Annotated in this window: 48 protein-coding genes and 1 pseudogene (2 of these 49 only partly in view); 32 read left to right on the top strand and 17 right to left on the bottom strand. The window is 56.7% G+C overall.

Annotated features, from left to right (window positions below; all coding sequences use genetic code 11):
• The 4 genes and pseudogenes from NQ014_RS03520 to galK form a co-directional block, all read left to right on the top strand.
• Positions 1-995 carry the 3' portion of a sodium:solute symporter family protein gene (locus NQ014_RS03520; protein WP_257073759.1) on the top strand. The gene continues 667 nt to the left of window position 1, outside the view, so 995 of the gene's 1,662 nt are visible here — the last part of the coding sequence; the start codon falls outside the window, past its left edge; its stop codon occupies positions 993-995.
• 16 nt (positions 996-1,011) lie between these two features.
• The gene (locus NQ014_RS03515; RefSeq protein ID WP_257073758.1) at positions 1,012-1,293 is read left to right on the top strand and encodes a cell wall anchor protein; all 282 of its coding nucleotides are present in this window, start codon (positions 1,012-1,014) and stop codon (positions 1,291-1,293) included.
• A gap of 9 nt (positions 1,294-1,302) precedes the next feature.
• A pseudogene (gene galT, locus NQ014_RS03510) lies at positions 1,303-2,448 on the top strand (galactose-1-phosphate uridylyltransferase); the annotation flags it as partial.
• A 9-nt stretch (positions 2,449-2,457) separates the two neighbouring features.
• Positions 2,458-3,714, top strand: coding sequence for a galactokinase (galK, locus tag NQ014_RS03505; RefSeq protein ID WP_257073783.1), 1,257 nt, complete (start codon positions 2,458-2,460; stop codon positions 3,712-3,714).
• Positions 3,715-3,741: 27 nt separating this feature from the next.
• Here the strand turns inward: galK and NQ014_RS03500 are convergent, their stop codons facing one another.
• On the bottom strand, positions 3,742-5,130 hold the full coding sequence (locus tag NQ014_RS03500; RefSeq protein WP_257073757.1) for an MDR family MFS transporter: 1,389 nt from the start codon (positions 5,128-5,130) through the stop codon (positions 3,742-3,744).
• A 264-nt stretch (positions 5,131-5,394) separates the two neighbouring features.
• On the opposite strand from NQ014_RS03500, the gene dapB reads away from it, so the two are divergent.
• The 11 genes from dapB (at position 5,395) to NQ014_RS03445 (ending at position 18,061) form a co-directional block, all read left to right on the top strand.
• Complete coding sequence (dapB, locus tag NQ014_RS03495) at positions 5,395-6,147, top strand: 4-hydroxy-tetrahydrodipicolinate reductase (RefSeq protein WP_257073756.1); 753 nt, start codon at positions 5,395-5,397, stop codon at positions 6,145-6,147.
• A 20-nt stretch (positions 6,148-6,167) separates the two neighbouring features.
• The gene (gene thyX, locus NQ014_RS03490; protein ID WP_257073755.1) at positions 6,168-6,920 is read left to right on the top strand and encodes an FAD-dependent thymidylate synthase; all 753 of its coding nucleotides are present in this window, start codon (positions 6,168-6,170) and stop codon (positions 6,918-6,920) included.
• Between the two features lie 58 nt (positions 6,921-6,978).
• On the top strand, positions 6,979-7,884 hold the full coding sequence (dapA, locus tag NQ014_RS03485) for a 4-hydroxy-tetrahydrodipicolinate synthase (protein WP_257073754.1): 906 nt from the start codon (positions 6,979-6,981) through the stop codon (positions 7,882-7,884).
• Positions 7,884-9,965: a ribonuclease J gene (locus NQ014_RS03480; RefSeq protein ID WP_373467701.1), complete on the top strand. Its 2,082-nt coding sequence runs from the start codon at positions 7,884-7,886 to the stop codon at positions 9,963-9,965. The genes dapA and NQ014_RS03480 overlap by 1 nt, the downstream gene beginning before the upstream one ends.
• Positions 9,966-10,054: 89 nt before the next feature.
• The gene (locus NQ014_RS03475) at positions 10,055-10,672 is read left to right on the top strand and encodes a TIGR03085 family metal-binding protein (RefSeq protein ID WP_257073753.1); all 618 of its coding nucleotides are present in this window, start codon (positions 10,055-10,057) and stop codon (positions 10,670-10,672) included.
• 105 nt (positions 10,673-10,777) lie between these two features.
• Complete coding sequence (locus NQ014_RS03470) at positions 10,778-14,071, top strand: DNA translocase FtsK (protein WP_257073752.1); 3,294 nt, start codon at positions 10,778-10,780, stop codon at positions 14,069-14,071.
• A 236-nt stretch (positions 14,072-14,307) separates the two neighbouring features.
• Positions 14,308-15,441, top strand: coding sequence for a TerC family protein (locus NQ014_RS03465; RefSeq protein ID WP_257073751.1), 1,134 nt, complete (start codon positions 14,308-14,310; stop codon positions 15,439-15,441).
• Between the two features lie 31 nt (positions 15,442-15,472).
• On the top strand, positions 15,473-16,039 hold the full coding sequence (pgsA, locus tag NQ014_RS03460) for a CDP-diacylglycerol--glycerol-3-phosphate 3-phosphatidyltransferase (RefSeq protein ID WP_048733493.1): 567 nt from the start codon (positions 15,473-15,475) through the stop codon (positions 16,037-16,039).
• 24 nt (positions 16,040-16,063) lie between these two features.
• Positions 16,064-16,606, top strand: coding sequence for a nicotinamide-nucleotide amidohydrolase family protein (locus NQ014_RS03455; RefSeq protein WP_257073750.1), 543 nt, complete (start codon positions 16,064-16,066; stop codon positions 16,604-16,606).
• Positions 16,607-16,657: 51 nt separating this feature from the next.
• Entirely contained in the window at positions 16,658-17,092 is a 435-nt protein-coding gene (locus tag NQ014_RS03450) for a helix-turn-helix domain-containing protein (protein WP_016422607.1), read from the top strand.
• Positions 17,093-17,233: 141 nt separating this feature from the next.
• The gene (locus NQ014_RS03445; RefSeq protein WP_048733488.1) at positions 17,234-18,061 is read left to right on the top strand and encodes a PspA/IM30 family protein; all 828 of its coding nucleotides are present in this window, start codon (positions 17,234-17,236) and stop codon (positions 18,059-18,061) included.
• A gap of 5 nt (positions 18,062-18,066) precedes the next feature.
• On the opposite strand, the gene NQ014_RS03440 is transcribed toward NQ014_RS03445, so the two are convergent.
• From NQ014_RS03440 to NQ014_RS03430, 3 genes are read right to left on the bottom strand one after another with little or no spacing between them, the layout of a single operon-like run.
• Positions 18,067-18,687 (bottom strand): energy-coupling factor transporter transmembrane protein EcfT, encoded by a 621-nt coding sequence (locus NQ014_RS03440; RefSeq protein ID WP_257073747.1) that lies wholly within the window; start codon positions 18,685-18,687, stop codon positions 18,067-18,069.
• Positions 18,684-19,385 carry an energy-coupling factor ABC transporter ATP-binding protein gene (locus NQ014_RS03435; RefSeq protein ID WP_016422609.1) on the bottom strand — a complete coding sequence of 234 codons (702 nt, stop codon included), beginning with the start codon at positions 19,383-19,385 and terminating at the stop codon, positions 18,684-18,686. Before NQ014_RS03435 ends, NQ014_RS03440 begins: the two co-directional genes overlap by 4 nt.
• A 34-nt stretch (positions 19,386-19,419) precedes the next feature.
• Positions 19,420-20,037: a biotin transporter BioY gene (locus tag NQ014_RS03430; protein WP_257073746.1), complete on the bottom strand. Its 618-nt coding sequence runs from the start codon at positions 20,035-20,037 to the stop codon at positions 19,420-19,422.
• Positions 20,038-20,117: 80 nt separating this feature from the next.
• Here NQ014_RS03430 and NQ014_RS03425 point away from each other — a divergent pair, with 80 nt between their 5' ends.
• The 5 genes from NQ014_RS03425 (at position 20,118) to NQ014_RS03405 (ending at position 24,819) form a co-directional block, all read left to right on the top strand.
• Positions 20,118-20,351, top strand: a complete 234-nt coding sequence (locus tag NQ014_RS03425; RefSeq protein ID WP_005509697.1) for a DUF3046 domain-containing protein — start codon at positions 20,118-20,120, stop codon at positions 20,349-20,351.
• Positions 20,352-20,667: 316 nt separating this feature from the next.
• A complete protein-coding gene (recA, locus tag NQ014_RS03420; protein WP_049170952.1) occupies positions 20,668-21,771 on the top strand; it encodes a recombinase RecA in 1,104 nt (367 codons plus the stop codon).
• A gap of 43 nt (positions 21,772-21,814) precedes the next feature.
• Positions 21,815-22,423 (top strand): regulatory protein RecX, encoded by a 609-nt coding sequence (locus NQ014_RS03415; RefSeq protein ID WP_257073745.1) that lies wholly within the window; start codon positions 21,815-21,817, stop codon positions 22,421-22,423.
• Between the two features lie 106 nt (positions 22,424-22,529).
• Entirely contained in the window at positions 22,530-24,077 is a 1,548-nt protein-coding gene (gene miaB / locus NQ014_RS03410) for a tRNA (N6-isopentenyl adenosine(37)-C2)-methylthiotransferase MiaB (protein ID WP_257073744.1), read from the top strand.
• Entirely contained in the window at positions 24,070-24,819 is a 750-nt protein-coding gene (locus NQ014_RS03405; protein ID WP_257073742.1) for a hypothetical protein, read from the top strand. The genes miaB and NQ014_RS03405 overlap by 8 nt, the downstream gene beginning before the upstream one ends.
• Before the next feature lie 164 nt (positions 24,820-24,983).
• Here the strand turns inward: NQ014_RS03405 and NQ014_RS03400 are convergent, their stop codons facing one another.
• Positions 24,984-26,348 carry a DUF349 domain-containing protein gene (locus tag NQ014_RS03400; protein WP_257073740.1) on the bottom strand — a complete coding sequence of 455 codons (1,365 nt, stop codon included), beginning with the start codon at positions 26,346-26,348 and terminating at the stop codon, positions 24,984-24,986.
• 161 nt (positions 26,349-26,509) lie between these two features.
• Between NQ014_RS03400 and NQ014_RS03395 the strand changes: the two genes are divergently transcribed.
• Genes NQ014_RS03395 through dapF form a run of 3 tightly spaced genes read left to right on the top strand, consistent with a single transcriptional unit; the run spans position 26,510 to position 29,139 of the window.
• Complete coding sequence (locus tag NQ014_RS03395) at positions 26,510-27,214, top strand: hypothetical protein (protein ID WP_257073738.1); 705 nt, start codon at positions 26,510-26,512, stop codon at positions 27,212-27,214.
• 43 nt (positions 27,215-27,257) lie between these two features.
• On the top strand, positions 27,258-28,184 hold the full coding sequence (miaA, locus tag NQ014_RS03390) for a tRNA (adenosine(37)-N6)-dimethylallyltransferase MiaA (protein WP_373467700.1): 927 nt from the start codon (positions 27,258-27,260) through the stop codon (positions 28,182-28,184).
• Positions 28,185-28,215: 31 nt separating this feature from the next.
• Positions 28,216-29,139 (top strand): diaminopimelate epimerase, encoded by a 924-nt coding sequence (gene dapF / locus NQ014_RS03385; protein WP_257073737.1) that lies wholly within the window; start codon positions 28,216-28,218, stop codon positions 29,137-29,139.
• A 61-nt stretch (positions 29,140-29,200) separates the two neighbouring features.
• Here dapF and NQ014_RS03380 read toward each other — a convergent pair whose 3' ends face one another.
• Positions 29,201-29,980: a hypothetical protein gene (locus tag NQ014_RS03380; protein WP_257073736.1), complete on the bottom strand. Its 780-nt coding sequence runs from the start codon at positions 29,978-29,980 to the stop codon at positions 29,201-29,203.
• A gap of 280 nt (positions 29,981-30,260) precedes the next feature.
• Here NQ014_RS03380 and NQ014_RS03375 point away from each other — a divergent pair, with 280 nt between their 5' ends.
• The 5 genes from NQ014_RS03375 (at position 30,261) to NQ014_RS03355 (ending at position 36,110) form a co-directional block, all read left to right on the top strand.
• The gene (locus NQ014_RS03375) at positions 30,261-30,518 is read left to right on the top strand and encodes a FeoA family protein (RefSeq protein ID WP_083310822.1); all 258 of its coding nucleotides are present in this window, start codon (positions 30,261-30,263) and stop codon (positions 30,516-30,518) included.
• A gap of 43 nt (positions 30,519-30,561) precedes the next feature.
• Entirely contained in the window at positions 30,562-32,547 is a 1,986-nt protein-coding gene (gene feoB / locus NQ014_RS03370; protein WP_257073733.1) for a ferrous iron transport protein B, read from the top strand.
• A 102-nt stretch (positions 32,548-32,649) separates the two neighbouring features.
• Positions 32,650-32,967, top strand: a complete 318-nt coding sequence (locus tag NQ014_RS03365) for a FeoC-like transcriptional regulator (RefSeq protein ID WP_141739556.1) — start codon at positions 32,650-32,652, stop codon at positions 32,965-32,967.
• 75 nt (positions 32,968-33,042) lie between these two features.
• Entirely contained in the window at positions 33,043-34,650 is a 1,608-nt protein-coding gene (hflX, locus tag NQ014_RS03360; protein ID WP_257073732.1) for a GTPase HflX, read from the top strand.
• A 116-nt stretch (positions 34,651-34,766) separates the two neighbouring features.
• Complete coding sequence (locus tag NQ014_RS03355) at positions 34,767-36,110, top strand: uracil-xanthine permease family protein (RefSeq protein ID WP_257073730.1); 1,344 nt, start codon at positions 34,767-34,769, stop codon at positions 36,108-36,110.
• Positions 36,111-36,201: 91 nt separating this feature from the next.
• Here the strand turns inward: NQ014_RS03355 and NQ014_RS03350 are convergent, their stop codons facing one another.
• From NQ014_RS03350 to lexA, 5 genes are all read right to left on the bottom strand, one after another.
• Positions 36,202-36,474 carry an HPr family phosphocarrier protein gene (locus NQ014_RS03350; protein WP_016422625.1) on the bottom strand — a complete coding sequence of 91 codons (273 nt, stop codon included), beginning with the start codon at positions 36,472-36,474 and terminating at the stop codon, positions 36,202-36,204.
• Positions 36,475-36,614: 140 nt separating this feature from the next.
• Complete coding sequence (locus NQ014_RS03345) at positions 36,615-38,774, bottom strand: fructose-specific PTS transporter subunit EIIC (RefSeq protein WP_257073729.1); 2,160 nt, start codon at positions 38,772-38,774, stop codon at positions 36,615-36,617.
• 35 nt (positions 38,775-38,809) lie between these two features.
• A complete protein-coding gene (locus NQ014_RS03340; RefSeq protein WP_257073727.1) occupies positions 38,810-39,781 on the bottom strand; it encodes a 1-phosphofructokinase family hexose kinase in 972 nt (323 codons plus the stop codon).
• On the bottom strand, positions 39,778-40,557 hold the full coding sequence (locus NQ014_RS03335; protein ID WP_016422628.1) for a DeoR/GlpR family DNA-binding transcription regulator: 780 nt from the start codon (positions 40,555-40,557) through the stop codon (positions 39,778-39,780). The genes NQ014_RS03340 and NQ014_RS03335 overlap by 4 nt, the downstream gene beginning before the upstream one ends.
• Positions 40,558-40,650: 93 nt before the next feature.
• Positions 40,651-41,352: a transcriptional repressor LexA gene (gene lexA / locus NQ014_RS03330; protein WP_005509663.1), complete on the bottom strand. Its 702-nt coding sequence runs from the start codon at positions 41,350-41,352 to the stop codon at positions 40,651-40,653.
• 865 nt (positions 41,353-42,217) lie between these two features.
• Here lexA and nrdR point away from each other — a divergent pair.
• The gene (gene nrdR / locus NQ014_RS03325; RefSeq protein ID WP_257073725.1) at positions 42,218-42,691 is read left to right on the top strand and encodes a transcriptional regulator NrdR; all 474 of its coding nucleotides are present in this window, start codon (positions 42,218-42,220) and stop codon (positions 42,689-42,691) included.
• A gap of 6 nt (positions 42,692-42,697) precedes the next feature.
• Here the strand turns inward: nrdR and hrpA are convergent, their stop codons facing one another.
• From hrpA to NQ014_RS03310, 3 genes are all read right to left on the bottom strand, one after another.
• Positions 42,698-46,717 carry an ATP-dependent RNA helicase HrpA gene (gene hrpA, locus NQ014_RS03320; protein WP_257073724.1) on the bottom strand — a complete coding sequence of 1,340 codons (4,020 nt, stop codon included), beginning with the start codon at positions 46,715-46,717 and terminating at the stop codon, positions 42,698-42,700.
• A gap of 94 nt (positions 46,718-46,811) precedes the next feature.
• Positions 46,812-47,744 carry a rhodanese-related sulfurtransferase gene (locus NQ014_RS03315; protein WP_257073723.1) on the bottom strand — a complete coding sequence of 311 codons (933 nt, stop codon included), beginning with the start codon at positions 47,742-47,744 and terminating at the stop codon, positions 46,812-46,814.
• 61 nt (positions 47,745-47,805) lie between these two features.
• Positions 47,806-49,308, bottom strand: coding sequence for a DUF1846 domain-containing protein (locus tag NQ014_RS03310; protein WP_257073722.1), 1,503 nt, complete (start codon positions 49,306-49,308; stop codon positions 47,806-47,808).
• A gap of 217 nt (positions 49,309-49,525) precedes the next feature.
• Here NQ014_RS03310 and NQ014_RS03305 point away from each other — a divergent pair, with 217 nt between their 5' ends.
• Both NQ014_RS03305 and NQ014_RS03300 read left to right on the top strand, forming a co-directional pair.
• Positions 49,526-51,628, top strand: coding sequence for a neutral/alkaline ceramidase (locus NQ014_RS03305; protein WP_257073720.1), 2,103 nt, complete (start codon positions 49,526-49,528; stop codon positions 51,626-51,628).
• Positions 51,629-51,770: 142 nt separating this feature from the next.
• Entirely contained in the window at positions 51,771-52,988 is a 1,218-nt protein-coding gene (locus tag NQ014_RS03300; protein ID WP_257073719.1) for a hypothetical protein, read from the top strand.
• 127 nt (positions 52,989-53,115) lie between these two features.
• Here NQ014_RS03300 and NQ014_RS03295 read toward each other — a convergent pair whose 3' ends face one another.
• Complete coding sequence (locus NQ014_RS03295) at positions 53,116-53,640, bottom strand: carboxymuconolactone decarboxylase family protein (RefSeq protein WP_016422636.1); 525 nt, start codon at positions 53,638-53,640, stop codon at positions 53,116-53,118.
• Positions 53,641-53,645: 5 nt separating this feature from the next.
• Positions 53,646-54,242 (bottom strand): peroxiredoxin, encoded by a 597-nt coding sequence (locus NQ014_RS03290; protein WP_016422637.1) that lies wholly within the window; start codon positions 54,240-54,242, stop codon positions 53,646-53,648.
• Between the two features lie 105 nt (positions 54,243-54,347).
• Between NQ014_RS03290 and NQ014_RS03285 the strand changes: the two genes are divergently transcribed.
• Positions 54,348-55,280, top strand: a complete 933-nt coding sequence (locus NQ014_RS03285) for a hydrogen peroxide-inducible genes activator (RefSeq protein WP_257073716.1) — start codon at positions 54,348-54,350, stop codon at positions 55,278-55,280.
• A gap of 76 nt (positions 55,281-55,356) precedes the next feature.
• Here the strand turns inward: NQ014_RS03285 and NQ014_RS03280 are convergent, their stop codons facing one another.
• Positions 55,357-57,671, bottom strand: partial view of an RNA helicase gene (locus NQ014_RS03280; RefSeq protein WP_257073778.1) — the 3' portion only. Its footprint extends 205 nt past the window's final position; 2,315 of the gene's 2,520 nt are visible here — the last part of the coding sequence; its start codon lies beyond the right edge, outside the window; the stop codon is at positions 55,357-55,359.

Below are 57,671 nucleotides of genomic sequence, written 5' to 3'. Positions count from 1 at the left end.
CTGAATCGCACTTCCACACCTGGCCTGGCACGGATATTTCTGGTTTCGATAACCCGGTAGTTTCAGTCATCGGACTGGTCTTTGGCCTCGGCTTCGTGCTGTCGTTTGGCTACTGGACAACCAACTTCGTGGAAGTTCAGCGCTCCATGGCCGCCGACTCACTGTCGGCCGCCCGCAAGACTCCAATCATCGGTGCTTTCCCGAAGATGTTCATCCCGTTCATCGTGGTGCTGCCGGGCATGATCGCCGGCGCCACCGTCGCACCCATCATGGATCAGACCGCCAAGCCTAACGACGCAATTCTCTACCTAATGAGAGATTTGCTACCCAACGGTCTGCTGGGCATCGCAATCGCCGGTCTGCTAGCAGCCTTCATGGCAGGTATGGCGGCGAATATCTCCGCGTTCAATACAGTCTTTAGCTACGACATTTGGCAGACCTACGTCGTGAAAAATCGAGCAGATGATTACTATCTCAAGGTTGGCCGTATCGCTACCGTTGGCGCGACCGGCATCGCAGTGTTCACCGCACTGATTGCCGATAATTTCGGCAACGTCATGGACTACCTGCAGACGCTATTCGGCTTCTTCAACGCACCGTTGTTCGCCACCTTCCTTATCGGTATGTTCTGGAAGCGCATGACGCCGACAGCAGGTTGGACGTCTCTGCTTGCAGGAACGGGCGCTGCGATTTTGTACTGGTACATCTCCGAGTTCACGTCGGCAAGCGCAACCATCTTTGAGCTGCCGGGGCAGGGCACTGCGTTCGCTGCCGCCTCCGTGGCATTCGTCGTCGATATTGTGGTGGCCGTGGTCGTTTCTCTCATGACAACGCCGAAACCCGATGAGGAGCTGGTGGGCTTCGTCAAGTCCGTCACCCCGAAGGCTCACTTCACAGACGCTGCTGAGGCAGAGCTGCCATTGTTACAGCGAACTGTCCCGCTGGGTATCTTGTGCCTGGTGATAGCCGTAGTCCTCAACATCGTTTTCGCATAGGAGCTAGTGAGAGATCATGTCACGGACACACAACAATTCAACTGTAAACGCGACGGTCAGCACCGGTAAAAGGAAGGCAGGTGCCTTTGACATCCGCAACGTCATTGGGGCGCTGCTTGGTGTCTACGGCATCATTTTGCTGCTGTCGTGGCTGTTCCTTGACCCTGGGGTCAACCCGGAGACCAACGCTGCCAAAGAGCCGATGTATAACCTGTACAGCGGAATAGCCCTACTCCTCTTTGCAATCGTTTTCTATGCCTGGGCAAAATTGCGCCCAACGGTTGTCGAAGAATCATAAGGAGGAAAAATGACAACCGACGACCAGCATTCTCACGCTTTTTCGGTAACGCGCACTACGCTTGCCGACGGTCGCGAGCTAATCTACTTCGACGATGAACCGGACTATGTCTCGGGCAGAAAGACTCGAAAGTTAACCGACGAACGTGATTTGCCACAGGCGATTACGGAGTCTGAGCTGCGCCAAGATCCGCTGACGGGTGATTGGTATTGCTACGCGGCGCACCGCATGAACCGCACCTTTATGCCTCCTGCTGGTGAGAACCCACTGGCCCCGACGCTGCCGGGACAACTTCCCACAGAGGTGCCTGCCAGCGACTACGACGTGGTGGTTTTTGAAAACCGTTTCCCATCGCTTTCCATGCACATGGAAGTTCCGGATGATTTTGCCCAGACTGTCGACGGAGCCGAGATTTTCCCACGGAAGCCGGCCTTGGCCCGGTGTGAGGTTGTCTGCTTTACCCCGAATGTTTCGGACTCCTTCCGGGGTCTGACTTTCACACGTGCTCGCACCGTTATTGAAGCGTGGGCGCACCGCACTGCGGAACTCAGCAAGATTGACGGCGTGCGGTTGGTGTTCCCCTTTGAAAACAGGGGCAAGGAAATTGGGGTAACACTGCAGCATCCCCATGGGCAGATTTACTCCTACCCCTATCTGCCACCTCGTGCGGCGGCCATCGCTGCACGCGCGAAGGCCCACTTCGAAACCACCGGTCGTGACCTCTTTGAGGATGTCCTGGAGGCCGAAAAGGCTTCAGGTCGACGCATCATCGCAGAAGGGAAGTACTTCACTGCCTTCGTGCCAGCTGCAGCTAAGTGGCCAGTCGAAGTCATGATTATGGCTAACCGCGCCGTCGGTGACTTCCAGGAGCTGACCGGTGCGGAAAAGGACGAACTGGCAGCAATGTATCTTGACCTGCTGCGACGTATCGACCGATTCTTCCCCGGCATCGACAAAACGCCGTACATCGCAGCCTGGAACCAAGCTCCGGTAGGCGAAGACCATCAGTTCGGGCGCTTCCACCTGCAGCTCTATTCCATGATGCGCTCTGCCGGACGCATGAAGTTCCTCGCCGGTTCAGAGTCCGGGCAGGGAGCCTGGATCTCGGATACAACACCAGAGGCAATCGCTGACCGCTTCCGGGAAGTCGGCCAGACTCGTTGGCTGCCTACTCGTACCCAGAAGCAGGCAGTATCCGATGTAACAGAACGGTTCCGCCACAGTTTCGGTACGCAGCCGCAGGGCGTTTTTGCAGCTCCTGGCAGGGTGAACCTGATTGGTGAGCACGTCGATTACGCCGAAGGTATCTGCCTGCCGTTCGCGCTGACACAGAATACTTTTGCAGCGGTGAGTGCTCATACGGATAGCAGCCCGTGGACAGTGCGAATCGTCTCGGACCTGATGACAAAGGACGATGCAGCAGAAGATGACAAACCTGTTGCCATCGCAATGTCCGATGTTGGACCTAGCTCACCTGCAAATTGGACGGGCTACGCAGTCGGCACCATCTGGGCGATGCGAGAGGCGGGGCTGCTGCCTGCGGATTGCCCAAGCTTTAACATTGCAATTTCCTCGGACGTTCCAATCGGCTCTGGGCTATCCAGCTCTGCCGCATTGGAATGTTCCGTCGGCGTTGCAGCCTTCGAGCTTGTGCATGATCGCGCAGCCAACGAGGAGGAGCAGCAGGGAATCATTGAGGCGGCAATCCGCGCAGAAAATGAGGTCGTTGGTGCCTCTACCGGCGGTCTGGATCAGCGTATTTCCATCAAGGGCAAGGAAAACCACGCACTGGCCATTGATTTTGCGAAGAGTTCTGACCAGCTTGTAAAGGCTGCTTTCGCAGACGAGAACCTAGAAGTTTTGGTAATCAACACCAACGTTCGGCATAGTCTCTCGGATGGTCAGTATGCGACGCGTCGCGGAATCATCGATGCCGTGACAAATGGTCTTGGGATATCTGATTTTCGCGGTCTGGATGATGCAGTTGGTGCTGCTATCAATTGGGCGAAGGAGAACGTCCCAGCTGAGGCAGATAGGGATCAGTGGGTTGATACCGTGGCGCGCCGAGTACGTCACGTTGTTACCGAAATTGACCGGACGGCACAGGCGATTGAAAAGCTTTCCGAGGGGGACTTCGAGGCCTTTGGCACGTTGATGGTGGCAAGCCATCTTTCGCTGAGGGATGACTACGAAGTTTCCTGTCCAGAGCTGGATCTTGCTGTGGACGTAGCGCTTGAGCAGGGGGCGCTTGGTGCCCGAATGACTGGCGGTGGCTTTGGCGGCAGTGCCATTGCGCTGCTGCCACACGACCGTGTCAGTGCTGCAGCGAATGCTGTTGCGTCGGCCTTCCGTGACAGAGGAATGCCGGAACCGGAGTTTTTCGTTGGAAATCCCGGGCCGGGAGCAAGCCGCCTAGTTTAGGCGGTATTACCCCCGGTCTTGGGGGGGCTACTGCAATGCAATCTTCTTCCGCTGCGGCTTGAGCAGCGTGGTGAGGAAGATTAGCACCACGGCAAATCCCGCGGCGGTAAACATCGCAATGCTATAGCCACGAATCAAGTCGTCGGCGGCAGGAGCTGCTGCACCAGTGCCGGACAGGCCAGCGGCAATAACAGCTGACAGCGCCACAAACAGTGCGGTACCGACAGCGCCGGCAACCTGCTGTAGCGTGTTCATGATTGCTGAGCCATCCGGGTAGAGGCGCTTCGGAAGATCACCAAGACCGAATGTGAACAGCGGAGTAAACAGCAGCCCCAGGCCAATCTCAAGGACGATGTGGCAGGCGACGATCCACCATAGCGGAGTCGATGCTGAGATGAAGCCGAGCCCGAAAAGACCGAGGGCAAGGACAATGGAGCCGGGAATTGCCAGTGGGCGCGGACCATAGCTGTCAAAGAGCCGGCCGACAGCCGGTCCCATAAGGCCCATAACCAGTGGACCAGGCATCACAATCAAACCAATAGTCTTGACGTCGACACCTCGCAGATTGAGGTAGAGCGGCAAAATGATGATCACACCGAACATCAGCATGAAACCAATGGTCAGAATGATTGTGGACAGCCTAAAGCTCTTTGTGCGGAAGGTTCGAAGATCCAGCAGAGCTCGGTTGTGCGGTGCCAAACGGCGCTGGCGCATGATGAAGAACACCAACAGCACGATGCCGACTGCGCACAGGATTCCGTCGATAAGCGAAAACTCTGCGCCCACGCGGCTCAGCGCGTACACCAGCGGACCGAATGCGCCGGCACTGAGGAACACCGAGAGGATATCGATGGACTTCGCGGAGTTTTCCTCAATATTGGGAACGAGAATGACACCCACTACCAGCACAATTAGGCCGAGCGGCAACATCGTGTCGAAAAGCGCATGCCAATTGTTATTGGCAATCTCCAGAATGAGACCGGAGATGGTCGGTCCGATAGCAGGCGCGACAGCGATGACCACGCTCATTCGTCCCATCATGCGCCCGCGCTCATGCTCCGGTACTACGTTGAGCACGGTGGTCATCAGCAGCGGCAGCAGCACTGCGGTACCGGACGCTTGGACAATGCGTGCGAGCAGAACGATCGCGAAGTTTGGCGCGAAGGCACCGATGAGAGTGCCCACGACGAATAGTCCCTGACTGACCGCGAAAAGAATGCGGAACGGCACTGCCGAAATGAGAAATCCAGTGACCGGAATGACAACTGCCATGGTCAGTAGGAACGATGTTGTCAGCCAGCCTGCGGTAGCTGCGCTGATTCCGAGGTCCGCCTTGACGACGGGAATTGCGACGCTCATGACCGTCTCGTTCAAGATAGCCATGAATGCCGCAGCTAGTAGCACGTAAATGGCCATATAAGCACTTTTGGGCGCATCGGCCTGTGGTGCCTCCGAACTTGGGCTGAGTTCGGAATCTCCAGATTCAGAAACCAATTGAAGTCTCTTTCTATATATCGGTACAGAAATAGGTGATTGTCGAAGATATGGAATCTTAGCGCAACAAAAACCCCGTCGTAAGTCGACAAAAAGGCAAAGCGGACGGGGGCATTGGCACACAAGTCGGCCAACACATTCTAAGGTAAGGGAGAAAGATAAACCCGTTGGGAAAGGACAATAGCTGTGAGCAATATCAAGGTCGGCGTACTTGGCGCCAAGGGCAAGGTAGGGTCCACCATCTGCGAGGCAGTTGAAGCCGCCGACCATTTGGAGCTGGCAGCGGGTCTCGACTCTGGCGATGACCTGAATGAACTTGTCACCGCTGGTGTGCAGACGATTGTTGACTTTACTCAGCCCGACGCTGTGATGGGCAATCTTGAGTTCTGCATTAAGAATGGCATCAACGCCGTCGTGGGTACTACGGGCTTTACCAAGGAGCGCCTCGATCAGGTGCAGCGATGGCTTGACGACGCCGCCGGTGAGGCCAATGTTCTTATTGCACCGAACTTCGCAATCTCCGCGGTACTGACCATGAAGCTGGCGGAGCTAGCCGCTCCGTACTTCGATTCCGCTGAAGTTATCGAAATGCACCACCCTTTTAAGAAGGATGCCCCTTCGGGCACCGCTATCCACACTGCTGAGACTATTGCTCGTGCTCGCAAGGAAGCCGGCATGGGGGAGCAGCCGGACGCCACTGAGCAAACTCTCGATGGTGCTCGCGGTGCTGAGGTCGAGGGCATTCCGGTGCACGCAGTCCGTATGACCGGTTCGGTGGCTCACGAGACCGTTATCTTCGGTGCAGAAGGGCAGTCGCTCACCATCAAGCAGGACTCCTACTCGCGCACCAGCTTCGTACCAGGCGTTCTGCTGGGTGTGCGCAAGATTGAGGATTTTCCGGGCCTGACTGTGGGACTGGAGCCGTTCCTGGGACTTTAATGGCCGGGAGTTAACTGAAAATGTCTGAAAATGTCACTCTCAAGGCGCAGCTAATCGCCGCGACCAACTTCTTCCCGCCGGAGGACATCGACTTTGATAGCGATGCCGATGGTGGGGAAGCATTGATTGAGTTCTCCGGCAGGGCTTGTTATGAAACGTGGGACAAGCCCAATCCACGAACGGCGACGAATAGGGGATATCTGCGACATGTGCTTGAGGTAGGCCACACCTCACTTTTTGAACACGCAAGTGCAAGCATCTATGTTCGTGGGCTGTCGCGCTCGTGTGCACATGAACTCACACGGCACCGCCACTTTTCCTTTTCGCAGTTGTCGCAGCGGTTTGTGCCGGCCAGTTCCAACAATGTTGTGGTTCCTCCCGCAATTGCGGAGGACCCGGATCTGTTGCGAGTTTTCGAAAGCGCGGTTGATCAGTCCCGTTTCGCCTATGGTGAGTTATTAGACGCACTGGAAGAGAAGTGGGCCGACGAGCCCAACGCTATCTTGCGGCGAAAGCAGGCACGCCAGGCAGCCCGGGCGGTTTTGCCCAATGCCACCGAAACTCGAATCGTGGTTACTGGTAATTTCCGGTCTTGGCGCCACTTCATTTCGATGCGTGCGACTGAGCATGCCGATGCTGAAATTCGGGAGTTGGCAGTGGTTTGCCTGCGGGAGCTGCAGCGCTGTGCTCCTGTTGCTTTTGGGGATTTTGAGATTAACACTCTGAAGGATGGGTCGGTCGTCGCGTCGAGTCCTTACGCCTTCGAGGGGTAATCGCACGTACAGTGTGAAGATATAGTCGATTGAGATTTTTAAGAAAAGGTAGTCAACAATGAGCACAGGAATTGCGTCAACTCGCGGTGCTGACACTTTCGGCACCGTCGCCGTAGCTATGGTGACCCCTTTTGACAAGGACGGAAACCTCGATGTCAAGGCGGGTGTGCAGCTCGCTGGTCATCTTGTAGACGGTGGCTGCGATGCACTCATTCTGGCCGGTACTACCGGCGAGTCGCCTACTACGACGGTTGAGGAAAAACTTGAGCTTCTCCGAGCTGTCCGTGCAGAGATGGGTGACGAGGTTAAGCTCGTGGCCGGTGCCGGCACCAATGACACGGCCGGGTCCATCGAGCTGGCAAAGGCTTCTGTGGAGGCGGGCGCGGATGCGCTGCTCGTCGTCACGCCGTATTACTCCAAGCCGTCCCAGGAGGGGCTGTACCGTCACTTTACGGCAGTGGCTGACGCAACCGAGGCGCCGGTGTGTTTGTATGACATTCCGCCGCGTTCGGTTATTCCGATTGAAGTTGATACCATTTACCGGTTGGCGGAGCACCCGAGAATCCAGGCTGTTAAGGACGCCAAGGGGGATTTGGGAGCTGCCGCCGGCATTATCGCTAATACTGATTTGGCGTGGTACTCCGGTGACGATGTGCTGAACCTTCCGTGGCTGTCTATTGGCGCCACCGGGTTTATTTCCGTTATTGGACATGCAGCCCCGCAGCTGCTGGCTGAGGTGCGCTCTTGCTTTGACAAGGGAGACCTTGCTGGTGCGCAGGCTGCCCACGCGAAGATGACTCCGCTGTTTGCCGCTCAGGCTGCACTTGGCGGTGTAAGTTTTGCTAAATCCGCTCTGCGTCTGCAGGGCATTGAGATAGGAGATCCACGCTTGCCGCAAATTGCAGCAAATGACCAGCAGCTTGAGGTGCTTGAAGAAGCTATGCGGAAGGCAGGTGTTCTGTAGTGGCTGAAGGACGCAATCGCGCCCGCAAGGTAACTCGTAAGGCTGGTCCGCCTTCCGAGTCCGACGTGGCTGCAGCAGAGCAGTCCAATAACTCTGCATCCAAGGGCTCCGACAAGGGTGGAGCTAAATCCAACGGCTCGAAGTCCTCGCAGCGTTCCGGTGAGCGTAAGAACTCCGGTAACGCTAAGAAGTCCCAAGGTTCTTCGAATTCTTCCAACCGCGGTTCCCGCGGTGGTCGCGGCGGCCGTGGAGGTAACCGCGGAAATAGTTCGAGGGGTGGCCGTGGCGGACGCGGTGGCAACCGTCGTAACGTAGTCCAGTCGATGCAGGGTGCAGACTTGACGCAGCGTCTTCCTGCACCGCCGAAGGCCCCCAAGGACGGCCTGCGCGTGGTTGCACTGGGCGGTATTTCCGAAATCGGTCGCAATATGACCGTGTTGGAGTACAAGAACCGTCTGATTATCGTCGACTGCGGCGTGCTGTTCCCGAGCTCGGATGAGCCTGGTGTTGACCTGATTCTGCCTGACTTCTCCTACATGGAAGACAAATGGGATCGCGTGGAAGCTCTCGTGGTCACCCACGGTCACGAGGACCACATCGGCGCTATCCCTTGGTTGCTCAAGCAACGCGCGGACATTCCGATTATTGCTTCTCGCTTTACCTTGGCACTGATTCAGGCCAAGACACAGGAGCACCGTCAGCGCCCGAAGGTCATTGAGGTCAACGACACCAGCCACATTCAGCGTGGTCCGTTCGATCTTCGTTTCTTCAATGTCAACCACTCGATTCCGGAGTGCCTTGGCATCGTAATTAAGACCGGAGCTGGCATGGTCGTCCACACCGGTGACGTGAAGATGGATCAGACCCCGCCGGACGGAAAGCCGACTGACCTGCCGGCGTTGAGCCGCTACGGTGATGAGGGAATCGACCTCTTCTTGTGTGAGTCGACCAACGCTACGATTCCGGGCTTCTCGGGATCCGAGGCGGAGTTGGCTCCAACTCTGCGCCGCCTGATTATGGATGCCAAGCAGCGCGTTATCGTCGCGGCCTTCGCATCGAATGTCTACCGCGTGCAGGCGGTCATCGACGCAGCTGTTAAGGCTGGCCGCAAGGTTGCCTTCAACGGTCGCTCTATGATTCGCAACATGCGCATCGCGCAGGAATTGGGGCTGCTGACTGCACCGGAAAATACCATTGTGGAGATGAACGAGGCCGCTCGCATGGCGCCCCACAAGGTCGTGCTGGTGACTACCGGTACGCAGGGTGAGCCAATGGCTGCGCTGTCTCGCATGGCCCGCCGTGAGCACCGTCAGATCACCGTCCGTGATGGCGACCTGATTATCCTCAGCTCTTCGCTGGTACCGGGTAACGAAGAGGCAGTCTTCGGCGTTATCAACATGCTGGCCCAAATTGGTGCCACGGTTATCACCGGCAAGGATGCGAAGGTTCACACCTCCGGTCACGGCTTTGCCGGCGAGCTGCTATTCCTCTACAACGCAGCTCGTCCGTCGAACGTCATGCCGATTCACGGTGAGTGGCGCCACCTCCGTGCCAACAAGGAGCTGGCTGTGTCCACTGGTGTGAAGCCAGAGAACGTTGTCCTGGCTCAGAACGGTGTGGTTGTCGACCTCGTTGACGGTCGCGCTCGTGTAGTTGGCCAGGTTCCGGTCGGTAACCTCTACGTCGATGGCGTCACCATGGGTGACGTCGACGCTGACGTGCTGGCAGACCGTGCTGAAATGCGTGAAGGTGGTCTTATCACCGTCACAGCCGTCATTGATAACCGCACTGGCCGCCCGTTGGAGAAGCCACGGGCTCAGGCTCGCGGTTACTCGGACGACGTCAAGGAAGTGCTCGAAACCGTCGAGCAGGTCGTTGACGATACTCTCTTTGACCTGGCTGGCAGTGGCGAGAACAACCCGTACCGTATGGCTCAGGAAGTTCGTCGCCGCACCGAGCGTGTCATTAACCAGAAGTGGCGTCGCAGCCCGATGGTCGTTCCGACCATCGTGCCGATGTCCTCTGAGGCAGCCGAAGAGGTTACCGATGAGGAAATCCAGGAGTCGCGCGAAAGCATCTAAGTTTCTAGAGCGTCTTTTAGCCTAAGAGCCCGCATCCACCTACAACCGTGTGGATGCGGGCTTCTCCGTGCCTGGTCTAGGCTGGAGCTATGACTTTTGCTGAACGGGAACGTGAAGATCTAGCTAATCTACTGCTCAGCGTCGGCCCCGACGCCCCGACCTTGTGCGAGGGGTGGACGACCCGGGATCTTGCCAACCACCTGTACATTCGTGAAAACCGTCTGGATGCCGCGGGCGGGATGTTCGTCAAGGCGCTTTCGGACCGCCTCGATGCTGTTACCGCTGAGGTCAATCGAATGCCCTACGTCGAAGTGGTGGGGAAGTGGGGTAGTGGTGCTCCGCGGTGGAATCCAATGAACTGGGCAGACCGCTACGTCAACGCTGCGGAGAACTTCGTCCATCACGAGGATGTCCGTCGTGCCCAGGAAGGATGGACCGTTCGTCAGCTGCCACCCTCCGGAGTGTCGGACCTGTGGCGTCTGGTCACTACTGCCGGCCGTATGATGTTGCGCGGTTCGACCTCGACCGTGGTGCTAATGCGTGACGACGGAGTTGCGGTGACTCTAATCGACAACAGTGCTAACGGTGCTCCGGTTGTGACTGTCCGCGGAAGCGTCGGGGAACTGGTGTTGTGGCTCTATGGCCGAGGCGAGGTGCGCGTCACCATCGACGGCGACGAATCGGGCATCAAGCGCAACAGTCTTTAAGATCACGTTCTCAGTTCTGGACGGTCGCGACAGCACGCCTGTTAAACAATGACACGCGTGTGACTAATGTGAAAACGATCCGGTGTTAGCTGTAAGGTAATGGTCATGTCTGCGACCAGCCGAACCAGAACTGACAATCGTCGTGGATCTTCCCGCTCTGCGGAGACAGATGCCACGCGGCGATACCCCGTGCACAGCGCCACGGAGGAATTCGAGCGCACTCCTAGCGCCATGTCGTTCGTGGGCAATAGCTTGGCCAGCGCCTGGACTGAAACTGCCCGCGGCGTGGCCGGTCTCGCCCGTCGGGTAGGCGGTCGCAAAAATAAGCGAAACGAAGAGGAGAATATGTCGCGGCGCGAAAGTGACGCCGATTTTTCGACGAAGCCCCGTAGGAAGCGTCGTAAAGCAGCTAGCGGCTATGACGATGTAATTGAACCTCCGGCACCGGCCGCCGTGCCAGCTGACGAGTTCGATGCAGACTTCGATGAGGGTGGCGAACCGGGATCGAAGGATGGCCTGGCACTACTCGTGCTGGCGTTGGCAATTGTGCTGGCTGGTTCGACATGGTTCCACCTGGCAGGGCCAGTGGGGGAGTTCATTGAAACGGCAGTGCGCACGCTCATTGGTATCGGCGCTTTTGTACTTCCGGTGCTGCTCGGTGTTGTTTCCGTATTGATGATGCTGGATGCGATGCCGCGTCGTGAACGTCTGACACCTACCATTACTGGAGCTTCGCTGATTGTGGTGGGTCTGCTCGCAATTGTGCATATCGGCTCTGGTCGTCCTGCGGACTGGCAGGGGCGACGTGCAGCTGGTGGCGCAATCGGTGGTTATATCGGTTCGCCGCTAGCAGCCGGGTTTACCTCGTGGGTCGCCGTCGTTTTGTTGCTGGGCATCGTTTTTTACGGCGCTCTGGTGCTCTCTGGCGCGACGGTGCGTCAACTTATCGATGCCACTAAGGAGTACTTCAACTTTTCTGAATGGTCTTCGCGTCGTGCCGGCGACGAGCCGGAATCGGACGATCCCTACGGCAATGTCGATGACATGCTGGAACGTCGTGCGAGCTGGGATTCGGATACCGCATATGCCGATGAGGACTTTGACCAGCCGACGCAGCTAATCGAGCGTCGCCCAAGCCACAGCGGCCGCACGCATCATTCCTCGTCGCGTTCGACCGATCGCTCTGCTTACCGAGCTCCTCGCCGTGGCGCGGTTAGCCGTATGTCTGCACCCGAACCCGCGCCTTACGACGAACCGGATGCTGACGGTAACCTCTACGATCTTTTGGACGAAGAGCCGCAGAGGACTCGACAGGCTCCGCGACCTGCCCGTCAGGTTGAGGATGTCGACTACGATTCGGCAAAGACCACAGTGTTTGATGTCCGGCATGGGGCACAGCACTCCAACCGAGTCTCCCCGGTGGAGCCGGCGTTTCCGGCGGCTGAGTACGTGGAGGAAACTCAGTCGGATGCTGTGCATCGGGACACCGCCGAAACGGAATCGACTATTCCGGCTGTCGGGGGCACGAACTACCATGCTGCCGACGAGGAGTATGACGAGTACTCCGAGTACCCGACGCAGGAGGCTGCTGCAGCGAGCAGCAGCGAACGCAATCGTGTTTCCGCTTCCCGAGCTCCGAAACAGCCCGTTCAGCCTGAGACCGTAGCGCCCGAGAGTGCCCCGCAGGGCGAGTCGTCTGTCGACGATTCGCGGGATGCGGTTTCTGAGGCTACCCGTCGCACTATGGATGCCATTGCCGCTCGTTCTGGCATCGATGCCTCTAAGATTCCGGCCACAACTCCGAAGTCTGAATTGGAAAAGGACGCCGAGGGTACGTCCGCTTCGTCGGCATGCACGCCGGAGTCTGACTACCACCTGCCATCGACTAACTTGTTGATCCCAGGTGAGCGCCCCAAGACACGTACGGCGACGAACGACCGCATGATTGAAGCGATTACTGAGGTATTCGCAGAATTCAAGGTCGACGCTGCGGTGACTGGTTTCTCTCGCGGTCCGACGGTGACTCGCTACGAGGTCGAGCTTGGCCCGGGCGTGAAGGTCTCGAAGATCACGAACCTCCAGTCCAACATTGCCTATGCGGTAGCGACCGACAATGTCCGCCTACTGACTCCGATTCCGGGCAAGTCAGCCGTTGGTATCGAGGTACCGAACAACGACCGTGAGATGGTTCGGCTTGCCGACGTACTCAACGCGCCCAAAACCGTTGCGAACGATGACCCGATGCTGATTGGCCTCGGTAAGGATATTGAGGGCGAGTTCATCTCGCACTCTATCCAGAAGATGCCGCACCTTCTCGTTGCCGGTTCGACCGGTTCGGGTAAGTCCGCGTTCGTAAACTCGATGTTGGTGTCGCTGCTGACGCGTGCAACCCCGGAGGATGTCCGACTGATTCTGGTGGACCCGAAGATGGTCGAGCTGACTCCCTATGAGGGGATTCCTCACCTGATTACGCCAATCATCACTCAGCCGAAGAAGGCCGCGGCGGCTCTGCAGTGGCTGGTTGAAGAGATGGAACAGCGGTACATGGACATGAAGGCCGCCCGCGTCCGTCACATCAAGGACTTCAACCGTAAGGTCAAGTCCGGCGAGATTACGACGCCACTTGGCTCGGAACGCGAGTACCGTCCGTACCCGTACATTGTCTGTGTCGTCGACGAGCTGGCAGACCTGATGATGACCGCACCCCGCGATATCGAAGATGCGATTGTACGCATCACGCAGAAGGCCCGTGCCGCCGGTATCCACTTGGTGCTGGCTACGCAGCGTCCGTCTGTGGATGTGGTCACCGGCTTGATTAAGACGAATGTGCCATCGCGACTGGCATTCGCTACCTCGTCACTCACGGACTCCCGCGTCATTCTTGACCAGGGCGGTGCTGAAAAGCTCATTGGTATGGGCGATGGCCTGTTCATTCCACAGGGTGCAGGCAAGCCGCGACGGCTGCAGGGTGCCTTCGTCACAGACGAGGAGATTCAGGCAGTAGTCGATGCGGCTAAGGCACAGGCCGAGCCGGATTACACCGAGGGTGTCACAGAGGATAAGAGCGCTGAGGCTGAGCGCAACATTGACCCCGATATTGGAGATGACCTGGAAGATTTGCTTCAGGCAGTCGAGCTGGTGGTCACCGCACAGCACGGGTCAACCTCGATGTTGCAGCGCAAGATGCGAGTCGGCTTTGCCAAGGCTGGTCGACTGATGGACCTGATGGAAACTCGCGGAGTGGTCGGGCCATCAGAGGGCTCTAAGGCACGTGAGGTGCTGGTCAAGCCAGAGGAGCTCGAAACCATTAAGTGGATGATCAAGGGCGCAAATCCGGAGGACGCTCCTAAGGAAGAAATAAACGTAGTCGACGCTGATCCGAATCAGTCTATGGCGTAGGACGACCTAGCCTCACCGCGGTTTCTGATTGCGTGTATAGTCGGCACACGTGGAGGGGAGTATCCCCGGTAAGAGCGGATGTTTTCCGCTAGCCCGTGACGGTTATCGTCAGCACGGATTGGACGCACAGACTTGCTTTGTGCAGATTCAATCCCGGTGCCGTCACTTTTGCCACTTTGGCAGAAGCAGGAGAGACCTCCGGTTCATGTTCGCACGACCGGAGGTCTTTTTTTAATATGCATGTCCCCGCATTGGTATGGATTATCACCATTGTGGTCGTCATGGGTTTTATCGCCTTTGACTTCTATGCACACGTTCGCACGCCGCATAACCCAACTATGAAGGAAGCCGGCGGCTGGACCGCTTTCTACGTAGTCTTGGCATTAATTTTCGGCGGAATGGTGTGGTTGTTATGGGATCACCACCGAGGCATTGAGTTTCTATCGGGCTATATCACTGAAAAGGCGCTCAGCGTAGACAACCTGTTTGTCTTTGCACTCATCATCGGTGCGTTTAAGATTCCGCGCCAGTACCAACAAAAGGTTTTGCTGTTCGGTATTGCGATGGCGCTGGTATTCCGAGGCCTGTTCATCTGGGCTGGTGCGGCCGTTATTGCCAAGTGGTCTGACGTTTTCTACCTGTTTGCAATCTTCCTGATTTACACGGCTGTCAAGACGGTGTACGACGAAGCCGTCGATAAGCCGGAACCCGATCCGTCGGATATGAAGCTGATTCAATGGCTGCGTCGAATTGTCCCAATTTCGGATCATTACAACAAGGACAAGCTGACCGTTAAGGAAAACGGCAAGCGTTACTTGACGCCGCTTGCCATCGCGCTGGTGTCCATTGGTTTTATCGACGTGATGTTTGCGTTTGACTCTATCCCGGCTATCTACGGCCTGACGGATGAGGCATACATCGTCTTTACTGCAAATGCCCTGGCTCTCATGGGTTTGCGTCAGATGTACTTCTTGCTTGACGGTCTGCTGGATCGCTTGGTGTACCTGGCTTATGGTCTGGGTGTCATCCTGGCCTTCATTGGCGTGAAGTTGCTGTTGCACGCACTGCATGAAAACAACCTGCCGTTTATTAACGGCGGTGAGAACGTGTCGGTGCCTGAAGTATCGACCTGGATGTCGCTGGCGGTGATCGTCATCGTACTGGTGGTGACTGTCCTGGCATCGTGGCTCAAGATTAAGCGTGATGAAAACATGGGTGCGATTGCCCTTCCGCGTGTTCACCACGATGATCATGGAAACGACGATGGCCTTGGCTCTCACGCTTCCTCTGCCTCTGTCGGTGAGAGGTCAGCGTCGGCCGGAAACGAAACTAACGGTTCGCACACGGGTAAGAACGAGCCTGGGCATTAATCGAACACGATTGTGAGATAAGGTAACAACTGTGACTGCTCCAAGTGCTGATACAAGCCGTGTTTCCAACTGGAACTTGCCCAATTTCCTGACCGTGCTTCGCATCCTCGGAGTGCCGGTATTCCTGTGGGTACTTCTTCAGGAGGGCGGCGAAGCCACCAATTGGCGCTGGTGGTCGTTTGTCGTTTTCGCGCTTCTGATGGCGACTGACAAGTTGGACGGGCACCTCGCACGCAGCCGTAATCTCATTACCGACTTTGGCAAGATTGCCGATCCGATTGCCGATAAGGCGCTGATGCTGGCCGCGCTGATCGGTATGAATATCATCGAGATTCTGCCGTGGTGGGTGACTGTCATCATCGTAATTCGCGAAGGTGGCATCACCATCTGGCGTATGTTCGCACTGCGTCAGGGGCGTGTTGTTCCGGCTTCTCGGGGCGGCAAGATAAAGACGGTCCTGCAGTCTGTAGCAGTGGGGCTATTCCTGATGCCAGTGGACTGGTTGTTCTGGCCGTCCTGGATTGTGATGATTGCCGCCATCGTCGTCACCGTCGGTACGGGTATCCAGTACATTGTGGATGCGCGTAAGGTCTCGTAGAGGAATTAAGTGGAGGTTAAAGCTGTGAACACAGTCGAACACCTCGCCCAGAGCGACCAAAACGATGACGCTGTTGACGGCGTTTCGTTTCAACTCGTCCAAGCGCTTGCCTCCCGCGGAGAGACTTTTGCAGCCGCAGAATCTCTTACCGCAGGTCTTCTCTGCGCCACCGTCGCCTCCGTACCGGGAGCCTCCGCCGTTCTGCGCGGTGGCGTGGTCACCTACGCCACTGACACGAAGGCGTTGCTTGCCGACGTGCCAAAGGATGTTTTGGCCGCATATAGCCCCGTGTCCGAGTTGACGGCCCGGTATATGGCACTTGGAGTGGCGAATAAGACAGTGGCGGACTGGGGGATTTCGCTAACTGGCGTTGCTGGTCCAGCCATGCAGGATGGGCACCCAGTAGGTGAAGTCTGGTGTGGTCTGAAACCGCCGGGGGTTTCGGACCTTGATGGGGTAACCGCTGTTTGGTTGCCGGTGAATAAAGAGGGTTCGCGCGCGGAGATTCGTCGTCAAGCAGTGGTATTGGCGTTAGAACTGTTGTTGCAGAATCTCGACGGTGAGTAGAATTTTTGAAAATTGGGAACAGGTCGGCCTTCTAAAGCGTTAGAGAAAGTGATGACCAACAATACTGCACTTATGACCATTCGCTACCCAGAGGTAGATAGCGCTGCCGCTTTCGAAGCTTCCATGGATGCCACAGCACCGTCGGCGCGGGTGGCTGTAGGGGAGCAGCCTGGATCGGTTGCAAAGTTAACGGCACAGGATTTGGCGGAACGGGGAGAATCCCGTGAGCCACTCCTGCGAGAGGCACTGGGGGAGACGCTGCGTGATATCCGTTCGCGCAGTGGACAGACGCTGCGTGAGCTTTCTGAAAATGCGGCTATTAGCCCTGGTTATTTGTCTGAGCTTGAGCGTGGACGGAAAGAAGTCTCGTCTGAGCTGCTGGCGTCGGTATGCGCGGCGCTTGGTGTGACGGTGTCGGATTTGATGATGGAAGCGGCCACAGCGATGGCTCTGCATTCGGCGAGCCCAGAATTGGCAGCGATGTAGAAATTGGTTGCGCCGGTGGAATTTCATTCCATTGCTCGGGTACTTAGCACCCGAAGACGCTCGGCTTTAGTTAAGATTGGGTGCGCGATAAGCACAGACCTGCTTTGAGGTAGTTGCAATAAGAAAGGTGTATGGGACGCTATGGCTAATCCATTTGTAAAGCTGTGGAATTACTTGATGGCCGCTTTTGACTCCAAGATTGAGGAAAACGCTGATCCGAAGGTGCAGATTCAGCAGGCTATCGAGGATGCCCAGCGGCAGCACCAGGAACTATCGCAGCAGGCAGCGGCGGTGATTGGTAATCAGCGCCAGCTGGAAATGCGCCTTAACCGTCAGCTCGCTGAGATTGAGAAGCTGCAGGGGAACACTCGTCAGGCATTGCAGCTCGCTGACAAGGCTCGTGCTGAGGGGGATACCGCCAAGGCTACGGAGTATGAGAACGCAGCTGAGGCTTTCGCAGCTCAGTTGGTTACTGCTGAGCAGTCGGTAGAAGATTTGAAGGCTCTGCACGATCAGTCGCTGCAGCAGGCAGCTCAGGCTAAGAAGGCCGTCGAGCGTAATTCCATGCAGCTGCAGCAGAAGGTCGCGGAGCGCGCAAAGCTCCTCAGCCAGCTGGAGCAAGCAAAGATGCAGGAGAAGGTCTCTGAGTCCCTGCAGTCGATGAATCAGATTTCTTCGGGGGCTACACCTAATCTGGATCAGGTTCGTGACAAGATTGAGCGTCGTTACGCTAACGCTCTTGGTCAGGCTGAGCTGGCTCAGAACTCGGTTCAGGGGCGTATGGCTGAGGTAGAGGCCGCAGGCGTTCAGCTTGCTGGGCACTCTCGCCTGGAGCAAATCCGCGCAGAAATGAACGGTGGCAACGAGCTCTCTGGTGGCGCGGCTCAGAAGTCCATCGAGGGAAGCGCTGCCTCCAACGTTGACCCTGCTGTTGCTGAGCGCATGCGCCAGCTGCGTGAGGGCAATTAATTCTCCTACTCACCTTCGCCACGTGCGATTAGCGAATCGCCCATTGCCTTCGAGCGATTAATGGTTCGGATGACCACAGGTACGCCGAAGGCAATGATTGAGCCGGTAGCCCCTCGGGCTTTTCGAGCCTCCAGTACCTCGGCAGCGGCCATAACCTGAAGCGGAATCATACGCAGCGTCAGCGATAGTGCGAGCGCGATGGTGTCGACTGGTAGGCCGAAACGGGCGAACGGCTGCATCGCAGCGGTCAAAGTATCCATGATGTCGCTGACGCGGGTCGTCAGCGTTAGCAATATTGCCGCTGCGATTGCGGCGAGAAGTGCGAGGAAGGTCGTCAGCGCTTGCTCACCTCCGGCGCGCCACCACAGGAGAAGCGAAAGCAGCGCCAAAATGACTACGGCTCCACGGAGCTGTCGGAAAGCAACCATGGGTGGCACCTTGGCCACCGCATAAGCGAGGGTGACAATTGCCAGGGCGATCGCCCCGCCTAGCCAGGTATCCACGAGAATCCCGGTGAGCAATAAAAATGCGATGACAATGATGAGTTTGGGGGCCGTCGGGAGCCTGTGCACAGGGGACTTATGGTTTAGGTAAAGCCCTAACGGGACATCGGCTGGATGAATCATGAGCGGCCTTCTTCCGCACGAGTCATATCGCTGACGTATCGGTCAATAACTTCCTTCGGCGCACCGTCGTCGACGATTTCTCCTGCGCTTACACGGATAACTCGGTCGAAGTCCATAAGAAAATCCAGATCATGAGTGACCACGATAATTTGCTGCTCAAGCTGGGCGAAAATACTCCGAATGTGGAGACGATTGCGCAAGTCAAGGAGCGTAGTGGGCTCATCGGCAATAATGGTCGTGGGATTAAGAATTAACACTGCCGCCAGCGCCAGTAGCTGTTTTTGTCCACCCGAGAGCAAGTGTGGCGAGGCGTCAGCATGATTGGCGAGCCCAAATCGCTCAAGAGCTTCCTGCACCAGCTGGTTGCGCTCATCCTTTGGCAGTTTTCGCTTGCGTAGTGAAAAGGCAATGTCCTCTGCGACTGTCGGCATCACAATTTGGTTATCCGCATCAGAAAAGATGAAGCCGACATTCTTGCGAATTGCCTTTGCCTGCTTTGCGACATTCATGCCCTCATACGTGACCGTGCCACCAGTGACCGGGCCCAGGCCGTTAATGAGTCGCACCAGCGTGGACTTACCGCCACCGTTTTCGCCGATAATGCCAATGCGGTTCTCTGTGAGAGTTAGCGTGGTCGGCTTCAGTATCTGGCGTCCCGAATAGGTTGCGGACGCGCGGTCAAAAGCGATGGTGGGCATAGTGCGACTCGAGACCCTTTCTAATTCTGTGGGGTTAATTGCCCGAGGTGGCTGCTTCCTTAACCAAACGCCTTTGCTTACGGTTGGCAGCGTCGGGAAGCAAATCAGGGAAAGCCTGCAGTACGGCAGTAGCAATAAGTGCGGCTACGACAACCTTTGCCACGTCGCCGGGAATAAACGGGACATTGGTAATCAGTGCATCGGTGAAGCTAAGTCCCATACGCCATGCCAATCCGACAGATCCGAAGAAGTACTGTAGTAGAACTCCGACGAGGCCTGCGCCGATGAAGACGCTGATACGTGAAACCTTCGCCCGTGGCGCTTGCTGGGCAATCGCGCCGATTGTGAAACCGGCAATTAAGTAGCCGACAATGTAGCCCACGGTAGGGCCGGGGAATGCGGCGAGAAGTGGTTTCCAGCCCGCCATGTTTGGGACACCCACGAGACCAACGGCCAGAAACAGGGTAGTGGCGAGGCCGCCGCGTTTGAATCCGAGAATCATCCCGGCCAGTGCGATGCCCATGTTCTGTAGTACGACTGGCACGCCTAGTCCGCCAACGGGAATGGCAATGCCGCCGAGCACGATGATGAGTGCTGCAAAAGCGGCGATAATAGTGAGGTCATATACCTTGGAATTATTCACAGCTCTCATCTTAAACCCCTGGGTTGAGCACTGTTCAGGCAGGGGAGCGGGGATGAGGTTATGAAAAGAGGGTGGCCAGGTAGGTATCAGTGACAGGTATCTTGTACGTTGGTCTCATGCGATTGGCCGATTTTCACAACTTCGTCAACCACGAATTTGGGCCTCAGCACGGCCCGTGGCTGTTGCATTCCCACGTACTGATGGAATATGGAAAAACTCCCGCGGAATTGCTCGAGGACGGGGTCGAACCTCGGGATATCTGGTGGGCGCTGTGTAGGGAACACGATATTCCCGAAGACCGCTGGTACGGTCCTGACGAATAGGTTCCGGCGTAGACGACGGTGAATGCTTGCCGACGGCTCTTGCGTGTCGTTGCCATTCGAACAGGGTTTCGCATATTATCGAAAGTGCTGATGAAGTCAATCCGTCTGATTCGGTATAACTTCCGGGTGTAACCGGCAGTAGAGGTGTCGCGGATCAATTTGGAACCGGAACGGCTAGTTTCGCGCCTAATTAAGTGTGAGCGAAGTTTCTGTTTTGGATGAAAATCGGGACACACATTCTCTGAGTACGGCTCCAGAACCCGATACCGTACGCGACAATGACCGCGACAATGACAATGAGGAAGAACAACGAACTATGGCTCGTAAGAAGGCTACGGCTTCGAACCAGGGCAATGATCGCCTGAAGGCGCTCGATGTAGCTCTGGCGAATATTGAGAAGGACTTTGGTAAGGGTGCAGTTATGCGCCTGGGGGACGACAATCGTCCTCCGATTCAGGTTATTCCCTCCGGCAATATCGCTATCGACGTGGCCTTGGGCCTGGGCGGGTTCCCGCGTGGTCGTATCGTAGAAATCTATGGTCCAGAATCCTCAGGTAAGACCACAGTCGCACTGCATGCTATTGCAGAGGCGCAGCGGCAGGGCGGTATTGCCGCTTTTATTGATGCGGAGCATGCGCTGGATCCGGTTTATGCGCGCAAGCTTGGAGTAGATACGGACAACCTTCTGGTATCCCAACCAGATACCGGTGAGCAGGCACTTGAGATCACAGATATGTTGGTGCGTTCCGGTGCTATTGACATCATTGTGGTTGACTCGGTGGCCGCGTTGACTCCGAAGGCTGAAATCGACGGTGAAATGGGCGATTCCCACGTTGGTCTGCAGGCGCGGTTGATGAGTCAGGCGCTGCGCAAGATGACGGGTGCGCTGTCCCACACCGGCACCACTGCCATCTTCATTAACCAGCTGCGTGAAAAGATTGGCGTCATGTTCGGCTCTCCTGAGACCACCACGGGTGGTAAAGCACTGAAGTTCTACGCTTCCGTTCGCTGTGACGTACGCCGAATTCAGACGTTGAAGGACGGCCAGGATGCGGTGGGTAACCGCACGCGCTTGAAGGTAGTCAAGAACAAGGTGTCGCCGCCGTTCAAGCAGGCAGAGTTTGACATCATCTACGGCGAGGGCATTTCGCGTGAGGGCTCGTTGATTGACATGGGCGTTGATAACGGCATTGTCAAGAAGTCCGGTTCGTGGTTTACCTACGAGGGCGATCAGTTGGGTCAGGGCAAGGAAAAGGCTCGTATGCACCTGCGCGAGAATCCAGAAATTGCCCAGGAAATCGAAGTCAAGATCAAGAAGAAGCTCGGTGTCGGGGAATTCGCGGAGGTCGAGGACGAGACCGATATCGATGCCCCTGTCGATGTCGTGCCGGACATCGACTTCGATGATTTGGAAGACTAGCTAGCTCGAGGCGTAGTGCCGCGACACACGAAAAGTGAGGACCGTGGAGGATCGTAACGGCCGGGATGTGCGGGAGACTATCGAAAAGCTTGCTCAGCAAATTGCGGAAGCTGACGGTAGTTCGCTCTACGATGCGGGTCGGGAGGAATCCAAGGCCCCGATTCGTGCTAAGGCACTGCGCTTGCTCGATCAGCGAATGCGTTCCCGCAAGGAACTCGTAGAAAGGCTCGAGGCAGTCGAGGAGTTTCCAACCTCGATGATTGAAGAAGTCGTTGATGACCTGACCCGAAGTGGATTGGTTAACGACGAGCTTTTCGCATCCGAATGGGTGCGGCAGCGCTTTGCCAGTCGCGGCAAGTCGAAGATGGTTTTGAACCGGGAGCTGCAGGAAAAGGGCATTGATGCTTCGCTTCGTGCAGATGCGTTGGAGCAGATTACGCACAACGCGGAAGAAGAAGTCGCCCGGAAGCTAGCGGCGAAGAAAGCGGCCACTATTAAAACAGCGGCACCTGACTTCAACTCCAAGCAAAAGGATTTACGCAAAGTCGTCGGTGTGCTGGCGCGGCGCGGTTTCCCCTCTGAATTGTCCATGAGCATTGCTCGGGATCAGTTAGAAGAGCGATACCGGGAACTCGAAGAGGACACAGATTAGCGCCGGTGCCACCGCACGCCGGATTAGCACGCCGGCTGCGGACCCGTCAGGTTTAAAGGGGTCGCTGATTGGGGAAATGGGACATAAACAGCTAACCTAAACTGCCGTGACTACCCCTTCTTTGAACTCTCAGCAGCAGTCTTCGCCACGCACATATGAGGTACGTACGTTCGGTTGTCAGATGAACGTCCATGACTCGGAACGACTGTCTGGCTTGCTGGAAGAAAACGGTTATGTAGCGGCTGCAGAAGGCGATAATCCTGATCTGGTCGTTTTCAACACCTGTGCCGTTCGAGAGAATGCCGACAATCGCCTCTATGGCACATTGGGACAGCTCAAACCAGTCAAGGAAGCTCACCCAGGCATGCAGATTGCCGTCGGTGGCTGCTTGGCCCAGAAGGATAAGGACGTCGTCGTAAAGAAGGCCCCATGGGTGGACGTAGTCTTCGGCACACATAACTTGGGTTCGTTGCCAGCACTGTTGGAACGCGCCGCCCATAATGACCGGGCTGAAGTCGAGATTAAGGATGCTCTGGAAGAATTTCCCTCGGTGCTGCCGGCCAAGCGTGAATCCACTTACGCAGGTTGGGTGAGTATTTCCGTAGGCTGCAATAACACGTGCACCTTCTGCATCGTCCCCAGTTTGCGTGGTAAGGAACGCGATCGTCGTCCAGGCGAGATTCTCGCTGAGGTACAGGCACTCGTGGAGCAGGGCGTTACTGACGTGACTCTCCTCGGTCAGAATGTCAACGCCTATGGCGTTAACTTCGCCGACCCTGACATGGAACGCGACCGCTCGGCTTTTTCCAAGTTGCTGCGCGCCTGCGGCCAGATTGAAGGGTTGGAACGTGTGCGCTTTACGTCTCCGCACCCAGCTGAGTTCACCGATGATGTCATCGACGCTATGGCGGAGACACCGAATGTGGTTCATCAGCTACACATGCCACTACAGTCCGGTTCCGACCGAGTGCTGAAAGACATGCGCCGTTCCTACCGCACCAAGAAATTCCTGGGAATTCTGGAGAAGGTTAGGGAAAAAATGCCGGACGCGGCCATTACCACTGACATCATTGTCGGTTTCCCAGGCGAGACTGAAGAGGACTTCCAGCAAACTCTCGACGTGGTGGAAAAGGCTCGCTTTAGCTCGGCGTTCACCTTCCAATACTCGCCCCGCCCGGGAACTCCGGCGGCAACCATGGCGGATCAGGTTCCACCACAGGTTGTGAAGAAACGCTATGGTCGGCTGCTAGCACTTCAGGAGCGTATTTCCGAGGAAGAAAACGCCAAGCTAGTCGGCCGGGAAGTCGAGCTGCTGGTCAGCCAGTCCGATGGCCGTAAGAATGCGGAGACTCATCGCATGTCTGGTCGGAGTCGGGATGGCCGCCTGGTGCACTTCAGCCCGTCGGAAAGCAAACCAGGCGTCGTCGACCGCAAGATTCGCCCAGGTGATTACGTGACAGTGCGCGTGACCGACTCCGCACCGCACTTCCTCATTGCTGACTCCGGTGTGCTCACACACCGCCGCACAAAGGCGGGGGATAATGTAGAGGTCGGTCAGACACCGACGACCGCTCCGATTGGAGTTGGTCTGGGCTTGCCAAAGATTGGGCGCCCGGAGAAAACGAGTGTAAGTGAGGGATGCGGCTGTGAGTAGTGACAAGGCTTCGCCGGAAAGTGATATGGAATCCACTAGCGAGCAGTCGGTGGAATCCGCGCAGGCGTTGCGGGTTCAGGAACGCAAGGCCGCTGGCGAGCTGGATCTCGGCCGTGCGGTGATTCCGATGATGGTTGCCGTCATCGGCCTCATTACGAGTTTCTTCCTTCCGCACTCTGGCGTCGTTTTGGGCTTTGATGTGTTGCTGGATACGGATGTTGCGCATCAGTACTTCACGACTCGACCGGAGCGAATTTACTCCATTCTCGTGGTGGTAGGTGTCTTGCTAGCTATTGCCACGCTGATTACGCGGACGACGATTCTCGCATTTGTCACCTGGTTTTTTGCCTGTATTCAGATGGTCTACTCAGTCTTCGCTGGCTGGATGCGTCAGTCTCGTCCACAGGAACTGGCCGGCGAGGGTATTTCCTTCGGCCTGATGCTCGGTATTTTCTGCAGTTTTCTACTGGCCATCTCCGTGACTTTCATCGCTTTCCGACGTAGTAAGGAGCAGCTCGCAATCGCGACGAAACGTCGCAAGCACGCTGACACCGATCCGGTACTGCGCGCGCAGCAGGTTTACCTGCGGGCGGGCCTGACACCGAATACGACTACGGATGTTGAGGTCGTCGACGACCGCCGTGAACGTGCTCGCCGACGCAATCGTCGCCAGCAGGGAAGTAGTGCGGACAATGTCTCTCAGCAGACCGGCGAAAAGGCCGAACAGGTCAGCGACGAGTAGTGAGACTTTCTAACTAGCGCAGTAAGTAAGGGGCTCTCTTCCACTCCGGAAGAGAGCCCCTTTCTTTTAACCAGCGACGCGTTGCCAGCGCGTAGCTGAGCCAGAATTCTGTTGCGGACGCCGGAGAGCGAGAACCTGCTTCCCCGACACACAACTAGCTTCTGTTAGAGCTCCTTGAGAGTCTCCGCGGCCTGCTCTGCCCACTGTCGCCACTGTTCGGCCTGCTCCCGAGCCTTGGCTGCCTGAGAAGCCTTGCCCTTCGCCTCGAGTTCGGCGGCCTTCTGCTCAAACTCCGCTGCGCGGTCGGCAAACTGCTGGACGCGAGCCTGTGCTTCGGGGTCGGTGCGGCGCCACTGCGAATCAGCAGCATCGGAGACGCGCTTTTCCAGTGCGCCAATGCGGTTTTCATACTCACGCACACGACCACGCGGCACAAAGCCGATGGCCTCCCATTTCTCTTGCAATTGACGCAGTTCGTTGCGAGCGTGATCGAGGCCCTTGGACGGATCAATGCGGTCGTCGTATTCAGCCAGCAGTGCGTCCTTGGCCGCGGCGTTTTCCTCGAACTCCTTGTCTCGAGCTTCGTTGACCGCGTTGCGAGCACCAAAGAACTCATCCTGGGCGGCCTTGAACTGGGCCCACAGCTTGTCATCGACCTCGCGTGGGGCTCGACCAGCGGCTTTCCACTCAGCCATCAGGTCACGGAAGGCAGCAGCGGTGCCACCCCAATCAGTGGAGGTCTTCAGGGCCTCAGCTCGCTCAATGATGTCCTCCTTAACGCGGCGAGCAGCCGCACGGTTGCGGTCCAGTTCCGCAAAATGGGCACCGCGGCGGCGGTTGAAAGAATCACGCGCGCGGGAGTAACGGCGCCAGAGTTGATCATCAGTTTTGCGGTCGATGCCGCGAATCTGCTTCCACTCTGTGAGAATTTCGCGGATACGGTCGCCGGCGACCTTCCACTCGGTGGAGTTCTCTGCGAGCTCTTCGGCCTCTGCGGCGAGCTCTTCCTTACGTGCGATGGCGTTCTTACGGCGCTCTGCCTTGTCGTGAGCGACTTTTTCCTCTGCGACGTGGGAGGTGGCAATGACCTCTGCAAGGCGCTTATCCAGCGCATCGATATCGCCGAGGACCGTGGCGGTGGCAAGGCTCTCACGCAGTTCAACTGCGTTGTGAGAAATGGTCTTTGCCTCCTGCGGGTGGGAGACTACACGAGATTCCAGTAGCTCGACCTCGGTGGCCAGATCCTCGTAGCGCTTGCCGTAGTGGGCATAACCCTCTTCTACGGTGCCAGCCTGCCAGGAGCCAATATTGCGTTCGCCGGCGCTGGTGACCAGCCAAACAGTGCCGTCTTCGTCAATGCGGCCAAACTTCTTTGGATCATTGTGGACGGCATGTGCCACAGCGGCCGACCCCGCAGGCGCTGGAGTAGCTCCAGGGGCCTTACGATGAGCCGGCATTGAGCCTGGTCGAGGTCCCGGACGTGGACCCGGGCGTGGACCTGGCTTAGGGGAATTGCTGGTACCGGTCATAGTGGGTAAACCTCTTCCAATCTTCATGCAGAACTGCCGCGCGACACGGCTGCCATCAAACACTTACGGTATGTGCTCGAGTATCCCAAAAATTTTGGCACAGCGCGCGTAACACCGCCGGATTAAGGCATCGACTAGCCCCTCACGGTAGCGTTGAGGACGTGAATTCGCGTTTGCCTCGGCTTGTTATCGTTCCGCGTGCGCTCCTCATCGTCGAGGAGCTGGGTGGTTTTGCACCTATCACCACGGAATTGCGCCGTCATGCCCGTGAAACCGTCGCGACGCTGTGGAGACATGACGAGCCCGGGGAGCCCGGCGCGGTCGCTATTATCACTGGCAGGATGCAGGCGAAGTCCCCGCACCAGACCAGCGCACCCGGCAGTTTTTCTCCGTATGGGGTTGATGTCACGGTGTCAGGCGGAACCGAATTACCTGAGCTGCTGGGACGCTGGCTTATCGAAGACTACGCGCGACGGAATTCTGAAGGACCCACTGGCCGCGTCATTCAGGCAACGTGCTTCGACTCTATCGCTGAGGCACTCGCTGCCGGTCACACGCGTCTGCTTGTGCTTGTCGACGGCGCATTCGGCCTTGCGGACGATTCCCCGGTCGGCGTAATTGAAGGTGCAGCGGAGGTTGATGCGCTGTGCAGTCTGATTGCTGGTCAGGACTGCTCAAGTATTAACGTGGAAAATATTGTGTTTCCAGCTCCCGGCGCGTACGCAGCCGAGTTATGGCAGCAGCTGAGTAAAGCTGCTGAAAGCTGGAAGGGGTCTGGAATGACCGTCGTAAAGCGTTCTTACTATGACAGGGCGCCTTACGGCATCGGTTACCACGTGGCCAGCTGGCAGTGTGTTGCGAAGTAAGAGCGCGCGTTTTTAGTTTTTGTGCAGGAGTGTGAACTGGGTAGTGACGGCTTTCGAGAGTGAGAGCTTGCCGGTGCCGATTGCGGTGGTAGGGCCGACGGCGTCGGGAAAGTCGGATTTGGGGCTGGTACTTGCGGAGCAGCTTGGCGGTGAGGTCGTCAATGTTGATTCGATGCAGCTCTATCGAGGAATGGATATCGGAACAGCGAAGCTGTCGGTGGACCAGCGGCGGAGGATTCCGCACCACCAACTCGATGTGCTGAACGTGACGCAGCCGGCGAGTGTGGCGACGTATCAGCGTGAGGCGGTCGCGGATGTTGAGGCCATTCGCGCGCGGGGGAAAGTCCCCATCCTTGTCGGCGGGTCGATGATGTATGTGCAGGCGTTGGTGGACGACTGGCAGTTCCCACCTACGGACCCTGAAGTACGTGCGAAGTGGGAGACAGTGCAGGACGAGATCGGTCCGGCGGCGTTGCATGATCGGCTGGCAGGGATTGATCCGGATGCGGCGGCAATTATTGAGACCAATGACCCGCGGCGCACCGTCCGGGCCCTGGAGGTCATCGAGCTCACGGGCAAACCTTTTGCAGCGTCGAAGCCGTCGATTGATAAGCCACCGCGGTGGAACACTCGCATATTGGGGTTGCGCACGCAGGCGGAATGGCTAAATCCGCGGATTGAACAGCGTACGCGGGGCATGTTTGCCGCTGGCCTGGTGGAAGAAACTGAGAGTTTGATTGCGCAAGGGTTGCGCGAAGGTGTGACCGCTAGTCGCGCGATCGGCTATGCGCAGGTGCTGGACTACTTCGATGGGGTTTACGACCTGGATACGGCTTGTGAACGCACGATTACTGGTACGCGCAGGTATGTGCGACGTCAGCGCTCCTGGTTCAACCGTGATCATCGAATCACGTGGCTAGACGCTGCCGGTGACGTGCCGGGACAGGCGTTTTCCGCACTTGGTCTGTAAGAGATTCGGACCTCCCGCTAGCATCAAGGGCATGGTTTCATTCGCCAAAGGCCACGGTACTCAAAACGATTTCTTGATTTTTCCAGATGATTTGGTGTCGATTGATTTGACCGAATCACTGGTCGCAGCAGTGTGCGATCGACAGCGAGGTCTTGGCGCTGACGGCGTCCTGCGGGTTGCCCGAGCGGGGAAACTCGTCGATGCCGGTGTTTTGGCGGCATTGCCGGAGGGCGTTAAAGCCGACGATTGGTTTATGGACTACCGCAATAGTGACGGTTCTATTGCCGAGATGTGCGGGAATGGTGTCCGCGTCTTTGCACACTATATTGCCGCGATTCACAGCCCGGACAGTGTCGTCGACGGAACTTTGCGGGTGGGCACTCGAGCAGGGCTGCGCGCTGTTTCGATTGATGAGCTCAGCCGCAGGCACGCGGTCGTTGGGGTGGATATGGGCCAGCCGGAAGTCCTCGGCCTCGCTACTGCGTTCATTGGTTCGGGCAACAATGCCCAGAAATTCGCCGGGATTGGTGTCGACGTGGGAAATCCGCATTTGGCCTGCGTCATGCCTGGCCTAAATGCCGCCGCTCTGGCGGAGCTGGAATTGGAAGCGGCGGGTAGTGTCGCGAAGCCAGTGCGTGCCGACGAAGCCATGTTCCCGAACGGCCTCAATGTGGAAATTGTCACCCCGCTGGATGCCTCTGATTCGGTGTCCATGCGAGTTATTGAACGCGGAGTTGGTGAGACTCGCTCGTGTGGCACCGGTACGGTTGCGGCAGCTATTGCCGCGCTGGCCGATGCCGGCCGGACTGAGGGGGCTGTGACAGTCAAGGTGCCCGGCGGTGTGGTGACTGTGGATGTCCACAAGGCCAGCAATGCGGATGGGGACTTCTCGGCGACCTTGACCGGGCCGAGCGTGATTCACACGCTCGGCGATATTGAGCTGGAAGCCCTGTGACTGGTAGCTAGTGCTGCAGGAGCACTAGCGGGGTAGTGGAAGCGGTGGGGGAATCAGCGGACTAGTGTCCGCCGCAGCCACCGTCGCCACAACCACAGCCGCCATCGCCACAGCCGCCTCCGCAACCTTGAGGCGGAATGATCTCACCGGTCAGTGAGAAAGTACCGGAAACGACCATGCCTGGCTGGGGAGCTTCGTCGCCGCCGGGGACAAGTACGTCCATAGGAGTCGGCAGAGCAAGGTTGAGCACCCAGAACTTCTTGCCGGTTAGCTCATTGACATGCTTGCGGGAGTTATTGATAACACCAGCCAGTTTCACGGTTGCGCTAGGCGATGCCTTCCCGACCTGATCTCCGACAATTGCCTTAGCACCTTCGAAGTCCAATGTTGTCGGGGTTGCCCCGGTGCGCTTCTCGTACTCTTCGCTGGATGCGTCGAGGGTGAAATCAGTTGCTAGAGCTGATAGCGCGACATGCTCAAAAGTCTGAGTTCCGGCATCAACAATCATTGGCCCCTGTGACAGCAGGCAGGTAGCGACCTCGATGACCTTGTCAAAGTTATCCGAGGAGGGATCATCCTCGACGATTTCCACGAGCGCCAAGACATCGTCCACGCTGGATACATGGGCAGTGACGGTCGGGCTGCCCGCGAAGCCGGCGTAGGTAGAAAATGGTTCAACACCCAGGATGTGCAGACGCGCACCAGAGGAATCTTCGAAACGGACCAGCTGGCCACCGCGGACCTCGCCGATGACCGACAGATTGTCACTGGCAATCGCGGCTTCCATCGCGTCTCGCCAGCTGGGGTAGTCCATGCCAATGCTTCGCAAGTCAGTAGTCATACTTTTCGATGATACTTCCCATATCTTCATCTGCGAACTAACGAATCGCACGTGAGCACATTGTGCTCTGGGGTACCTAGAACCATTCCTGCACGCCGCGGCAACTATTCGGATGGGGCTAACAATTCTGCCACGCCAAATAGGTAAAGGTTAAGTGTGGCATAAATAACTTTCCTTAGGTGTGCCGGGTTTATTCCATTTAGGCATGCCTAAGAGTAAGCTCATCTCTGTAAACACGATTTGCTTAGCTTAATTCTTATCTATATAAGCGAGGTTTCTCATGCTCGGATTGCGGTCTCGAAAACAGTCGGATGACATTCAGTCGCTTGCCGACGTCCCGGTGGGGGTAACCGTCACTCTGGGAGCGTCGCATGTGGATGAGCGCCTGTGCCGCAGGCTTTCGCAACTGGGGCTTCGGCCTGGAATGAGTGTCACTGTGGGACGGAGCACCAGCGGCGGTGGGCGAATCGTCCATGCTGGCGCAACGCGCTACGCCATCGATGCCAGCACGCTGCACAAGATGTCCGTCGCGGGTTAGGTCCCCTACATCTCTTTTCTCACCTCCCTTCTGAAAGTAAACAATGACAACACCTACGGATTCCTCAACGCGAAAATTCGCATCCACGCCCAGCTGCCATGCATGCAGTGGCGGAGCACCAGCAAAGGATGGTGCACCTGTTGTCGCAGTAGTCGGCGCACCGAACTCCGGTAAGTCAACACTGTTCAATAGTTTGACTGGTGCGAAAGCGCAGATGGGCAATTGGCCCGGTACGACCGTAGAGGTCAGCCGCGGCGCGTGGAAGACCGATGCCGCTGAGTACGATGTCATCGATTTCCCGGGTGCTTACTCGCTGGATGCCATGAGCCCGGACGAAGAGCTCACTCGCGAGATGCTCATCGAGAAACCGGAAGAAGAACGCCCGGATCTCGTCGTTGTCGTTGTCGACGCCACGGCACTGGGCCGTGGTCTCTACATGGCCGCGGAATTGGCGGAACAGCCCCAGCGCATCGTTCTGGCTCTGACCAAACTAGATGTTGCCAAGGCCAAGGGCATCGATGTGAATCCGGACGCATTGCAGTCAGCTATGGGGATGCCGGTGGTGGCGCTGGATCCCCGTCGTAAAGCGGGAATGGCGCGGTTGGCCGACGCGGTAGCAGCGGCTCTGGACGGATGTAGTTCTGTGTCGTCACCGATTCGCCAGGTCGATGGTGAATCGATTGAACGCCTGGACGACGCACGCTTTGCCGCGATTGATGCGGCGGTTGCGGCATCTACGGGCGGGGTGGAAGATCGCCAGACTTTCTCCGACCGCATTGATAACGTGGTTCTTCACCCGGTGCTCGGACCGATTGTGTTCCTGGCAGTTATGTGGGCAGTCTTCCAAATCACGACGACGGTAGCAGCACCGTTGCAGGACGGTTTGGAAACCCTTATTACCGGTAATTTCGCAGATTTGGTTACCCGTGGATTAGAAGCTGTGGGATGGGACCATCCGATTGTCACCGGGCTGCTTGTAAACGGCATCATCGGTGGTGTCGGCATGGTGCTGACCTTCGTTCCGCTGATGGCACTCATGTTCCTGTGCCTCGCAGTACTCGAGGATTCAGGGTATATGGCGCGTGCAGCCGTGGTGGCTGACCGTGTCATGCGTGCAATTGGTCTTCCGGGTAAGGCATTTATTCCGCTCATTGTTGGCTTTGGTTGTAATGTGCCAGCGATTTCGGCAACACGTGTGCTGAGTAATCCGCGCCACCGCATTTTGACGGCTCTACTGGTTCCGTTTACCTCCTGTTCGGCGCGCCTAACCGTGTATGTCATGTTGGGTGCGGTGTTCTTCCCGGAACACGCGGGCACAGTCGTCTTCGCTATGTACGTGATCTCGATTCTGCTGATCGTTCTGACCGGCCTTGCACTGCGTAAGACCCTGTGGCGCACGATGCCGTCGGAACCGCTGGTCATTGACCTGCCAACCTACCAGCTTCCGACCGCACGGCTGGCACTATCTGTGATGTGGATGCGTCTGAAGGGCTTCCTGCAGACCGCTAGTGGAATCATCGTCAGCACCGTCATCGTCGTATGGCTACTGATGTCTATTCCGGTTGTCTCCGGGCACTCCTTTGCCGATGAAAATCTAGCACCGCAGGACTCCGCATACGGTGCAGTCAGCGCAACTATTGCTCCTGTGTTCAACCCGGCAGGTTTCGGTACATGGTCTCTGACAGGTCCGTTGGTGACGGGCTTTGTGGCCAAGGAAGCCGTCATTTCTACCTGGGCACAGACCTATGCAGTGGAGGACGTCACCGATTCCGATTCGAGCGAACAGGCCTCCAGCCCGCTCGCGGTGAATATTCGACGTGACTTTGACAATGCATCCGATGGACACGGATTGGCAGCAGTTTGGGCCTACATGATCTTCCTGCTGGCTTACACACCGTGCGTGGCTACGCTCGCGGCACAACGTCGAGAGATCGGCTTGAAGTGGACGGGCTTCGGTTTGCTAGCGCAGCTGGTCGTTGCATGGGCACTGGCCGTGATTGTTTTCCAAGGGTTGAAGCTGTTCCTGTAAAGCCTCGTTGATTCCTAGTAGCTTCGGCAAAGCTACTAAGTCACACTTGCAAACTAGAAATCAGATCCAACAAGAATCGCGATATGGAAAGGAGCTATCGCCGTGGGACTCTTTAGAGCCAGGAAGAATACGACGGTTACTCGTCGGCCTTCAGAAGCCGTTCAGGATGCAATTGCGCAGGGCATTAGCTCCCGACGCAAGATTTGCGAAATCACTGGCCTGCAGCGAGCAACGGTAGACCTCATCCTTGACCGCATGGAACACACCGGCCAACTGCGCCGGGAATCCCTCGGTGGCATGTGCCCAGGCGGAGGTTGTTCCAACTGTGGAATGTCCGACAGCGGTACGTGTGCTGGCGGTAGTTCTAATAGTGGTCCGGTCGCACTGGTTCTGACACGCAGGCCACCTTCTGCAGCCTAAGTCTTGAGCTTCGGCTCGGTATTCTCCGCACACAATGCGGAGAATTTGGCTTGTCATGCGACAATAGCAGCTAGTATGACGAATTTTTCCAACAACTTTGATGAGGTCAGCGACGACACGTCGCAGCAAGCTCGCACCTCGCACGAGATGGACGATTTTTTCATCGGCGCTAACGATGCTGGCGAAAACGCCGATAGTGCCTCCGGAGATGCGTTCGCAACGGACGTCGGCACGCAAAGGGAACCTACCGTCGGTGATTTGGATCTGGAGGCGCGATCCTCTCTGCGCCGGCTGACCAGGTCAGTAGCACATACTGAGTCTGAAGAAGTGATGGTCGAATACCGTCAGCTCCGGCTGGAACGCGTTGTGCTGCTCGGTGTCTGGACGTCCGGGACCCTTCAGGAAGCCGAAGTGGCGATGGAGGAGCTCGCCGCACTGGCAGAGACTGCAGGTTCGGAAGTTTTAGAGATGGTGCTGCAGCGCCGCGATAAGCCAGACCCTGGTACTTACGTGGGATCTGGCAAGCTCAACGAGCTTCGCGATATTGTCGCCTCTACCGGCGCAGATACAGTTATTTGCGACGGTGAGCTGTCTCCCGGCCAATTGGTGGCGCTGGAGGACCGGCTTGACGCCAAGGTTATTGACCGCACCATGCTGATTCTGGATATCTTTGCTCAGCACGCGAAGTCCAAGGAGGGCAAGGCGCAGGTCTCGCTGGCACAAATGCAGTACCTGTACACGCGTCTGCGCGGCTGGGGCGGCAACCTATCGCGTCAGGCTGGTGGTCGCGCGGGCTCCAACGGCGGCGTGGGTCTGCGTGGTCCGGGTGAAACTAAGATCGAAACCGATCGTCAGCGACTACGCCAAGATATGGCGCGGATTCGCAAGGAATTGGCTGGCATGAAGACTGCGCGTGAGATTAAACGCGCACGTCGTAAGGCTGGACACCTGCCGCGCGTGGCAATTGTCGGCTATACCAACGCGGGTAAGTCTTCGTTGCTCAACGCACTGACAGGCGCTGGTGTGCTGGTGGAAGATGCGCTGTTTGCGACGCTGGATCCGACGACTCGTCGCACCAAGCTTCGCGACGGTCGCACGGTGATTATGACCGATACGGTCGGATTTGTTCGCCACTTGCCGACGCAGCTCATTGAAGCTTTTCGCTCGACTTTGGAAGAGGTGCTCGAAGCCGACGTCATCATGCACGTCGTAGACTCCTCTGACCCATTCCCGCTGGAGCAGATTAAGGCTGTCAACAAAGTCATCACCGAAATCGCGGAGGAAGAGAAGGCCGAGATTCCGCCCGAGCTGTTGGTAGTCAACAAGGTGGACAAGGCCGATGGCATTACCCTGGCGCAACTGCGCCACCAGCTCGATGATGCGGTTTTTGTCTCTGCGCGAACGGGTGAGGGGATTGGTGAACTGGAGACCCGACTCGAGCTTGCTCTCAATGAGTTGGAGTCTCACGTCCATATGTTGATTCCCTATGACAAGGGCAATATTGTCTCCATGCTCCACGAAGATGCGACCGTGCTGTCGGAGACATGGACGGAGCAAGGCACCCAGATGGATGTGCGTTTGCCCACTAGCCTCGCGGATGAACTGTCGGCATACCACATCGAATCTGCAGAGAATACTTGCTTCACGGCCGATGCGGATGAGGATAGTAGCAACGACGCCTAGTTGGAATAGGGCGAGGGGAGTCGGAATAGGGAGAGCGACAAAGAGCTCCGGCAGTCCTGGGTTTAATGCGGTATCCGTGGCGTGATCTGCGGTGGGCATCCACTAGCATTACAACCATGAATTCTACTTCTGACGCGGAGACCCAACAGGGAACCTCCGCAAATCCGCCTGCTGAAAACGCCGAACGTGGCCGTCTTTTCGGTTGGAATATTCACGGTGACGGTCGAAAGATTGCACCGGGAGCCGTGGTGGCTCCCAACGAACGCCTCGATTGGCCTCGTACAATTGGCATTGGCGCACAGCACGTCATTGCCATGTTTGGTGCAACTCTTCTGGTGCCGCTGTTGACTGGTTTCCCAGTCAATACCACACTGCTGTTCTCGGGTATCGGCACGATTGTCTTCCTGCTAATCACCCGAAATCGCTTGCCCTCTTACCTGGGCTCGTCGTTTGCCTTCATCGCACCATTGACCGCGACACAGGCGCAGGGTATTGGTGTTCAGCTCGGTGTCGTGCTCTGCGCCGGCATCGCGCTCATGCTCGTTGGCTGCGTTGTAAAGTTCGCCGGCAAGCGTGTCCTCGATGCAGTGATGCCACCTGCAGTAACCGGTGCCATCGTCGCTCTCATCGGACTTAACCTGGCGCCTGCTGCCACGGAGAACTTCGCCACTCAGCCGTTGGTCGCATTTGTCACGATGGCATCCATTGTCTTCGCAACCGTCGCTGGCCGCGGTATGGTCAGCCGTCTGGGTGTCCTTATCGGCGTACTAATCGGCTGGGTCTTCGCCGCTGCCACTGGAAATCTCTCGCCCGAGGCTACAGAAACTGTCGGCAATGCCGCCTGGATTGGTCTGCCCGCATTCCACGCGCCGGAGTTCCACTTCAATGCGATGCTGATTGGTCTGCCCGTCATCGTAGTACTCATCGCAGAGAATGTCGGTCACGTCAAGGCTGTTGCTGCCATGACCGGCCGAAACCTCGATGACATCGCTGGCGATGCTCTTATTGCAGACGGTCTAGCCACTACCATCGCCGGTTCAGCTGGTGGTTCTGGTACCACTACCTACGCTGAAAATATCGGTGTTATGGCCGCTACCCGTGTCTATTCGACCGCAGCTTACTGGGTGGCAGCTTTCACCGCCATTGCACTGGCTTTCATTCCAAAGTTCGGCGCACTCATCTTGACCATTCCTACCGGCGTGCTCGGTGGGGCAACGATGGTGCTCTACGGCCTGATCGGTTTGCTCGGTGTGCGCATCTGGATGGACGAAAAGGTCGACTTCAACAACCCGGTTAATCTCACCGCTGCCGCCACCGCGCTGATTGCGGGTATCGGCAACCTCACCCTCGACATTGGTTCGCTGACGCTGGAGGGCATTGCTTGGGGGTCGGTCGGCATTATTATCGGCTATCCAATTTTGAATTGGCTCTACAACCGCATCGGCGAGAACCGCTCGTAGGCCACCCGTCTAGGGCAGAATCTCGCACGAATGCTTAACGACGGAACCACGTGACCGTTGCCACGATGTTTCGTCGTTAAGCTGATTGCTTTTAATCGCTCAGATCTTGGGCGATGAGTTCGGCGATTTTCTCTACCGCAACCGCGTTGCTACTGGTCACAGTGACTTCATCGCCGAATTCGGCCCCGAGTGCCATGAGCATCAACGAGGATGAAGCATCGGCCGGTTCGTTGTCGGGCTCGTCTGAGTCAAGGAGCTCGACCAGAATTTCTTCCTGAAAACGGGAGGCACGCTCAGCGATGACCGTTGCAGGGCGGGCATGAATACCCACCTTGGAGCCGACGTGGACATGTTGAGTAACCATGCGAGCGGCATCCTGCCTTTCTGCTTCTCGATTTCCTCGATGCCATTTCTGAGCTTAATAGGTTGCCCGGATGGGTTGGGGAATGTTTGCTGAAAATCGTAGAAATGCTCGTTGGGATAAACCAGCCGGTGCGGTAAAAACTACGCTTCCGCTGAAACGTCTGCTTCTAGGTTTTGATTATCGGTGCTGACTTGCCGCGGCCACAGGCTTTTAGCTGCCACAACGAGAATTGCTGCCACTATGCTGCCCAAGACGATTGCAGTAAGCCATGCGACAGGGTTGTCGATTGCAAACAGCACAAAAATACCTCCGTGCGGAACACGTGTGGCCGCACCCAAAGCCATTGAGGTGCCACCGGTGACGGCACCGCCAATCACAATCGACGGAATCACACGTAGCGGATCTGCGGCGGCGAAGGGAATCACTCCCTCTGAAATGAAGGCCGCACCGAGCACCCAGCCCGCTTTGCCGTTTTGACGCTCCGCCGAACTGAACAGCTTTGGTCGGAGCACAACTGCCAGAGATGTAGCCAATGGAGGTACCATGCCCGCCGCCATCACAGCGGCCATGACCTTCCATGATGCGGGATCTGCTGAGGCGATGTTTGCGACGGCAAAAAGATAAGCAGCCTTGTTGATCATTCCGCCCATATCCACGCACATCATTGCGCCGAGAAGACCACCGAACAGGAACGCCGCCGTCGTATCCAGTGATTGCAGCCACTGCTGCAGAGCCGTCATCAGCCACGCTAGCGGCATCCCGAGCAGCAGGTACATGGTGAGCCCAACGGACATAGCGCCGAGCATAGGAATCACGACAACCGGCATCAGCGGTCGCAGCCAGTCCGGGACTTTCAGCCTCAACAGTAGGGCTACAACTAGTCCCGCCAGGATGCCTGTCACCAGGCCCCCAAGGAAGCCGGCGCCAACCGTGACCGCGATGGCACCGCCAATAAAGCCTGGTGCAATGCCGGCTCTGCCAGCCATGCCAAAGGCGATATAAGCACTCATTACAGCCACAATGACCTGCATGCCGTGGTTGCCAATGGCAAAAAGTGCCGAACCGAGATACAGCCACAGCCCACTACGGTCAACTAGCACAGTACCGAGATCCTGTGTCGGCACAGCAATCGGGGCATCGAGTCCGATAATCTCCGGCAGCCGCAAATCCCTAGTCACGGCGTCAGCTACTGCACCAACCTGATGACCGCCGACGAGGAATCCCAGCGCAATCAACAACCCCGATGCGGCCACGAACGGCACCATATAGCTGACACCGGTCATAATGGCATCACGAACCCAGTGTCCGATGCTCTTCTGGCCGCTTAACGACGATCCCCGAGCCCATTCCTCAGAGGCTGTCTGCGCGCTCTCGGTGGCTGTGGCGGTGCCGCTGTTGCCAGGCTGAGGGGGCGAATCCTGGTCGTTGTCCTCTTTTGGTTTCGGAGCCTTGCGGTCATATGCGCGAACACGAGACTGTTCTGCCATCTCCTTCGCTTGTTGTAGAACTTCGGCTGGCTCGTTCGCCGCCTTGCGAATAGGAACCTTGAGCTGTGGCTTATCAGAGAACCGCTTAAGCCCCGTAACCCCAATATCGGCTGCGATTACTAGCACGTCGGCCCGGGTAACTGCCTCTGCGGGGGCTTCCTGGGTTCCTGCCGAGCCCTGCGTCTCTACAGTTAGTGTGAGATCAGCCATGCTCTCAGCCGCGCCAGTGAGCGCTTCGGCTGCCAAATAAGTGTGCGCGATGCCCGTGGGGCAGGCTGTGATGGCGACGATATTGGTCTTCGTCGGAGGTTTTTTCGCTTTCCGACGAGGCGCTTTGGTGATGTGCTCGCTAATGATCCGGGCGGCCTCTTCATCGCCTTCAGCACCGCGAAGAGCTGCGCGAAACCCCTTATCGCGAAGTGCTTTTGCGAGTGCAGCTAGAATATCGACGTGGACATCGCTGTTATTAGATGGGACACCGATGAAAAAGAGCAGGTCCGCCGGCCCATCTGGCGTGGTGAATTCTGTTGCGCTGGTCAGACGCGCAAACATCAGGGTCGGCTTCGACCAGTCCTCATGGCGGCAGTGGGGGATGGCTATCCCTCCCGGCAGACCTGTCGGGGCCTTCTCTTCGCGTTCGAGGGCTGCTGCGACGATGCCGTTGCTGTCGGTGGCGCGGCCGGTCTCTACAGCTTTAGCGATGAGGTAGTTAAGGATTTTCTCCTTTTGCGGACCGATATCTAGGTCAAGGAACACTGTCGACTCATCGGCTAGGTCTGATGCTATAGCGGAAAAATCTGCCGAAGAAGACATGGTTTTCTAATGCTCCTTATCTAGGCATCGAAAAGCTAAGCGTCGAGCTGCCATAACCGGCCGGCCTCGGGGTGAACCTGTTCTGGATAGGGGATGGTCGTACCGGGAAGACTGGTTGCCGCCGCCCCATAAGCTACGGCGGTGGTTAGTGCATCTTGGTAGCTATCACCGCGTTTGCGGGACATAACGTAGCCGGCCAAAGCACAGTCTCCAGCACCGACCGTCGACTGAGCGACTATCGAGGGGGAAGTAGCAGCGAAACAACCGCCTGACTTCACTGAAAGCACCGCCCCTGCTTCGCCGAGAGTGGCCAGGACTTCGGAAACGCCAAGCTCGTTCAGCGCACGTGCAGCCTGCGCTACGGGAAGATAGTTCCCTTCGGCTGCAGCGGCTTCTAGCTCTTCGCCATCCTGATCAATGATTTGGCCAAGCTCGTAGGCGTTTGGCTTCATCAAAAAAGGTTGCACCTTCGGAAATGCGCGAACGACCTCGGTCAGTGGGCCGTCGCTAGTGTCCATTGCAACACGAATATTCGGGTTGACCGAATACACTGCTTCGGTGCATTGAACGTAAAAGTCCCTGGGGACACCAGGGGGCAGTGATCCTGCGAAAACTACCCAGGTGGCGCGTTTAGCATGGTGGATAAGCTTCTCCAAGACACGCCTACGGTGCGCTTTCGTCAATGTCATGCCAGGGGAATTGAGCTTGGTGGTCGTCCCATCTGGTTCTGCGAGTGTGAGATTAACGCGGGCTTCGTTAGTCGTGTTGATGGCTTCATGGGGTATGCCAGAGACTTCCAACAGGCGCGTGAATTTTCCGGAGTCCGATGCCGGGTAGAGCGCGAGCGTTTTTTCTCCGGCGTAGTGCAAGGCCTTGGACACATTAATTCCCTTGCCGCCAGCCATATCCTCAGCCATTGGTAGGCGGAACACTCCACCTCGTTTGAGCTCCGTATCGAGTCGAGCAAGTCGATCGATCGACGGATTTACGGTCAAGGTCAGGATCATGAAGCAACCACGACCTCGACACCTTGCTCCCTGAGGTCGTTCACGAATTGTTCCGGGGCAGAGGAATCTGTAATCACGACGTCGATATCTTCCAATGCTGCAAAGCTGACAAGGAAGTCGCGGCCGAGTTTCGTCGAGTCCGCCATAACGATAACTTTGCGCGCATTCGTGATCATCGCGCGCTTTACTGCTGCTTCCTGTGGATCAGCAGTAGAAAGACCGTGATCAATTGTCAAGGCGTTAGAACCAATGAAAGCGACATCGGCACGCATAACCGCGAGAGTGCGGAGTGCCGTATCGCCAGCTACCGCCTGAGTAATGACGCGAACTTGGCCGCCAAGGAGTTGAAGCTCAATGCGGTTCGATCCTGCGAGTGTGATGGCGTTGGGAAGAGAGTTTGTGACAACCGACCAACGGCGGTTATCAGGGGAGTGGACCATCAGCTCTGCAAGAGCCTCGGTGGTAGTTCCGGCATCGAGAAAAATTCCACCGCCAGAGTCAGGCAGAAAATCCGCTGCACAGCGGGCAATTGAGAGCTTCGCGTCTTTCTGTGCGTTCTTTCGAGCGGCAACTGAAAACTCAACAGTCTGAAAAGAACGAGTAGCTACAGCGCCACCGTGTACGCGGTGAACTGCGCCCTCTGCATCCAACTGAGCTAGGTCACGACGAATTGTCTCTGCTGTGACATCGAAAGCTTCCGCAAGATCAGCGACCGTCACGCGCCCTTCGACTGCTGTCAAAGACGCAATCTTCCGGCGGCGTTCCTCTGCATACATTCCCCGCTCCTTAGCTGTTAAGAAATTTCAGCTTTACTATCTGTTTCCAGTATGCCCGTTTATGTCTGTTTCGGGCAACGAAAATGTGGGAAATTAGAGGCTGCGTAGGACGCTGACAATCTTGCCGAGGATCTTGGCGTGCTCTGCGGGGAGTGGGTCAAATGCGCGATTATGGGGCATGAGCCACTTGCCAGCAGCGTCTTCGTGCCATTCCTTGACTGTTGCTTCATCTTCAAACAGGGCTGCGACAAAGTCTCCCTGTTCGACCACGTCTTGGGAACGGACTACTACCCAGTCTCCGTCGAGAATGCCCGCGTCAACCATGGAATCACCCACGACCTTGAGCAGGTATAGCTGGCCAGAGCCCGTAATCTCCATCGGAAGTGCCATGTGACTTTCCACATGCTGCTCCGCCAAAATGGGGTTGCCAGCCGCAATCTGTCCAACGATAGGAACGAAGATTGGCTCTGGCATGTCCTCTGGCATCTCGGGAGTTTGGGTGCTGCCAGTAGCCTTTGGTCCAGGCTTTACAGGTGTGAAAGTGCCAGCGGAGGACTTCGAATCCCTTACGTTTACCGCGCGGGGTTTGTGTGGGTCGCGGCGGAGAAAGCCCTTCTTTTCCAACTCCTTGAGTTGGTATGCCACCGACGAGGTGGAATTCAAGCCCACGGCATCCCCAATTTCTCGAATGCTCGGCGGGTATCCGCGAAGTACGACGGCATCCGAAATGACGTCAAGAATGCGTCGCTGCCGATCGGTGAGTGTTTTAGGGTTCGCTTTCTTCTTTTGAGCCATGGAACATCCCTTCTCAAACTCTTTCGAATGAATCATAACTCAAAACTGTTCGAATCGTCGAGCATCGAACACCGTGCGTGCTTGAATTCTTTGGAAAAGATGTCCATTATGCGTGTTCGGAGGCGGTGTCGATGTCGAAAATCGAAAATAAATCCGGATAGCAGTAGACAACGTTCGAACATGGTGTTATAAATCGAACATGACAAGTTACTCGAACAGTCGTTTGATGAAAAGGTCTAGACGGATTCTCCGCATCCGCCCTTGGACATAGTCTCCACAGCGTCGGGAAACGGTCGTACAACTCTTATTCTCTCGAGGCCGGCAACGGTGGGAGAGTCAACGTTGGAAAGGGAGAAAACATGATGTCTACGGTTTCAACCGCATTAGGTGTTAGCAGCACATCTGATATTGACTTTTCTCAAGTTTCCGAGCGCCCTGCTCGGACGACACGGAAAGCCCCGTTGGTGTGGGGTGAACGTAGTGCGTCTTGCACACAGCACGTCGTTCGGCCCGGTCAGCGTGCACGTAGTGCACAGCGCAATCGCAACGGGGCCTCATCGGCGCGAATGCGGAGGGACAGGTCGCGGCCCAGTCATGTCTCGGTCAACTACGGGCGTCCGTCTCTATCAGTTAGCAGGGCGCAGCAGTCCAATCGTAGTGATGTATCCGCAGGCACTAACCTGACTCGTTTGATGGCGGTATGGGCTCTAGGGCTTGGTGCTTTCTTCGGAGTTTTCGGCAGCGTGGTCTTTGAACAAGGGCAAAATGAGGCAGTCGAAAGCACCTTTACGTCTACGTACGCTTCCTACTCTGCGCAATAATCATTCCGGTTTCCGGTGTTGGGGTGGGACGTAGACTGGAGACTGTGTATTGCCAGTTTTGTCATCATGATCAGACACGAGTCTTGGACTCACGGTTAATAGATAACGGTATGGGGATTCGTCGCCGGAGAGAATGCCTGAATTGCGGTAAACGTTTTTCTACGATTGAACGCTCGCAGCTGATGGTCGTTAAACGGGATGGAATCCCTGAGGAGTTCAACCGTGAAAAGGTCATCCAGGGTGTTCGACGTGCGTGCCAGGGGCGTGAAGTATCAGAGTCTCAGCTGAAGAAGCTTGCACAAAAAGTGGAGGAGAGCCTCCGCGAGAAAGGCACGCCCCGGGTGGACTCAAACGATATCGGCCTTGCCATCCTTGAGCCGCTCAAAGAGCTGGACGAAGTTGGCTATCTCCGCTTCGCTTCAGTGTACAAGTCCTTTTCCTCCGCGGACGATTTCGCGCAGGAGATTGCCAGCATGCGGAAGGGGGAAAGAACCGCAGACAGATGGCAACGAGGTTAAAAAGAACTAACGCAGCTTATCCACACGTTTCTTTACTCGGGTTAGGGATACGCTCTGGGCGGTACCCAAGCGTTGTGCGAAAAGGCTGACACGCAGTTCTTGGATGAGCCACTGAATATCCCGTACCTCGGCGGAATTCGAACGTGCCTTAGGTAGCTGCTGAAGCTTTGCCGCCAAGTATTCGCGGGCCTCAGCCACCTCATCTTCACGTTCGGCATCGCGGTCCGGGTCACGGTTCATTTCCTCAAGTCGAATCTCCATTGCTTGGAGATAACGCGGCAAATGTCGTAGGTGCTGCCAACCGTGCCTTGCCACAGCGCCCTTAGGGAACATGAACTCGAGCTGGCGACGCATATCGTCAATGGCATCGCCTTCCCACTTGTTTAGCTGATTCACCACCGAGACATAACGGGGCATTGCCTGGGCAACGCCGACGACCAATTGGCGCACCTCTGAGGCAACCCCAGAACGAACGTGTTCGAGTAGCTTGTCGAATTCCTTCGGGTCGCGGACCGGGCCACCAGCAGCCATCATACGGTCGCGAATCACGGCGACACGGCAGTCCTCGACAAGCCCATCGGCGCCCCCATGCGGCCATGCGTCCACGCCAACACGTTGCTGAAGTGGAAGCCCCTTAGTCATTTGTGCACCATTTACTGGGCAATCCCGCAATAGCATTGTCAAATTTGTGGTCGCCAACGTCGCCTCAGCCTGAGCCTTAGTTGGTTTGACCTCGATGGCCACGCCATCCTTGGTGGTCACCAGTGTCGGATACATCGTGACGGACTGACCGTCGACAGTACTTTTGACCGTTTCTGAGACGGCGCCCAAGTTCTCTGAAGTCCACTTTTTCACAGCTTCTCGTGCTGCAGACTTCGAACGTTTCGACACAGCCGTTGAGACCGTCGAGGCATGGTTGTCTTGAAGCGCAGCAAGATCCCGGCTCTGGTCGACGATCTTTCCATGGCGGTCGACCACTGCGTAGTTAAAGCGCAAGTGTGCTGGAAGCTTCGAAGGGGCAAAGTCTGCACCATTGATGCCCGAGCCTCCGAGTCGTCGTAAAGCATCGGCAAAAATATCAACGAAGCGGCCTGAGTACGGAGTCATCGTCTCCAGCGCGCGGCGTGCGAAATCCGGGGCGGGGACAACGGACTTCCGTAGTGCCTTCGGCAGAGTGCGAATGTAGGCTTCCGCGAGCTCAGCGCGAAGACCTGGTACCTGCCAGTCGAAGCCATCTTCACGCAGACCTGCAAGAAGAGGCACGGGGACACGGAGAGTCACACCGTCATCAGGGGCGCCCGGTTCGAATTTATAGGACAGAGAGAAATCGACCGAGCCCTGCTGCCACATTTCGGGGAAGGCGTTGTCGTCGATGTCGCCGGCTTCGGGGTTGAGCAGCTTATTGGGATCAAAGTCCAGTAGATTTGGCTGCTTGGGCTTAGTTTTCTTCCACCAGCGGTCAAAATTGGTGGCCGTGGTGATAGAGGCGGGCAGCTTGGAGTCGTAGAACGCGTAGAGCACGTCGTCATCGACGACAATGCCACGGGAACGCTGCTTTTCCTCGATCTTCTCGGCTTCGGCAAGTTTGTCCTGGTTGTTCTTGAAGAACTCGTGATGTGTGTTCCACTCGCCGTCGACAAGCGCAGAGCGAATGAAGATCGAGCGTGCGGCGTCGGCATCGACTCGGTGATATGGCACCAGGCGATCAACCACCACAGGCACGCCGTAGAGCGTCGACTTCTGGTAAGCCATCGCTGCACCGCGCTTAGTCGACCAGTGAGGCTCTGAGTACTGGTGCTTGAGCAGATGAGGGGCTACCTTCTCTACCCACTGCGGCTGAATCGTGCCTACGTGGCGCGCAAAAGTGCGCGAGGTCTCGACGATTTCCGCAGCCATCACCCAGCGAGGCGGCTTCTTTGCCAACGCGGACGAGGGGTGAATGAGGAACTTAGTGTTGCGGGTGCCAGTAAATTCCTTGCCCTCGCCCTCGCGCGTACCAATCATCGACAACAGTCCCGGTAACAGCGACTTCGCCACCTCGTCGGGATTGTCGACACCACTGGTTGAGCTGCGGGCCGAAAGATGCCAGCCCAGCTCAGCCGTTGCCTGGTGGAGCTGACGCACCAAGTCCTGCCACTCGCGAACGCGCAGATAGTGGAGGTATTCGCGCTTGCACATCTTGCGGAACTGGTTACCGCTAAGCTCCCGGCGCTTTTCCTCCAGGTAGTCCCAGAGCTTCAGCAGGGAGTTGAAGTCGCTGGTGGTGTCCTTAAAACGGGCATGTAGCTGATCTGCCTGAGCTTGGAACTCCAGCGGACGTTCGCGAACATCCTGCAGAGACAAAGCGGCGACAATGACGGTTACCGCCCCGAGGGTAGTGTTCTCGTACCCTTCGACCAGCATGCGAGCAAGACGCGGGTCGACTGGGATACGGGCGATCTGTCGGCCGATGTCCGTCAGCTCGGGGCTGTCAGACCCCGACGTGGTGGCAATAGCCTGAAGCTCTGTGAGTAGGTTAATGCCGTCGCGGATTGCCTTGTGCTCTGGTGGCTGGACAAAGGGGAAGTCCTCAATCGCACCTAGCCGCAGTGAAATCATTTGCAGTACAACCGAAGCGAGATTGGTGCGCAGAATCTCCGGATCCGTAAACTCGGGGCGCGCGAGAAAATCCTCTTCGCTGTAGAGACGAATCGCCACACCATCAGCTACACGACCACAGCGTCCAGAGCGCTGATTCGCGGATGCCTGGCTGACGTCCTCGACTGGCAGGCGCTGCACCTTCGTGCGGGTGGAGTAGCGCGAAATGCGCGCGGTACCAGTATCGACGACATACTCGATACCAGGTACCGTCAGAGACGTTTCCGCAATGTTTGTCGCCAGCACAATGCGACGCCCGGAATGCGGAGTGAAGATCCGATGCTGCTCTGCATTAGATAGTCGACCGAATAGTGGAACGGCTTCTACACCCTTCCAGTGCTTGCCCTCGATGGCTTCGGCAGCTTCTCGAATCTCTCGCTCACCCGAAAAGAACACCAGGATATCGCCGTCGCCAAGCCGCATGAGCTCTTCACACGCAGCGATAACACCATCGATCTGCTCGATGGCGACTTCCTTCTCCTGCCCATTTTTCGCAACAACATTCCGCACCAGCGGGCGATAGCGGATTTCCACCGGATAGGTGCGCCCTGACACCTCGATGATGGGCGCAGGGTGCTCGTCGTCAGGCGCGAAATGACGAGCGAACCGCTCTGGATCAATCGTCGCCGAAGTGATAATGATCTTCAGATCTGGGCGCTGCGGCAGAATATGCTTTAAATATCCCAGCAGGAAGTCGATGTTGAGGCTGCGTTCGTGCGCCTCATCGATGATGATGGTGTCGTACTCACGCAACAGTCGGTCCCGGCCAATTTCGGCCAGCAGGATACCGTCGGTCATCAGTTTGATGCAGGTATCCTTGCCCACGCGGTCATCAAAACGCACGGCATAACCGACGTGCTGTCCAATCTTTTCGCCCAGCTCATGGGCGATGCGCTCCGCTACGGAACGCGCCGCAATACGACGTGGCTGAGTATGACCAATCTTGCCCCCCACGCCGCGACCCAATTCGAGGCATATCTTCGGGATCTGCGTAGTCTTACCAGAGCCAGTCTCACCAGCAATAATGACGACTTGATTGTTTTCAATTGCCTCTGCAATGTCGTCGCGGCGCGCGGACACCGGCAACTGGGCAGGGTAGGTGATGCGAGGAATCGCTTTACGACGATCTTCTAACCGCTCCAGCGCAAAGTTGAGGTCTGCAGAGATTGCAGACAGCGCCTTCGGCGCGGATGCTCGCTTTAGCCGGCGTCGGAAGGACTGAGCCTCCCGAATCGGCAATTGATCAGCGAGCTGGTAGAGCTCTTTTTTACGCGTGTCCTTAGCAGTTTTGCCAGAGCGCTGTGGCCTGGCGGAATTGCGGTGGCCGGAGTGGTGGTTTCCCGACTGGGCACGTGGAGCTGGTTTATCAGAACGGCTAGGAGTACTCATGATTGCCTACTAGATTAGCCGCGTCTGGGGAGACAACCCACATCTGTGCTGATTAAGAGGTGCTCGAGATAGTCCGATGGCAGCAGGGAGCGTCCTACTTTGCCGCCGCTAGCTCTTCGGCAACTTCCTTGCAGTCCTCGCGCCCACAGTGCTGTGTCTCGGTGTGCTCCCAGCAATCATCGCAAATAAGCACCTGACGACGGCAGGTATCTTCGTTGATGCAGTTCTGGAAGGTGTTTGTGGGCTTGCCGCAGTGGACGCAGTGTCCGAGCTGTACGTAGTCCTCGTCTTCGATGCCATCGCCAAACTCCATATGCATGCGCTTGTCGAAGACATAGAGGGAGCCTTCCCACAGCCCCTTATTGCCAAACTTTTCGCCGTAGCGCACAATACCGCCGTCGATTTGGTAGACCTCTTCGAAACCGCGGTTCTTCATAAGTGCGGAGAGAATCTCGCAGCGGATGCCGCCGGTGCAGTAGGAGATAATCGGCTTGTCCTTCATCCAGTCGTACTTACCGGATTCCAGTTCGTCGATGAAGTCGTGCGTGGTCTTTACGTCCGGGACGACAGCGTTTTTAAACTTGCCAATCTCGGCTTCCATTGCGTTGCGGCCATCGAAGAAGATGACATCGTCGCCGCGTTCCTCGACCAGTTTATTGACCTCTTCCGGCTTCAAATGTGTGCCGCCGCCAATGACACCATCGACATCGACTTTCAGCTCACCCGGAGCACCGAAAGCGACGATTTCGTCGCGAACCCTGACGGAGAGTTTTGGAAAGTCATCAGCGCCGCCTTCGCTCCACTTGAACTGCATGGAGTGAAAAGCGGGGTACTGCTTGGTTTTCTTGATGTACTTCTTGCAGGCATCGAGATCACCGCCGACGGTGCCGTTGATGCCGTGCTCGGACACCAGAATGCGGCCCTTGAGCCCTAACGACTCGCAAAGATCGCGCTGCCACAGCATGATGGCACGCGGATCGGACAGTGGGGCGAACTGGTAGTACAGAAGAATCTTGCTGATGCTCACGGGGACTATTCTAGTCTGCTCTCTCAGTTATCCTATTTTCGGCGTGAGCTGCTGGTATGGCTTAGTGCTTCTGGTAGAGAGCCTTCTTCTGGTACTTAGGCTCCGAAGTCACTAGCACACCGAGGTTGCGAAAAATTGTTTCGTCCACGCTGCCCAGAATGGTGGTGGTGTGGACATCGCAGTTTCGAAGGTTCTTCAGCTCGGCGAGAGCGGCGCGGGCATCGTCGCTGGTGGCGGCCGACACGGAAAGTGCGATAAGAACCTCGTCGGTATGCAAGCGGGGGTTGCGGCTGCCCAGGTGATGCGTTTTAAGCGTTTGAATTGGCTCGATGGCAGCTGGGGAGAGCAAGTGCAAGTCCGGGTCGATATTGGCGAGCTTCTTGAGCGCATTGAGCAGCATTGCTGCTGAGCATCCGAGCAGTTCAGAAGTCTTGCCCGTGATGATTGTGCCATCGTGCAATTCGATTGCGCTGCCCGGCGCCCCGGTAGATTTCTCAACTTCAAGCGCTGGTGCGACGACTCGGCGGGCGGCTGTCGACACGTTGGCCTTGCTCATAATCATGGCAATGCGCTGTGAGACTTCGTCGTCTGCGCTGTTCTTGTGTTCGTCGACAAGAGCCTTGTAGTAACGGCGAACGATTTCCTGGTTGGATTCCTCTCGGCACACTTCGTCATCGTCGATACAGTAACCGGCCATATTGACGCCCATGTCGGTCGGTGACTTGTACGGTGACTCGCCCGCGAGCTTCTCCAACAGAGTGCGCAGCAGTGGGAAGACCTCGACATCGCGGTTATAGCTAGTGACCTTGGTGTCATAGGCGGCCAAATGAAAAGGGTCGATGAGGTTGATGTCATCGAGATCAGCCGTCGCCGCCTCGTAGGCCAGATTTACCGGGTGTTCGAGCGCCAGGTTCCAGATAGGGAAGGTCTCAAACTTTGCGTAACCGGAACGAATCCCGTGTTTGTGATCGTGGTAAATCTGCGATAGACAGGTCGCCAGCTTTCCGGAGCCTGGGCCCGGCGCTGTGACAACGACCAGGTCCCGCGTCGTTTGCGCCCATTCATTGAGGCCGAAGCCGGCTTCACTGACAATTCTCTCAGTGTTTGTCGGGTAGCCCTCGATATTGCGATGGCGGATCACGCTCAATCCGAGTCGCTGCAGGCGCTCAATGAAGTTCTTTGCCAGGGTGTTGTCGTCGGAAAGCTGCGTGACGACGACGCTGCCGACTAGAAACCCGCGTTCACGAAAGACATCGACGAGGCGCAGCACATCGTCTTCGTAAGTGATGTCGAGGTCAGCGCGAACCTTGTGACGCTCCAAATCCTTGGCATTGATGCACACCATGATTTCCAGATCGTCCTTGAGGCGATCGAGCATAGCGATTTTATTGTCAGGTGTGAAGCCGGGGAGCACGCGCGAGGCATGCATGTCATCAAATAGCTTGCCGCCCATTTCGAGATAGAGCTTGCCGCCTTCACCTGCGATGTCTGCGCGCCGCTTCTTAATATGAGCGGATTGCATTTCGATGTACTTCTCGCGGTTAAAACCGACAGCCTGAGCCATGGTGCCCTTTCTGAAGTTGTGTCTGCGGGGGAGCGCGCTAAAGCTTGCGAAATTCTACTGTGTCCATGGTAGTGATACCGCCTTGCGAATGTCGTATCGGTTACTACTGTCGCGGGGGGAATTTTGGAAACTTTGGCTTATTAGGCCACGCGTAGGGGATTGGATGATTAATCTCCCATGTATTGATATTCAAAAAGAAATATGAAGAGGATGTGACATGCTCGATTCCCAGATGGCATCATCGTCGAATTCGGCAGAACCAACCGCACGCGCCCCGTACCAAGTGGGCAGGCGAGGTTTCCTCGTCGGAGCAACTGCCGTGTCAGCTGCGAGTATGATGCCTGCCGTAGGTGGTGCACCAAAGGCAAACGCGGCTCCTGCAAACGGGGCTTCTGCCGCCGCGGGGAATTCGACCACCAATTTGAATGTCGGTCGGGGAATGGCTGACATGACAGGCGAGCCACTCGGCGCTGGCATGAACGGGTATGCGGTCATGGATCAGACCACCTCGGGTCTGCGTCTTCGCCAGATGGCGCGTGCATTCATCTTCGGTGATGACAACGACAACCGTGTCGTCCACGTCACCGCAGATATGGGGCTCATGTTCCAGTCCATTCAGATGGAGGTCTTGCGGCGCCTACGGGCACTCTTCGGTGACCTTTACCATGAGGGCAACGTGCTTATCGGCGCCTCCCATACCCACGTCGCACCAGGGGGAACATCAGGGCATCTCATGGTCGATCTGACGACCCTTGGCTTCCGCCCGGTAACTTTCGAAGCCGCCGTCGTCGGCATTGTTAAGTCCATTGAACGTGCACATGCCGACTATCAGCCATCCACTATCCACCTGACCAAAGGCATTGCCACAGATGCTGGCGTCAACCGCTCGCGCGAGGCATTCGAGCGCAATCCCAAGGAAGAACAGCAACTTTTCCCCAATGGTGTCAATCCGGAAAGCCACACTCTTCATGTCAGCCGCGGTGGGCGGGCAGTCGGCCTCATTAACTGGTACGGCATTCATCCGACCACCTTTGGTCCAGAGCACACCATTATCGACGGCGATAACAAAGGCTACGCAGCGTGGAAGATGGAAAAGGATCACGGAGTAGTTCATCGCGAACCGGCTGGTGCTCCCTTTGTTGCCGCATTCGCTATGTCGTGTCCCGGTGACATCAGCCCGAACATGGGGCTCGAGCCAAATTCGGGCCCAGGCAACGGAGACGAAGCAGAGTCCGCCCGCATTCTCGGTCAGCGTCAGATTGACGCTACCCAAGGCCAGGCTATTGCACTGCCAGGAGGCGGAATCTCCACTGTCCACAAGTGGGTCAACCTTGGCGATGTCGACATCAAAGGCCAATTCACGCCCGACGGCCAGCCACACCGCACTGGACCGGCAATCCTCGGTGCGGCCTTCGCAGCCAGTAGCCAGGAGGACGGCGGCGGCGAACCAGCCCTAGGTTTCAACGAGGGCCAGCGCGGAGGCACACCGTGGGTACGTCAGCTCAATAACGTCGTGCTCCCGCAGAATATCGGGGAGATTCAGGGCGAGAAAGAATGCCTGCTGCCAGTGGGCTACATCGATGGTCTTCTCCAGCAGACCCACATGTTCTCCATCACCCGCATAGGTGGCTTCACCTTAATCACCAACGGCCTTGAACCCACCACGATGTCGGGTTACCGCATGCGTCAGCACGTCGCTGAAGTCCTCGGCGTTCCAATCGACACTGTCATCTGTCAGGGTTACACCAACAGCTATGGGCACTACGTCACTACTCCGGAAGAATACGATCAGCAGGACTACGAGGGCGGCGCAACGGCTTTCGGCAAGTACACGCTCAGTGCGATGATCTCCATCTATCACGATCTCGCCCACGCGCTTGCCGACGGCCTGGCTGTCGACCCAGGTAGTGCTGCAGGTGATCTCACTGGAGTTATCCCGCCGTCGCCAGCAGGAGGAAAGATTATCGATTCCGCACCAATGGGCAAGAATTTTGGTGACGTGCTCGAATCGACTGCAAGCGTCACGGTAGGACAGAAGGCCGTTGCCCAATTCGTCGCGGCAAATCCGAATAACGACTTGCGACTGGAAGACGGCTACCTACTTATCAAGAATGACCGCGGTGAGATTGTTTCCGACGACTGGGACCAGGCAACTGTCATTGAATTTGCCAAGGACGGTATTTACACCACCGCCAAGGTCACCTGGGAGACCGGAGGAGTCGCGCCGGGCAAGTATGACATCATCGTGCGTGGTAGCGCGTTGGGTGCCGGTGACTCGCTGAACCCATTCGAGGGAGTCGCCGCGGTGGAGCTCGTGTAAGAACGTCCAATTAAATACGTCCAGGCGCACAATGTGACTTATACTTCGGCCTTTAAAAATTCATCAATGGCTTGTCTCACGTATAGTCCGTTGTGCGCATTATTTGTATGTATCCGTCAATTTGGCAGGAGCAATTTGCTTCATGAATACCTCAAACGATCCATATAGCAACAACGATCCTTACGGTGACGGCAGCCGGGACAATGAGTCCAATAACTATGACTCCCAGAGTCACGGTTTTCCCAACAATGGTTCGCAGGACTACAACCCTTACGGGTTCGATTCGGACGCACAACATGGCCCACGTGGACCAGAGGATTCGCCACAGTGGAATCAGGCTTACGGCCGTGAACAGGCTTATGGCGAAATTCCTTCTTATGGAACTGGCGAGTCGCGCGATAGTTACGGCGGGCAACCCTATGGTGCGGACTCGAGCTACTGGCAGCACCAGTCCAGCGGGGCTTCTGCAGCCGGTGCACTTGCTCCCGGAGTCAACATGCCAGGTGGCGATGAGCCGCCGGTGAAGCCTGTGGCACAGGGGCCGACGAAGGTCGACATTGGAAGTGCCTTTTCCGCGGCGTTTCGTAGTCTAAACAGCAATTTTGCTTCCTGGCTTGGCATCATGCTGACGTTCTTCGCCGTACTAGTCGCCCTGATTGTTGGCGCAGCGGCAATTCTCTTTGCATCTGGTGACTTCGATCCGGACTTTGAGCCGAACTATCCAGGCGATGTTCCGTTTGAGGATCTAGGGTCAATGTTCGCGACTCTCGGCGCGATGGCACTCCTATTTGCTGTGGGCATGTTCGCGATGCAGGCATTTATGCTGCGCGGTGCATTCGAAGCTGTCGACGGGCGAGTGCCGAGCTACGGTACTTTCTTCCGTGTAAACCGGTGGGGATCTCTTATCGGTGTCTACATTGTCACGTTCCTGGTGGGGTTGCTCGCCATGCTTCCAGGGATGGCACTCTTCATCGCTGGAGCATCCCTGTCTGCCAACGGCAGTGAAGCTGCCGCGGCAATGATCCCACTGGGCTACTTGGTTTTGTTGTTGACGTCGATATTCATCATGCCAATCACAGCGACTATGCCACTACTTGTTTTCGATGGTCGAGCAACCGCGCTTGAGTCGCCGGTTGTCGCTTGGCGCTTGGTGAAGCCCCAGTATTGGACAATGCTTGTTGCATTCATTCTGACGTCGATTGTTTCTTCCGCAGGTGCAATGCTCTTCTATATCGGTATGTTGTACACAGTCCCGCTTGCTCTCCTCGTGCAAGTACATATCTACCGTCAGCTCATCGGTGGCCGGCGGGTTATTAATGAAGCCCAGGAGAATCCGGGTTATTACCCGCCACAGCAGTAGCCAAAAACGAACAAGAAATAGCGCCCAAGGAACCGGTACAAATTGGTTCCTTGGGCGCTATTTCGTTAGCAGGTAATCCTGCGGGGGAGCGTTCGGCTATCAAAAGCCGAACCGATGCTCCGAAAATTTAGCGAGTAGCCTCAGCGAAGACAGCCTGTGCAACACCAGAGACGGTGCCTGCAATCTTCACAGCTTCCCAGACCTGCTCCTTGGTCAGACCAGCATCGCGGACGACCTTTGCGTGAGAAGTCACGCAAGCTTCACAGCCGTTGATGGCAGAAACTGCCAGAGACCACAGCTCGAAGTCTTCCTTCTCGACACCCGGATTGGAGATGATGTTCATGCGCAGGCCGAACTTGACCTGTGCGTAGTCATCACCGAGCATGTGGCGAGTGCGGTAAGCAACGTTGTTCATGCCCATAACGGTGGCCGCACCAAGCGCAGACTCGAAAGCCTCGTCAGACAGGTGCTCCTTGGCTTCCTCAGCGATCTCGGAGAAAACGGTCTCGTTGCGGGTGGCAGCAGCGGATGCAAGCAGGGTACCCCACAGCTGCTGCTCGGAGAGTTCCGTAGAACGGGTGAGAGTGCCAAGGTTCAGCTTCATGTCCTTGGCGTACTCCGGTAGACCGGAACGAAGGTTATCGATGCTCATATGAGTTACTTCAGCTCCTGCTTCAGAACGTCCATCTTGTCGATGTTCTTGGTCGGGTCATTCTTCTGCCAGTTACATGCGCAGACCTCTTCAGACTGAAGAGCGTCGAGAACACGCAGAACCTCGTCAACGTTACGACCGACAGCGTCCGGGGTAACGGAGACGAACTGAATGATGCCGTCCGGGTCAATGATGAAGGTAGCGCGGTCTGCAACACCGTCAGCGTTCTCGACGCCGAGTGCACGCATTAGGTCGTGGCGGATGTCGGAGAACATCGGGAACGGGATGTCCAGCAGTTCCTCGTGGGTTGCACGCCAGTTGAAGTGGGAGAACTCGTTGTCGCCAGAGCCACCGAGAATAACGGTGTCGCGGTCCTCGAATTCCTCATTCAGCTTGCCGAATGCAGCAATCTCAGTCGGGCAGACAAAGGTGAAGTCCTTCGGGTAGAAGAAGACGACCTTCCACTTACCTTCGTAGGACTCATTGGTTACCTGCTCGAAGTAGTCATCCGGAGAAGAAGCGTTTGCATCACGCAGGTTGCCGCCCTTGAGAGCGGTCAGAGAAAACTCGGGGAACTTGTCGCCAACAGTCAAAATTGCCATGGAATCCTCCTGAATGTATTCCTTTTGGGGTCACACACCATTATGCCTATGGATTCCCGAACCGTCAAGAGGAAAAAGTTAATAAGCTCGTGTAGGCTTATAGGTATGCGTAATAGAGATTATCGGCCCACTTTGCCTCAGTTACGTGCCTTTGTCGCGATTGCCGATACCGGTCACTTCGGTCAAGCCGCTGCCCGCCTCGGCATTTCACAGCCCAGCCTGTCACAAGCGCTTTCCACCCTTGAGCAGGGACTGGGGGTGCAGCTTGTAGAGCGTTCGACTCGCCGAGTGCTGGTGACGCCACTCGGTCGCGGTCTGATTCCATATGCCCGCCAAGCATCTGAAATTGTTGACGAGATTGTTGCTCGCGCCTCTGGCCGTACAGATGATTTGTCCGGACCACTATCCATTGGTGTTATCCCCACGGTTGCTCCATACGTGCTGCCCAACTTCCTGCAGTTGGTTCGTGACGAGCTGCCAGATTTAAAGCCTAGGATTGTCGAAGAGCCGACCGAGCGCCTCATCGAATCACTCCGCTCCGGCACAATTGATGCAGCCATCATGGCACTGCCATCCGATGTGCCTTCCTTTGAAGAGATTTACCTCTACGACGAGGAGTTCTACATCGTCGTGCCAGAGGAGCATCCGCTGGCAGGTAAGGAAGACGTAAAGCTTGAGGCGATCAGGGACTTGGACTTGCTCCTGCTTGACGACGGTCATTGCCTGCGCGACCAAGTGTTGGATATTTGTCGCAAGGTCGATGCTGTTCACGGCGAGACCTCCAGCTTGGAAACACGGGCGGCTTCTCTATCGACCGTCGTGCAGTGTGTTGCCGGTGGGTTGGGGCAGTCGCTTGTACCGGAATCGGCTGTCAAGATTGAGGCCGACCGTCCCGGCCTGGCTGTTGCGCGATTCGAAGGTCCGGCACGGCCGGGACGCACCATAGGGCTGGTTCACCGGGCATCATCGGTACGCGGTGGCGAGTTCAATCGAATTGCCGAACTGGTACGGCAGGCATACATAGACGCTGTTGCCTAAAGTTCTCTTGGCGGATGCCGCAGTAGGGTATGAAATAAGAAAAACCGGGCTGGTAGTTCCAGCCCGGTTTTTGCGTTTATCCCTGAATAATTCGCAGCGATGCCAACCTGACCTCGCCGTATTCATCAGATGCAGCCAAGTCAACGTCCGCTTCAAAGCGCCAGCCGTGGTCGCCCTCGGGATCATCAAGTATCTGGATCACATGCCAAAGACCCTCACCAGCCGAGCGGTCAATCGAAATCATATCGCCGCCGCGAGCCTTTGCATCGATCCCTAGGTCATCGTATTCATCGAAGTAGTCATCCATCGCGGCAGGCCAATCTGGTGCGTCGTCGAGGTAGTTGTCCAGGTCGGCCAGCTCCTCCTCCTTTTCAAAGGCAAAGAGCTGCACGTGGCGGAACATGAGATTGCGCACCATACGGGTAAATGCACGCTCATTGCCGGTAAGAGGCCGAGACTCGTCGGTGCCAAAAGCCGCTTCTTTGAGAGTTTCTTCGTCCAATGGCTTGTCCGGATCGGCCATCTGCGCCCATTCATCTACCAGGGAGTTATCCACCTGCACAACGAGCTCGCCGAGCCATTCCACAATGTCCCGGAGCTCCTCGTTAGCAGCTTCCGGTGGGAGAGTGTGTCGCAAAGTGCGCCAGGCATCGGTGAGGTAGCGCAAGAAAATACCTTCGGAGCGGGCGATTCCGTACTCAGATACCACGTCCGAGAAAGTCATGGCCTTTTCCACCATCTCGCGCACCACAGATTTGGGCGACAGCGAAAACTCACGCACCCACGGGTGGCCTTGAGCATAGGTGTCGAATGCGCCCTCCAGCTCGTCGGCAAGCGGCATCGGCCATGTGATGTCTTCGACGATGTTCATACGTTCGGTGTAATCAACGCCTTCGGACTTGAGCGCGGCGATTTCTTCACCGCGTGCCTTTTTCTGCTGCGCGATGAGCAGTGGGCGAGGGTCTTCCAGAATTGACTCAAACACACTGATGACATCGAGTGCGTAGTTCGGGCTGTCCTTATCCAGCAGTTCGAGCGCGGCGATGGCGAAAGGCGACAGTGGTTGGTTGAGCGCGAAGTCACGCTGCAGCTCCATTGTCAGCTTGGGGCGGCAGTCATCGCCCTCGCCATGCGTGACGACGATTCCCGCGTTGACCAAACCGCGGTAGAGCTCAATTGCGGTCAGAATAGCCTCATTTTGCTGGTGGCGGGTGTCGTGATTGGTGCGCAGCAGATGACGCATGTGTTCGTAGGTATCGCCACCACGTGCAATGACGTTGAGCAACATACCGTTGGTAACTACAAAGCGGCTGGTCAGCGGCTCTGGTGGCTGAGAAACGATTTTGTCGAAGGTCTTTTCCGACCATGTCACTTCGCCTTTGGGAACGGACTTCAGCCGCAACTTCTTCAGTTTGGCCTCATCCTGGCCGGCACGGCGCCGCAGCTTGGCGTTTTCGATTTCGTGTTCAGGTGCTTCGACAACTACGGTGCCCTCGGTGTCGTAGCCAGCACGGCCGGCTCGTCCAGCAATCTGGTGGAACTCGCGTGACTTGAGAATACGGCTACGACGGCCATCGAACTTGGCCAAACCGGTAATCAGCACCGTGCGAATAGGCACGTTGATCCCGACGCCGAGGGTATCCGTGCCACAGATGACCTTCAGCAGACCAGTCTGAGAGAGACGCTCAACCAAGCGACGGTACTTCGGCAGCATTCCCGCATGATGGACGCCAATGCCCTGGCGCACCAACTTGGAAAGAACTCGACCAAAGGCCGTGGTAAACCGGAAATCGCCAATCTCTTCGCGAATCCGCTCCTTTTCCTCCTTCGTCAGCAGCTTCAGACCGGTCAGTGCTTGCGCCTGTTCAGCTGCTTGGCGCTGGGAGAAAAAGACAATGTAGATTGGGGCTTTGCCGGATTCCAGCAACTCCGCCAGCGTGTCATGAACTGGTGTGTAGACATAGTGGAAATCCAGCGGTACCGGGCGCGTCGTACCTGTAACAAGGTTGACGTCGAGTCCCGTGCGTTCCTTCAAATCCGTCTCAAACTTCGAGGTGTCTCCGAGAGTGGCGGACATCAACAGGAATTGGCAACGGGAAAGCTCGAGTAAGGGCACTTGCCATGCCCACCCGCGATCGGGATCCGCATAGAAGTGGAATTCATCCATTACCACCTGGTCAATATCGGCGTCGGCCCCGTCTCGCAGGGCGATATTGGCGACAATTTCCGCAGTTGCGCAGATGATGGGTGCACCACCGTTGACGGTGGCATCGCCGGTCATCATACCGACATTCTCAGCGCCAAAGACCTCGCAGAGGGCAAAGAACTTCTCGCTGACCAAGGCCTTAATAGGCGCTGTGTAAAAGCTGCGCTGGCCACGAGCGAGGGCGC

This window comes from Corynebacterium sp. 5QC2CO (assembly GCF_024580435.1).
Taxonomy (GTDB): Bacteria; Actinomycetota; Actinomycetes; order Mycobacteriales; family Mycobacteriaceae; genus Corynebacterium; species Corynebacterium jeikeium_D.
This window is presented reverse-complemented; position numbering and strand designations above follow the sequence as displayed.

Excerpts from the sequence above, each read along its gene's own strand:
- NQ014_RS03515 (WP_257073758.1), top strand. The coding sequence starts at position 1,012 with ATGTCACGGACACACAACAATTCAACTGTAAACGCGACGGTCAGCACC.
- NQ014_RS03500 (WP_257073757.1), bottom strand. The coding sequence starts at position 5,130 with ATGGCCATTTACGTGCTACTAGCTGCGGCATTCATGGCTATCTTGAAC.
- thyX (WP_257073755.1), top strand. The coding sequence starts at position 6,168 with ATGTCTGAAAATGTCACTCTCAAGGCGCAGCTAATCGCCGCGACCAAC.
- dapA (WP_257073754.1), top strand. The coding sequence starts at position 6,979 with ATGAGCACAGGAATTGCGTCAACTCGCGGTGCTGACACTTTCGGCACC.
- NQ014_RS03475 (WP_257073753.1), top strand. The coding sequence starts at position 10,055 with ATGACTTTTGCTGAACGGGAACGTGAAGATCTAGCTAATCTACTGCTC.
- NQ014_RS03470 (WP_257073752.1), top strand. The coding sequence starts at position 10,778 with ATGTCTGCGACCAGCCGAACCAGAACTGACAATCGTCGTGGATCTTCC.
- NQ014_RS03465 (WP_257073751.1), top strand. The coding sequence starts at position 14,308 with ATGCATGTCCCCGCATTGGTATGGATTATCACCATTGTGGTCGTCATG.
- NQ014_RS03450 (WP_016422607.1), top strand. The coding sequence starts at position 16,658 with ATGACCAACAATACTGCACTTATGACCATTCGCTACCCAGAGGTAGAT.
- NQ014_RS03445 (WP_048733488.1), top strand. The coding sequence starts at position 17,234 with ATGGCTAATCCATTTGTAAAGCTGTGGAATTACTTGATGGCCGCTTTT.
- NQ014_RS03440 (WP_257073747.1), bottom strand. The coding sequence starts at position 18,687 with ATGATTCATCCAGCCGATGTCCCGTTAGGGCTTTACCTAAACCATAAG.
- NQ014_RS03435 (WP_016422609.1), bottom strand. The coding sequence starts at position 19,385 with ATGCCCACCATCGCTTTTGACCGCGCGTCCGCAACCTATTCGGGACGC.
- NQ014_RS03430 (WP_257073746.1), bottom strand. The coding sequence starts at position 20,037 with ATGAGAGCTGTGAATAATTCCAAGGTATATGACCTCACTATTATCGCC.
- recA (WP_049170952.1), top strand. The coding sequence starts at position 20,668 with ATGGCTCGTAAGAAGGCTACGGCTTCGAACCAGGGCAATGATCGCCTG.
- NQ014_RS03400 (WP_257073740.1), bottom strand. The coding sequence starts at position 26,348 with ATGACCGGTACCAGCAATTCCCCTAAGCCAGGTCCACGCCCGGGTCCA.
- dapF (WP_257073737.1), top strand. The coding sequence starts at position 28,216 with ATGGTTTCATTCGCCAAAGGCCACGGTACTCAAAACGATTTCTTGATT.
- NQ014_RS03380 (WP_257073736.1), bottom strand. The coding sequence starts at position 29,980 with ATGACTACTGACTTGCGAAGCATTGGCATGGACTACCCCAGCTGGCGA.
- NQ014_RS03375 (WP_083310822.1), top strand. The coding sequence starts at position 30,261 with ATGCTCGGATTGCGGTCTCGAAAACAGTCGGATGACATTCAGTCGCTT.
- feoB (WP_257073733.1), top strand. The coding sequence starts at position 30,562 with ATGACAACACCTACGGATTCCTCAACGCGAAAATTCGCATCCACGCCC.
- hflX (WP_257073732.1), top strand. The coding sequence starts at position 33,043 with ATGACGAATTTTTCCAACAACTTTGATGAGGTCAGCGACGACACGTCG.
- NQ014_RS03355 (WP_257073730.1), top strand. The coding sequence starts at position 34,767 with ATGAATTCTACTTCTGACGCGGAGACCCAACAGGGAACCTCCGCAAAT.
- NQ014_RS03350 (WP_016422625.1), bottom strand. The coding sequence starts at position 36,474 with ATGGTTACTCAACATGTCCACGTCGGCTCCAAGGTGGGTATTCATGCC.
- NQ014_RS03345 (WP_257073729.1), bottom strand. The coding sequence starts at position 38,774 with ATGTCTTCTTCGGCAGATTTTTCCGCTATAGCATCAGACCTAGCCGAT.
- NQ014_RS03340 (WP_257073727.1), bottom strand. The coding sequence starts at position 39,781 with ATGATCCTGACCTTGACCGTAAATCCGTCGATCGATCGACTTGCTCGA.
- NQ014_RS03335 (WP_016422628.1), bottom strand. The coding sequence starts at position 40,557 with ATGTATGCAGAGGAACGCCGCCGGAAGATTGCGTCTTTGACAGCAGTC.
- lexA (WP_005509663.1), bottom strand. The coding sequence starts at position 41,352 with ATGGCTCAAAAGAAGAAAGCGAACCCTAAAACACTCACCGATCGGCAG.
- hrpA (WP_257073724.1), bottom strand. The coding sequence starts at position 46,717 with ATGAGTACTCCTAGCCGTTCTGATAAACCAGCTCCACGTGCCCAGTCG.
- NQ014_RS03310 (WP_257073722.1), bottom strand. The coding sequence starts at position 49,308 with ATGGCTCAGGCTGTCGGTTTTAACCGCGAGAAGTACATCGAAATGCAA.
- NQ014_RS03305 (WP_257073720.1), top strand. The coding sequence starts at position 49,526 with ATGCTCGATTCCCAGATGGCATCATCGTCGAATTCGGCAGAACCAACC.
- NQ014_RS03300 (WP_257073719.1), top strand. The coding sequence starts at position 51,771 with ATGAATACCTCAAACGATCCATATAGCAACAACGATCCTTACGGTGAC.
- NQ014_RS03295 (WP_016422636.1), bottom strand. The coding sequence starts at position 53,640 with ATGAGCATCGATAACCTTCGTTCCGGTCTACCGGAGTACGCCAAGGAC.
- NQ014_RS03290 (WP_016422637.1), bottom strand. The coding sequence starts at position 54,242 with ATGGCAATTTTGACTGTTGGCGACAAGTTCCCCGAGTTTTCTCTGACC.
- NQ014_RS03285 (WP_257073716.1), top strand. The coding sequence starts at position 54,348 with ATGCGTAATAGAGATTATCGGCCCACTTTGCCTCAGTTACGTGCCTTT.